Here is a 57671-nt window from a genome sequence, read left to right on the forward strand (position 1 = left end):
CATTGACGCCGGCAATGGGTACTGGCGTTTTGTATCCAAAGCGAGTGCAACCAATCGCTGCATTGACTTAGCCAGTAACAGCAATACACTGGGAACCTCGATCAGGCTTTGGCAGAACTATGGTAATGATGCACAAGCCTGGCAGGTAGTTGCTGTCTCCAATGGTTATTATAAAATCCTGTCCAAGGTGGACCCTACACGTGGCTGGGATATTCCCAACTGTACCATGGATGGCAATTCAAACTTACACCTTTGGGATTATTACGGCACGTCATGTCAATTGTTCAAGTTCAAATATATTGGAATGAACTAATTGTCAGAAGATATAATAAAAAAACCAGGATGCTTTTTAAGCATCCTGGTTTTTTTATTGATGTGAAAAGTCAATTTTGCTTCGCAGTCAATGATGAATTTCTAAAATTAACAGTGAAACGAATTCACTATTGACCATTCACTTTTAAAAAGTCAATTTTGCTTCGCAAGTCAATGGTGAATTTTTAAAATTGTCAAGTGAAACGAATTCACTATTGACCTTTCACTTTTAAAAAGTCAATTTGCTTCGCAGTCAATGATGAATTTAAAATTGACAGTGAAACGAATTCACTATTGACTATTCACTTTTGTCATATATTCAATCTGCACAAAATAATCAGCAAAAGCATTGCATACGATCAAAACTAAAGTTCAGATTCAAATATATTGAGATGAACTAAGCGCAATAGAAGTGCATATAGCTAATTCTGAAACAAAAAAATAGGATGCTCAAAAAGCATCCTATTTTTAATAATGTGTGAAAAGTCATTTTGCTTCGCAGCCAATGGTGAATTTTTAAAATTGACAAGTGAAACAAATTCACTATTTACCATTCACTTTTAAAAAGTCAATTTTGCTTCACAAGTTAATGATGAATTTTTAAAATTGACAGTGAAACGAATTCACTATTGACTATTCACTTATAACATATTTCTACGTTTACCAAAATCTTACATACAAGACGGTCAGTAAAAGCAGCGTCATCACAATCAAAACTAATGTCCTGTTGTCTACTTTAAACATTGCTACATCAATGGCAAAGGCTTTAGGGTTTACTTTTGGACCTGCAAGACTGATCAGGATCATGGCAATTATGGTGATAAAAAACGACCATCCCATATTAATCAGGAAAGGAATTTCGGTAATGGTATGAACCACCCCATTTTCCAGCTTTTCATAAGTGAATGCTGTATACATCCACGTCTCTTTCCCGAAAATTTCAACGGCAAAACTGTTGAAGAAGATCGCCAGGACAAATCCTAAAATCACTCCTACCAAAGCAGCTATGCCAGTCGTTCTTTTCCAGAACATTCCCAGAAGGAACATGGCAAAAACTCCCGGACTGATAAAGCCTGTATATTTCTGGATAAATGTGAAACCTCCTTCACCACCAATTCCTAAAACATCTGTCCAGGTAAAGGCCAGTGCTGCCATCATTGCAATAATAATGACCCAGCGGCCTGTTCTCACCATCTGAATTTCGGTGGCATCTGTTTTAAGGTATTTCTTATAGATATCCAGGGTAAAAATGGTTGAGATACTGTTCACTTTTCCTGCCAGTGAAGCTACAATTGCTGCGGTCAATGCTGCAATAGCCAATCCTTTAAGTCCAACAGGTAAAAATCCTAATATTGCAGAGTATGCCCCGTCTTTCACTCCGTTGAATCCCGGAAGGTGTCCTTTGGAATATAAAACATAAGCAGCGATTCCCGGAAGCATTACGATTACAGGCATGAATAGTTTCAAAAAACCTGCAAATAAAATTCCTGTTCTTGCCGTTTTGAGATCTGCTCCCAAAGCTCTCTGTGTAATATACTGATTGCATCCCCAATAGTTCAGGTTAACAATCCACTGCCCGGCAAAATACATGGCCAGACCCGGTAACACTACATATTTCTGTACCTCAAGGTTCTGAGGCATTGCCAAAGTAGTAGTCGTAGTTGTTGGTTTTTGAAGAATCAGCTTAAAGTGCTGCGGAGCCTCATTGATCAGGGTATTGAATCCTGCCAGCGCATTTCCTACAGCGGCTCCGTTGATTCTCTGATCCACGATCTGCAACGCCATATACACCGTTGCAAAACCTCCGATAATAAGGACAGCCACCTGTATAACGTCTGTATATCCAATTACTTTCATTCCTCCGAGACCGATCAGAAGGGCCATAAGCAAAAGAGCGATCATAATACCGTGAAGATGCTCTCCTCCCAGTAAAGTATCGATGGCAAGAGCACCAAGGTAAAGAATGGAGGTAAGATTCACGATAACATACAGAAACAGCCAGAATACGGCCATGATGAGCGAAACAGATTTGTTATACCTTCTTTCCAGAAACTGGGGCATGGTATAGATCTTATTTTTAAGATAGATCGGAATAAACCAGACCGCAATAATGATTAACGCAAGAGCAGCTATCCATTCATAAGCAGCAACAGCAATTCCTACAAAGAAACCTTCACCACTCATTCCGATAAACTGCTCAGCAGAAATATTGGAGGCAATTAAGCTGGCTCCGATCGCCCACCATGTCAAAGATCCTTCCGCAAGGAAATAATCCTTACTTCCTGTAGATTCGGATTTTTTCTTTTTATAGATCCATAATCCGTAAGAAGCTACCACTACAAAATAGATCAGGAATATGATGATATCAATAGTTGCTAATTTTCCCATAGTTTACTTTTTTACGGAGAATTTATAGATGGTTTTCGAGTGGTATTTCTGTCCGGGCTTCAATTCTGTAGAAGGAAAAGAAGGCTGGTTCGGTGAATCCGGGAAGTGCTGTGTTTCTAAGCAGAACCCTGTTCTGAATTCATTTTTACCACCGGTTTTGGTATCAAACTTTCCGTCAAGAAAATTTCCGGAATAAAACTGCACACCGGGTTCATCTGTGAAGACTTCCATTAATCTTCCTGTTCCCTGGTGATACACTTTTGCGATACTTCTCAAACCTTTTCCATTCAAAATCCAGTTATGGTCATATCCTTTTCCTTTTTTCAGCTGATCATCATCTGCACTGATATCTTTTCCGATAGACTTTGAAACCGTAAAATCAAAAGGAGTTCCTTTTACGGCTTTCTGTTCACCGGTAGGAATCAAGGTTTCATTCACCGGAAGAAAATGATCTGCATTAATCTGCAGTTCATGATCGGTAATCGTTTTAGTAAAATTTCCTGACAGGTTAAAATAGGAATGCTGGGTAAGATTCACTACAGTAGGCTTATCTGTTTCAGCTTCATACGAAATTTCCAATGCATTGTCGTCTGTAAGCGTGTAAAAAACGGTTGTTGTTAATTTCCCCGGATATCCTTCTTCACCATCTGCACTGGTATAAGATAATTTCAATGTCGGAAATTTTGCATCTTTTACGACTTCAATATTCCAGAATCTGGTGTGAAACCCTTCTTTTCCTCCGTGAAGGCTGTTAGGGCCATCATTTTTGTTGATTTCATAGGTTTTGCCATCGAGTGTAAATTGGGCATTGGCAATTCTGTTGCCGTATCTTCCGATCAAAGCACCGAAATAATAAGGGTTTCCATCGAAATATCCTTCAGGTTTTGTAAAACCCAGAACCACGTCTTCATATTTCCCGTTCTTATCAGGAGCTGTTAAAGAAGTGATAATCCCGCCGAAGTTGATGACTTCAACTTTCATCCCGTTTTTATTGCTTAATGTGTATTTTTTAATAGAATCGCCTTTGGGCGTCACTCCATAGTCTGAAGTTTGAACATTCTCCATTTTTCCTGAAATATCCTGTTTGTTATTTTCTTTTCTGCAGCCGAAAATAATTAAAAATAATAAAATAAAAATGCCGTTATATGTTGTTTTTTTCATAATTATTTACATATTTTTTACAATTAATTAACGATAATACATTTCATTCCAACGAAGTGTATTTTTAAAATCACGCATTCTGGTATCTTCATCAATGACTAATGATTCAATTCCTGCTATTTCAGCAAAATCTTCCAGCTGTTCTGCCGAAATATTTTCACTGTAACATGTATGGTGTGCCCCCCCTGCCAGTATCCAGGCTTCTGCAGCTGTATATAAATCAGGAAGAGGTTTCCATAAGACTCTTGCTACCGGAAGTTTTGGCAGCTCTTCTGTAATTTCCAATGCTCTGGTTTTGTTGATCAGCAGTCTGAAATGGTTTCCAAAGTCCATCAATGCAGCGTTCAGAGAGTCAATATTTCCTCTGGAGTTAAAAACAAGACGAACGGGATCTGCTTTTCCTCCGATTCCCAACGGATGGATCTCACATGAAGGTTTCCCGGCTGCCAGCACAGGATCTACTTCCAGCATATGGGAGCCCAGAATAGAAGGATTGGAAGGATCTAAATGATAGGTATAATCTTCCATAAAAGCATTTCCTCCTTCAAGGCCCTGCCCCATTGTTTTCATGGCACGTACGAGCGCCGCTGTTTTCCAGTCTCCTTCGCCTGCAAATCCGTATCCTTTCTGCATCAGTCTCTGTACGGCAATTCCCGGCAGCTGTTCCAGCCCGTGAAGGTCTTCAAAGGTATCTGAAAATCCTTTAAATCCACCTTCTTTTAAAAATTTTTCAAGTCCTAATTCAATTTTTGCAGCGGTGTGCAGCGAACTTCTGTTGGCTCCTCCTTCCAAAAGGGAAGCTGCCATGTGATAAGAAGATTCATATTCTTCCATCAGGCTTTTTATTTCTCCTTCGCTTATTGAATTGATAACTCCGACAAGATCACCGATTCCCCAGGTATTGACTGAAAAGCCGAACCGGGTTTCAGCTTCTACTTTATCTCCATCTGTAACGGCTACAAACCGCATATTATCTCCGAAACGCGCAAATTTAGCTCCCTGCCAGTCGTCCCAGCCTGCAGCAACACGGCTCCAGTCGCCGATCTGCTTCTGAACTCTTTCTTCCGACCAGTGCCCTACCACTACTTTTCTGTTCTTTCGGAGCCTGCTTACCATAAAACCAAATTCACGGTCTCCGTGAGCTGCCTGGTTGAGATTCATAAAATCCATATCCATGGTAGACCACGGAATATCTCTGTTGAACTGGGTATGCAGATGCAGAAGAGGTTTCTGTAAAATTTTTAATCCTCTGATCCACATTTTGGCGGGTGAAAAGGTATGCATCCACGTGATTACTCCTATACAGTTTTCTGCATGATTAGCGGATGCAATGGTTTCAAATATCTCTTCGGTAGTTTTTACCGTTGGCTTTACAATGACTTTTACCGGAATGAAAGAAGATTTTTCAAGTTCTTCCCCAATTTTTTTTGAGTGGTCTGCTACCTGCGCCAGTGTTTCTGGTCCGTATAAATGCTGACTTCCTGTGATGAACCAGACTTCTTTGGTATTGAGAGGTGTTAACATAGTTTTGTTGATCGTTAATAGTTGTTTATCTTAAAGTGTTTAGTGTTTAAATTCCTGTCCGTAGTAGGCATTCTTGCCGTGTTTACGTTCATAATGTTTTTTGATGAGTGAGTCTTTCAGACGTTCTGCATCAGGATTGATCTGTCTGGTGAGATAAGCCATTTCGGCAATGGTTTCCAGCACTTTGCTGTTGTAGACCGCTTTCTCAGCATTTTTACCCCAGGTAAACGGGCCGTGATTGCCGATCAGAACCATTTCCACTTCTTCCGGAGAGAACTGTTTTTCTTTAAAGCATTCCAGAATCTGTATTCCTGTATTGTATTCGTAGTTTCCTTCGATCAGCTCATCCCGCATCGGTGGGGCGCAGGGAATATCCGTCGTAAGATGATCTGCATGGGTTGTCCCGAAAACAGGGATATCCAATTGTGCCTGTGCCCACGCCACGGAATAGATGGCATGCGTGTGGGAAATTCCACCGATATTTTCCCAGTTTTTATACAGGTAAGCATGGGTTTTCGTATCGGAAGAAGGTCTGAGCCTGCCTTCAATGACATTGGCATCAAAGTCCAGAATCACCATATCTTCCGGCTTTAAAATATCATAGGGAACACCGCTTGGTTTAATGGCAAAAATCCCCTTATCGCGGTCTACAGCGCTTACATTTCCGAAGGTATAGACCACCAGCTTCAGGGCGTCCAGCTGCATATTCGCTTCATAGCATTCTCTTTGGAGTTCTTTATAGGTATTCATTTTGAGTATCATTCAAAAGGTTAATATTCAGGAGTTCTGAAGTTCTTTCCTGTTGTTTTGCAGTCTGGTATTATATTCTACAAAATCAGCGAGTTTCTGGTATTGCTGCATTAGTTCTCTGTAATGCTGTACTTCTTCCGCTTTCGGCTGGTATTCCGCTTCAAATCTGGAGCCCATTTTCATGCTTGCTTCCTGTACGGTCGGATAAATTCCTGCTGATACAGCTGCATAAACAGCAGCTCCCAAAGCAGGAGTCTGGTCTGAAGCAGCTACTGCAATCGGCATATTCAAAACATTAGCGAGAGTCTGCATGATAAATGGCGATTTCCTTGCTACTCCACCGATTCCGATCACTTTATTGATTTTCACCCCTTCCTCCTCAAAACGGTCAACGATCTTTTTAGCTCCGAAACAAATGGCATTCACCAAAGCTTTGAAAATATGAGGAGCTTTTGTTCCCAGAGAAAGCTGACTAATTGCTGCCTTAAGTTGCTGGTCTGCATCCGGTGTTCTTCTTCCGTTTACCCAGTCCAATGCAATCGGAACACTATCTGAGAGAGGAATTTTTTCTGCTTCAAGGGTTAATTTTTTGATAAGTCCGGTCTCCATTTCTTCAGCAAGCTTTGTCTTCTGCTCCTCTGAAATACTTTCGGAATGCATCATCACCTGATGAACCGACCACATCAGAATATCTTTATACCATGCCAGAACATCTCCAAAGGCGGACTGCCCTGCTTCAAGCCCTATCAGTCCGGGAATCACAGAGCCATCAACCTGACCGCAGATTCCTTTTACGGTTGTATCCCCAATGGCTTCCTGTGAGGCTACCATAATGTCACAGGTGGAAGTTCCCATGATCCTGATCAGGGTATTTTCTTCCACCCTGGCTCCTACAGCTCCTGAATGGGCATCAAAAGTTCCTACCGTAATAATGGTTTTGGTGGTAAGACCGGTTTTTGCGGCCCATTCTTCATTCAGATAGCCGGCAGCTTCGTCTGAAGTATAGGTTTCCCTGTATAATCTTGCTCTGAGTGCTCCCAGAGAAGGATCAAGCCTGTTGAGGAATTCTTCGGAAGGCAGACCATCCCATGACTCATGCCACATGGCTTTGTGGCCAGCTGCACAACGGCTTCTTTTAAAGGTAGCCAGGTCTTTATGATCTGATAAAAGGAAAGTCAGATAATCACAGTGCTCCATCCAGCTATAAGCAGCATTTTTTACCCCTGCATCCACTCTGCTGATGTGCAGTATTTTGGCCCAGAACCATTCTGAGGAGTAAATACCGCCTTCATATTTTGTATAATCTTCTCCACCCCAGGTTCTTGCAAGGGTATTGATTTCTTCAGCTTCGCGGATAGCGGTATGGTCTTTCCATAAAACCATCATGGCATTCGGATTCTCTTCAAATCCCGGAACCAGTGCTAAGGCTACTCCATCACTTGTTACTGGTAACGGTGAAGAGCCTGTAGTATCAATGCAGATACTAACAATCTGCTCTGCCGGTATCCCGCTTTCTCTTACAACTTCTGAAATAGTTTTCTCCAGACCTTCAATATGATCTGAAGGATGCTGTCTGAAACTATTAGCTGAGGGATTACAGAATTTACCTTCTTTCCATCTTTGATAATAGCTGACTGAAGAAGTTATTTCAGAACCGTTTTCAGTGTCAATAAGAACGGCCCGTACGGAATCTGTACCGTAGTCCAGCCCGATAACATATTTTTTCATGGTGGTGAAACGTTTTTGATTATTGAGATTTTAAATTCTCCTGATGAGATAAAAACAAATATAAGATTCTATTTTAAATAAATGTAAAAAACACACTTATTTTTAACAAAATACTGTATATCAAATAATTAATTTATTTTTACCTTTAAAACAACTAAAGAATTGGCCGGAATTTCCGTTGAAATTTCCCCATTTTTGGCTTCAGAAATCTCTTCTTTAGGTTTTATGGGTTCAGCATCGAAACTATTTTCAGTAGAAAGCTGTGGTGCGGATAGAAGGATTTTGATTATTTTCTTACCTGTTTTCAAAGTTCCCGGTTTGATATTTACTGTTTTAGCCTGAGTATCAGTATTGACCATTTTAATAATAATCTCGTGAGTTTTCGCGTCTTTTACTGCTGTAGCGTATAATTTTTCCTGGCCAGATACTGCTTTTCCATTACTTTCTATTTTCAGTACATCCGTTCCTTTATTGTTGGAGAATAATTTCTGAACATAATAATTCGGTGTCGTGTAAGATTTCAGATTATTGAACCAGATGAGATCGGGTGTCCACTGCCAGCCGTCAGCATGGGCAAAAAGCGGTGCGTAAGAAGTCATATACACCACATCTGCATTTCTTTCAAGACCGGTCATAAAAGCGGCTTCTGAAAGAGCTGTTAACCAGTTATTTTTATTATCAGGCTTTACCACTCCTACAGACTGGGCTGCATATTCTCCGGCGAAGACTTTTGGCCCGGAACGGTCATAATGGTCATATCTTCCGGCATTTTTCATAAACCAGTCGGGTGAGTTGTAATAATGTTCATCTACAATCTGTGCGTTAAGCTGCTTCAGTTCTTTCCAGCCATATTCAAAGAACTCGCCGTCGGGTGATGGTCCGCTTCCGGAAATAATCTTAATGTCAGGATATTTTGTGTGAATGGCTTTTTCAAATACTTTATAGCGTTCGATATAATCCGCTCCCCACTGTTCATTTCCCACTCCGATAAATTTTAAATTAAAAGGCTTTGGATGCCCCATTTCAGTACGGATTTTACCCCATTTTGTTCCGGAACCTCCGTTGGCAAATTCAATCAGGTCAAGGGCATCCTGAATATAAGGATCCAGATCTTCCATTTTCACCAGCTCTGCGGTATTGAACTGACAGGCCATGCCACAGCTGAGAATAGGAACAGGTTCTGCGCCCAGATCTTCGGAAAGCTGGAAATATTCATAAAATCCTAACCCGAAAGACTGCCCGTAATCCGGTGTAAGCCTATGCGGAAATCCAGTACTCCATTTATTGATGAGATATTCACGGTCTGCCACATTTCCTATTGTTTTTTTCCACTGATACCGTTCTGCCAGAGTTCTTCCTTCTACAATACAGCCTCCCGGAAATCTCAAAAATCCGGGTTGTAAATCATATAGTTTCTGAACGAGATCTTTTCGTAATCCGCCTTTTCTGTCTTTCCAGGTATTTTGAGGGAAAAGTGAGATCATATCCATGTTGACAATGCCATTTCCGGTAAATGTAATCCGCAGTTTTGCTTTTTCTACGGTTTGTGGTGATTTGAAAACGGCTGTATACTTCTGCCATCCGTTTCTCTTTATAAGTGTGGAAACTGAAGAAATTTCCTTCCCATTTTCATCAACAAGACTTGCATTTACCGCAGCAACATTTCCTGAAACATTCTCCAGATCAAAAATGAAATCATATTGTTCTCCTTGATGAAGGCCTATTCCCCTGAATCCTTCATTCTCCAGAATATAATTTTTATCATTCAGAACGGTAATTCTCGCGTAATTCTTATTGGTTTTGGCAGGATCGGAATAAATGGTCAGAAATCCGGAATCCAGATTAGGAGAAAGGGTTTTTGTGTTGGGTTGTTTCCATCCTGTGAAAGGTTCGTCAAATTCAAAACTGCGGTTTTTAATCAGCTCCGCATACAATCCGCCATCAGCTGCAAAATTGATGTCTTCAAAGAAAATCCCGTACATGGTAGGTTGTATTTTAACAGGTGCCGGAGTTTCTTTCAGATCCAGATTAAAAGTACGGACTGTATTATTCTGAGCCGAAAAAAAAGCAGCACTAAGGGAAATCGCGATGGAAAGTATTTTATTTTTTGTTGTCATAGGTCATATATTTTTGAAAGCTATTGTAGGCTTGCAATGGTTTCAATTGTTCCGAATCAATTTTTATTTTACTGTTAACGGAATACTTTTCAACCCTGCATCATCAGAAGTTCCGCCGTAAAAAATGGTATACTCGCCGGGTTTTGAAACCAGATCATCTGCTTTTTCATCATAGAAGGCAAATGAGTCTTTGGAGAGGGTCAGCTCAATATTTTTTGTTTCTTTAGATTTGATTAAAGCTCTTTCAAAAGCCCTTAACGTTTTTACAGGTGCCTGGGCATCATTATTTCTTTTGATATAAATCTGAACGACTTCTTCACCATCCCTTTCTGAAATATTAGTTACCGGAATTGTGATCGTCACATTTTCGTTGGTATTGATCATATTTTTGCTGAGTTTTGAGTTTCCGTAAACAAATTTTGAATAGCTCAGGCCATGTCCAAACGGATAAAGAGGTTTTTCCGTCATATAACGGTAGGTTCTTCCCTGCATATCATAATTTTCAAATCCCTGATGCTTGCTTGTCTTTGAAAGGGAATTGTCCAGCTGTTCAATATTGTTATAAAAGGTAATGGGTAATTTTCCGGAAGGATTATAATCCCCTGCCAAAACATCTGCTACAGCCGTTCCTCCGGATTGCCCGCCATACCAGGCATTCAACAATGCATCATAATTTTTCTCATCCTGCTCCAATCCCAGCGCGCTTCCGGTGCAAAGAACAAAGACAACAGGTTTTCCGGTTTTTCTAAGCTCCGCCAACAGGTCCCGCTGAACTTTAGGAAGGGCAATGGAAGTTTTATCACCTCCTCTGAAGCCTTCTGCATTCACCATCATCTCTTCACCTTCCAGGCTTGGAGAAAGTCCGCCCGCAAAGACAATGACGTCTGCATTTTTCACCTTTTCTCTTACCGAAGCAAAATTAACAGGGTCTTTTCTGTAGACTTCAAAGCTGATGCTTACATATTTCCCTTTTTGTGTATGGCGAAGTTCTATCTGATATTCTTTTCCTTTCTCCATTTTTACAGGAAACTCTGAAGGATGTCTTGCGTCAGGTCCCTTTCTTGTTGCGATTTCTTTTCCGTCCACGAAAAGGGTATAGATATCGGAAGTGGAAGCAGAAAACACGACCTCTCCTGTATAGGTACTTTTGAAAATCCCTGAAATGATCGCTGAGGTATTTTCTCTTCCTACATTGGGTGCAAGATGGGTTCCTCCAAAGCTGTTGTAGCTGATGGCAGTAGAATTTACGGAAGTATTGGCCGGCTGCCCTTTGAATTCATTATTATTGAAAAACTCTACTTTCATTCCTTTTGCGCCGTTTTTCTGACTGATAAAATTCTGGTATAATGACGTTCTGGAAGAAGGATCTGTTACTTCGCTTCCTTTTTCGTAGATCATTTCAGCATTCGGGAATTTGGTTTTGATTCCTTCTAAAATCGTTACAATGGAAGAAGGGGTTCCATTATAGTTTCCTAACTGCATCAATCCGTCATCAGCGTTTGGTCCTACAACGGCAATTTTTTTAATATTTCTGCTGAGAGGCAGAATATTCTTTTCGTTTTTCATCAGCACAATTGACTTTTGTGCCATTTTCAGTGCCTGCTTTTTATGTTCTTCAGAATCGACTACAGAATACGGAATGGTATTCCAGTGAACGGAAGATTTCGGATCAAGCATTCCCAGTTCAAACCAGCCTTTCAGGATTCTGCGCATCGACGCATCAATATCTTTTTCGGTAATCAGTCCGCTTGCCAGAGATTTATTCAGATTGTTATAGGTATCTCCGCATTCCAGATCCGTGGAATGTTTCAGGGCATCTGCTGCGGTTGTTTTTTCGTCAGGATGGGTGCCGTGGTATTTTTTCTGAAAGAAATCGGCCAGTGCCCAGCAGTCTGAGACTACCATTCCGTCATACTTCCATTTTCCACGGAGGATTTCAGTAAGTAAAGTATTGTTTGCACAACATGGCTGCCCGTCAAAAGCATTGTAAGCACACATTACTTCTCTTACATTCCCTTCCTGAACCAATGCTTTAAAAGCTGGCAGATAGGTCTCATACAGATCTCTTTTTGAAATTTCTGCATTGTAGGAATGGCGGTTCCATTCCGGTCCGCTGTGTACTGCAAAATGTTTGGCACAAGCGTGGGTTTTAAAAAATTTCGGATCGTTTCCCTGCAGGCCTTTTACTGCTGCAACGCCCAGAACGGAGGTAAGATAAGGGTCTTCACCATAGGTTTCCTGGCCTCTTCCCCATCTTGGGTCACGGAAAATATTGATATTGGGTGTCCAGAAGGTAAGTCCTTCGTACCGCCCTGTTTTTTGGGCTTCATCAAAAGATCTGTTGTATTTTGCCCGTGCTTCATCAGAGATCATTTCAAAAGTTTTCAAATGCTCCGGAACATCCCATGTGGCCGCCATCCCGATTGCCTGAGGAAAAACTGTGGCTGTTCCTGCTCTGGCCACTCCGTGAAGTGCTTCATTCCACCATCCGTAGGCAGGAATTTCCAAACGGGGAACTGCCTGGGAGTTATCCATCATCATCCCAATCTTTTCTTCTGTTGTGAGTAAAGAAAGGAGATTCTCAATTCTTTCATTAACCGGAAGATCCGGGTTTCTGAATGGATATTTATAATGGCTCTGGGCAAAAAATAAAGGTGCTGCAAGCGTTGCACATAGGATTATTACAATTCTTTTCATAGGTATATGGTTTCAATAAAGTCCTAAGACTTTGTGGGTTCTGTAATTAATGATTTTCTAACCACAGATTTCACGGATTTTCACAGATGACTGCGCATATTTCTTTATAAGAATGGGGTTAGCAAAGTCCGAAAAATGGCTGTTGATTTTGTGATTAATCATTTTCAACCCACTGATTTCACGGATTTTCACTGATGACTGTGCATATTTCTTTATAAGAATGGGGTTAGCAAAGTCCGAAAAATGGTTGTTGATTTTGTGATTAATCATTTCAACCACTTATTTTACAGATTTTTACGGATAATTATGTTTTCATTCTTATTTTATACAAATTGCCAGTATTATTCAGCAACAATGCAATGAAAAACAAATATAACGTTCTATTTTAAATAAATGTAAATAATACACTTAAATTAATAGTAAATCCTACTTACTTTTGGTTTTCATCTACCAAATTGTAGAAATAAAGCCACCATAAGCAGTGCTCATGGTGGCTTTGGACTCAATTTACTCTTTGATAAATTTTTGTTTTACCACAATATTATTTTTTTGAGCAACCTCAATAAAGTAAATACCAGCCGGGAAATTCCCCACATTAATTTGGTTTTTCCCTGAATTTATTTTCAACCCGGTTCTGATAACACTTCCTCTAGCATCAAAAATAGTGGCCGCTGCTTCTGACAAATCAGAATCAATGAAAAGATCTGCTTTTACCGGATTAGGATATATTTTTATTCCCTCTTTTTTAGCTTCAGCAGAAATGTTTCTGGCACTTAACGATCCGAAGTTTAAAGGAAGAACATTGGCTGAATAAGCATTTTCTTCTGTAAGATAAGCTTTGAAAGATCCTATTGCAGGCTCACTTCCGGCAGTTATTTTATAGAAGCCTGTTACTCCGTTTTCTGTTTTCAGCACATAAGCATTGGCCGGAACTTTGATGCTCTGGTAAACTCCGTTCATCTGGTTGACCGTGATAGCTTTCGGGGTAGAAACATTTCCTGAACCATTGAAAGTAATATTTCCTGTCGCATTGATGATTACCGGAGTATTTGCGGGTATAATTCCGTTGGAAATTGGGGTACAGCCGATATTGCTTGCTCCAGGTGACATCGTATAAGCAGTAACTCCGGAAGGTATATTAGCCTGGAATGGTAAGATCAGGACGTCATAACCATTAAATATACGGCTGTAAGAAGCTGTATTGGCTGTGAAGTTAAACGGCACCTGAAAATCCATACCCTGACCGGAAAGGACAAGATTTGAGCATGTAGTACCAGAGATCACATTATTGGCAGATGAACTTACGTTTGAATTCACATAATAAATGCTGTTAGAGTTGGCACTCATAGGCTGCCAGTTATTGGAAGAAGTAACTCCTGCAGCATTTCTGAAGTCTACAGAAGTGTAGTAGCCATTTTCCAGGGCATCCATCAGATAGCTATCGCTTGCGGAATAGGTTCCTCCAAATTTTGAGGCAATTTCATTACCCACATTGAAATAAACATCGCCCAGATTAAGCGTAAGCACAGAACTGTAATTGGAATTTCTCAATCCTAAAATTCCTTTGCATCCGTCTGTAAGCACCTGTCTTGAAATATCTAATGTGATATCGAAGTTTCCTCCCTGCGGAAAATTAATCTTGCCGTAATTATATGATTTCGTTACTCCCTGGCTGTTGATATAGTATAAAGTCGTATTGTCTGAGTAACTTTGTCCCGCCGTTGTATAGCTATTTACATGCAGGATCAGCTTATTGTACCTGTCATTAAGCTGAAGATATCCGTTAGCCGCAGTCATATTATTACTGATAAGAGGGCTTGGATTAGAGAACGTCACCGTTGTATTGCTGATATTGAATCCCGTACCAAAAGCTGTACTGGTAGCAGTCTGGGCTTCAATTTTATTATAATGGATATCACCGCCTGTCATGAGAGAAGCAGGCCTGTCGCCGCTTTTATTAAAAACAAATGTCATGACACTGGAAGGGCTGATATCAGCAGTAGGCCGGAATGTTGCTGTACTCAAAGAAATAGGCGTGGTAACCATATTGGATTGCGTATTGGTCAGGATTTTTGTTCCCGAAGTCGTGTAAAAAGGCAGATCAACCTTCAAACTATAGGAGTTCTGAGAAGGATTAATGACCATAAGAACAACCTGATTGCCGTCCTGCGAAATATATGAAGAGCCTTGTAAAACTCCGGTTTTGTCATCCCATTTGGCTTCTATTCTCGTCTTTCCTGTTGTGTACTTGGCATAATGTGAAAGAATATAGCCTCTTTTGGTCATTAGGCCTGCGGTGGTTCCATAAGTTCCGTCACCCATTAACCCGTAATACCTTTTGGCAGAGTAATGAATCCAGGCATTGATATTTCCCAGTAATGCATTGTTGACGCTGCTGGCAAAAGTAAAAGCATCTGTATTCCAGCTGAAATCTCGTGCCGGCTGGGTGGATGAAGAGTTCCAGTTGATCAGATATTCTGTCTGCCAGATTTCTTTATTATAATTCTGGAATTGTTTGTAGGTAGACTGCATAAGCCCGTATTGATGCCCTCCATACACTTCAAAATTAGCCATTGCCGAAGGATCCAGCAAAGCACTGGCAAAATTATCCGTAAATCCCACACTTTCCGGGGCAATCACTTTACAATTGATGAGCTGCCCATAGTTCTTGATGAAAGTGGTAATTTGTGCAGGAGTCCAGATACATCCCTGATACTGAGCCATTTCATCCGGTTCATTCTGAATGGAGATATAATCAAGCTCTACTCCGTTGTTCTGAAGATAGGTTACAAAGCTGTTGAGATAAAGGGCATAATCCTGATAATTTTCCGGCTTTAAATATCCGATCTGCTGTACCCCATTGGCGTCAGTATACACTGCATTGACATGGTTATTGGTTTTCCAGGCTGCGGGCATTGTCCACGGCGAGGCAAAAATGGTAAGTCCCATAGATTTGGCAAGCTGTGCTGTAGCCAGTACAGAACTCCAGTTGTTACTGTTCTCGGGAATATACAATCTCATAATATTATATCCGCCTTCACTCGAAGCTCCCCAAAGTGTCTGAATCTCTGATGTAGACATATGATTATAGGCAAACTGGGGACTGCAGACAAATCCTCCGAACCCTTTTATTTTCTGATAAGATGTGTTCTTATCAATTTTTACAGTTGTAAGCTGCCCATACGCCAGACAGCTGAAAAACAAACATATAGAATGAATGCTGAGAAGATTTAAATTTTTTTTCATAATGGTTTAGTTTTAGATAGTCGTGATTTTGATTTTAACAATTAAAGTAAGGGCAATAGATTCCCCATCAAGACGGTTGATTTTCAAAAACCGTCAGGAAAGTACCCTGAATGATATCAGGCAGTGATCTGTTAAATAAAGTTGCTTACAAAATCATTCGCTGTTCTATCTCTTCATTCTCTGTGAGGGAACTGTATTTCAGATTGGAATGTGAATTAAGATTAGTGTTTCATAATTAAAATGTTGTTTGTGATCAGTATTTGGTCATTTAGTGAAGCATTTCGCTTTCAGGAGCTCCTAGGTAAGAGGGTATTAATCCTCCGGTGTTGATCAGGAGTTTTTCAAGGACAATGCCGGGTTCGAGCACTCTGAAGCGTAACGTGTGTTTTCCAGCCTGCTGAACCGAATGCTTTGTAATAGATTTAATAATATGTTCGGACTGCCATCTTCCCAATTCTCCTTTGTAATGGCCGTTGAAGTTGACAATTTGCGGAGTTTCGTTGTCAAAAGAAATCTCATAACGCAATCCTTTATTATGATTAAAATTTAAAGTCGGAGCTAATAATAACTGGACTTCAAACTCCCCTTTTGATTCAAAATTGATATCATATTCCAGCCAGATATTTTCATCGCTTTTAGGATATGCATTCTGTGGAAATGTTGTCACTCCTGATTTTGTTTTTCCAAAATCAGGAATCACTTCCCAATGGATTCGATCAGAATTGCTAGTTCTTGCAAAATTTTCTGCTTCAATGGAAACATAGCCGTTTTTCTCCTGAAATATTTTTTCTTTGGGAACCTCGGCTTCAGAAATATAGGTAACTTCAGGCATTATATTTTCTTTTCCGTCTGCCCAGCTTTTATATCCTATCCTCATTTGATCCATCATATGCTTCCATTTCCCGCCGGCAATCACATTATTGTATTGATTATCCAGATAAGCATTTCTTTCAAAACATGTCTTCACTTTATCTGCGTAGAAATTGGCTTCAGGATCTTTTTTTGCTGCCAGTTCCCTGTTTTTTGCTACCGCATAGTACATTTCGTATAAATTACTGCATGCATCAATCGGGTACAGAACCAACTGATAATATGCACCTTGGTATTCTGCAGGAATCTGTTCTTTTAACCGTAAAGCTTCTACAGCCAATGCTCTGTAATCATTTAAGACCGTTTCAAATTCATGGTAATTCTCTAGGCTGTACGTTTTGCTGTCAAGCGTTTCAGGAGTTACTCTTCTGTTGTATTTGGCATACAGATTAATCATCCTCGCAATTTCCGTAGCGTGTTTTGCATCAAACTGCTGAGAAGCCCATTTCACAGTATATTCCAAAAGGTTTTTAGCATTAAACTGCTTCGGATTCCAGGCCATTTCCAGAAAAAAGCTGATCGGAAATTCCATCGGTTTTAAATCTCCTACATTCACGACCCAAAGCTTATCTACTTTATGTTCATACGAAAGGTTCATCTGTTCCCAGACTCTCTGGATGGGGCTTATATTGATCCATTTTGAATTTCTTGGTCCGCCTACATAATCAAAGTGGTAATAGATTCCATAACCTCCTCTATGCAAAGGTTTTGAAAGATCAGGGAGCTTTCTTACATTTCCCCAGTTATCATCACAGAAAAGCAGGATTACATCATCCGGAACCCTCATTCCTTTATCATAATAGTCCTGAACTTCTTTATACAATGCCCAGACCTGAGGTGTTTTCTCCGCTTTTTTACCTGTAACATCTGCAATAATTTTACGCTGATCTTTTACAATTTTCTCGAGCAGGGAAATATTGGTTCCCTCTCCCATCGCTTCGTCGCCGTCACCCCGCATTCCCACTGTAACAAGCTTTTCCCAGTTCTTACTTCTTTCGAGTCCGGATTTCCAGAACTTTTGTAAAACGTCCGCATTTTTAGCATAATCCCAGACATTCGGGAGGTTATTTTTTTTGATATACCTGTGCCAGTCGGTTTGTGCCAAAGCCATAGGTTCATGGTGGGAAGTTCCCATGACTATACCCATTTCATTGGCTAATGGTCCGCTTAGAGGATCGTCATCATAGAATGCTTTCCCCCACATTGCCGGCCAGATATAGTTTCCCTTAAGACGCAGGATCAGCTCAAAAACTTTTTCGTAAAATTTAGAATTAACTCCGCCAAAAGTTGCTCTTGCCCAGCCTCCCAATGAAGGTTCTTCATCGTTAAGGAAAATACCGCGATACTCTACAGCAGGCTCACCATCGGTATAGATTCCTTTTTTAAAGTATACATTATCTTTTTTCTCAACCGGAACGTCAGCCCAATAATACCATGGTGAAACACCTATCTGCTTAGACATTTCATAAATTCCATAAATTGTTCCCCTTTTATCACTACCTGCAATCACAATGGCTTCGGAAACGCCCGGAAAAGGATTGCTGATATTCTGAATGATATATTTTTCCCTTTTCCCTGTTAATGCTTTTCCATCCAGCTTTTTTTGCCTGATCAAAGCATCAATGGTTTTGCTTTTACCTGCTTCACCAATAATGATGACTATTCCGTTCATAACGGAATTTTGTGAAATAAGCTCAGGCTGAACACCGGTTACTTTTTGAAAATCGGATTGAAGATTCGCAACGGCACGCAGAATTCCTTTGTCCGAATCGCTGTCTGAAAACAGTGTCAAACCTGAATTGCGCTCTTTCAATACCATCGAATTTTCTGTCTTAGCAAAAGAAATAAATGGTTCGGTTGCTTTTACAAAAAATATAAACAACAACGTAAGAAACAGCGAAATGTTTTTTGTAAAATTCATACTATATCTTTTTGATTTTAATTTTTAAATAAGTTCATATCCACAAATTCTCCCATTCTTCTGTAGCCGGATTCATTGGGATGAAGAAAATCTTGGTCGTGCATATCGTTTAAGATGACTTCCGGATTTTCACTTTGCATTTGTTTTGCAAAATCTATGACGGCATCAAACTTCCCGCTGTTCCTGATCCATTCGTTTACTTTTTTCCAGGCCTCGATACGGAAAGGTTTGTCGTAGAATGACTTTCCGAAAGGAAGAATTGTTGCTCCGTACACTTTGATTCCGTTAGCATGTGCCTTATCGATCATCATCTGGTAAGCGGCAATCAGTTCTTCTGCTCTTTTGGAAGCGTCATCAGGATCTCTTGTTCCTCCCAGATCATTCACTCCTTCCAGAATGATCAACCATTTTACGCCCTGCTGATTGAGGATATTATAATCGAAACGGTCTAATGCCGTAGGGCCTAAGCCACCGCGCACCACACAATTCCCTCCAATCCCGAAATTAAGAACACTTACATTCCCGGTAGAAGGATTCGCCAGTAACCGCTGCGAAAAAATATCCGGCCAGCGATTCTGTCTGTTGGTTCCCGATCCTCTTCCGTCGGTAATAGAATTTCCCATAATAGCCACCGCATACGAAGGTTCACCGGTCTTTACATCGATGTTAAAAAGCGAATACCAATGATCTGTTTTTACAGGATTTTTAAATACCGCAGCATTGGCCTGCTCACCTTTAACTATAAAAGAGGTTGTTCTTGAACCCGGATGTCCGGTGACAGATTGGGTTACTTTTGCATAGGAAATGGTAATGGCCAGCAATGAATTAGACTTCAGGTTAAAGTTCACTTCATCAGAATAAATATCAGATCCGGGAGCAATTTTAAAATTGTTTTTATTCTCAAACGTTAATGATCTGATGGTAGCTGCATCCACATTGCTGCTATCGGACGGCACAGCAATAGAAACGGCTTTTACCGCCAGACTATCCATAGAATATTTGTTGGAAAAACGTAACCGCAATTTTTTCCCACCTACAGATACACGCACAATCTGACGCAGGGTATTCCCCGAAAGCCCCGGTTCCGGCGGAAGGTTTTTAGGTTCTACCAATTGGGGAGCCGTTGCCCAGGTAGTGAGCCACTGATCTTTGGATGACTGCTTTTCCAGTCTCCGGGAGGAAGTGCAGGAAACCAAAAATCCCGAAATGATAAAGATGTATAAGTTTTTGAAGCACATTTTTTCTGTTTTTTCTTTATCAATTTTTAATTTCTTACTATAAATCCTCCGTTCGGCTGAATTTCAATCGTAAAGTCCCCTTTTTCATTTACTTTCACTTCTTTTTCTGATGAATTTCCCTGTGCATCATCATTAATGAATCTAACTGTTTTCCCGGCGAACATCGGCAATTTTATTTTCAGTTTCCGGGATTGTTTTTCAGCATTTACACCAGCAACATACCATTGATCCGCATGTCTTCTCGCAACTACAGCATATTTCCCGGGATAGCCGTCTATGAAAACTGTTTCATCCCAAAGTGTCGGAACTTCTTTCATAAAGCTGAGCTGAAATTCCGGAGCATCGGTAAGATTGTTCGGCATGATGCCAAACATCTGAACGGGATTCTGAAACAGGACTGCTGTAGCCAGCTGAAAGCCATCTGTGGTATGCCTTTTATTTTTGTCTCTGTTGGATTCCGTTAAATATGTATTGAGGAAAGTACCTCCGAATTCCATACTTCCCACTGTATTTCTGATGAAAGGATGAAGTGTGGCAAAAAAAGCTTCCTGTTTCCGTACATCTTCTGAGAAATAGAGCATTTCTGAGGCAAGAACAGCCTCGCTTCCTGCATAATTCGGATACATTACTTCCCAGCCTCTCGGTAAAGTAGCTCCATGGAAAATAATGGTTAGTCCAAAATCGTTGGCATCTGACAGAATATCTTCGTAAAGACGCATGGTTTCCTGTTTGTCTCCTCCGAAGAAATCCACTTTCAGTCCTTTTACGCCTGCTTCTTTCAGCCATTTCATTTCCTTTTTCCGTTCAACGGATGAACTCATTTTGTTTCTCGGTCCCATCGGTGCATCATTGGCTGCTCCATTGGAATTATACCAAAGCAATACCCCGACATTTTTCGATTTTGCATATTGAATAAGCTCTCTCATACGGTCTTTCCCTATATTTTTATCCCAAAGCGCATCAATAAGAATAAACTGATATTTCAGCGCCGCAGCAAGGTCTATGAATTTCATCTGATCATCATAGTTCATACTGTTATCCTGCCAAAGAATCCAGCTCCAGGTAGATTTTCCGAACTGATACTCCTGTGAAGGCTCATACATCGGATCTACCACATCAAAAGGAATGGTAGTTTCTACGATGGGTTTCAGGGAGCTGCCTACTGTAATTGTTCTCCACGGTGTCTTTCCGGGAAGAGAAACAGCTGCTCCGGTACTTCCGAAGCCGTTATTTTCAGCAATGTTCGGATAAGCGACTTTGTAAAGGCTTTTTTCTGCTGTGGTTTCAAGGTGTGAGGCACAATATGTACTGTTCACTCCTGTCTCAGAAAGTAATACCCAGCCTTCATTTCCGATATGGAACAGACCCGGGAAAACATAGCCGTAATCAGACGATATTCCCAGCTCAGCATCAGCTTTATATCCACTTTCATAACTTGGTGCCGTGCGTGCAAAGCCTGTCATCGGCTTCATCATAGGTGAAAGAAAAGTAGTGGTTTGTGACGGGAATCTGTATCCTGTAGTTTCTGACTGTACCACAACACTCAGCCGTTCTTTCATTGGTGGAATATTATAGCGGAAAGCAATATTGTTGTTGCTGACCTGAAATTCAATGCCTATCCCATGCTGATCTGTATTGATGAAATTAACCGATAAAGTATTGGCTTTGTAATCAATCTCAGATTTTTTGATTTTTTCGTTTGTATATTTCTTAGAAATGCTATCTTTTTTGCTGTCCACAAATTTCAGATTCTTTGAAAAATCGGACTCATTGGTTACCAAACCCAGCGGGGATTTTTCAAGCATTGTTTTTCCCTGAAGGATAACATTATACAAGGCTTTTCCCTCTTCTGAAAAAACCTGAAGCTTCAGGTGTCCATCCGGGCTTGAAATTTCGGCTACCTGCGCAAAGCTTTTGCTGATCAGGAACAGGCTGAATATGATATATAAAACTTTTTTTCTCATAATTAATTATTTTCAAGAAACGTCCAGTAATCGAAATACATAATATCTGTTGAGGCTTTTCCATTGAATACAAAGTACAGATCATGAATGCCGGTAATCTTTTCAGTAAGCTGAACTTTTACGGTTTCCCAGCGGTCATCCCCGCCCGTCAGCGGAACCTTTACCGTTGCGGCAACCGGGCCGTTCATTGCATCCAGATGAATGGTCATTGTTACTTCACTGTTATGGGTCGTTCCTACTCTTGCAGAGAAAGCACCAGCTCCTTTTTTCCGGAAGTCCACATTCTTTACACTGGTATACGCTCCATTTTTCTTTGCTTTGATGAAAACACCAGCCTCTTTATTCTGATAGGATTTTACATTTTCCGACCATGCAATCATTTCTGCCTGATTAAACGAATAAGGATTAACTGCTGCGATAGCTTTTGTAATTCCATTAGTCATTTTAAATGGCGAAATAGAACCGTCTTTATTGAATGTAAGCTCTTCCAGACTTACCGATCTTGTAAACCCGCTTCCGCCCGGCAATGCCCCATTGTGATAAAAGAAATACGTTTTCCCGCGGAAATCAATAACACCGGGATGATTGGTGAATGACTTCCCTTCTGTAGGCATCACAATTCCTCCATATTTCCAGGGGCCCTGTGCTGTTTTACCTGTAGAATATCCTATGAATTCAGGAAGCGGACCGCCCGGCCAGAAAAGATAATACAGGTTTTTTCTTTTGTACAGCCATGGGCCTTCTTCGTATTTTGCAGGTCTTTCCGGGTTAGGTTTGCCATCCCTTTTTCCAAATGATTCTTCGGTCATCGGAACTTCTGTAATATTCCCGGAATAGGAGATCATATCTTCATTCAGCTTTACGTATTTAAGCTTAGGATTTCCCCAGTACATATGGGCCTGTCCGTCATCATCCACAAAAACGGTTGGATCAATATCTCCCCATTCGCTCTGAACAAGAGGTTTTCCCAGCGGATCATGAAAAGGCCCCAACGGACTGTCGCCAACAGCAACCCCTATAGCGCCTTTGTTATTGGTTTTGGACCACATCGGAACGTATAAAAAAAACTTTCCGTTTCTTTCTACACATTGTGCGGCCCAGGCATCGCGTTTCGCCCAGTCGAAATCTTTATACGAGAGAATTGTTCCGTGATCTGTCCAGTTCACCATATCATTGGTGGAATACACTTTCCAGTCGTTCATGGTAAACCAGGTGGAATTGTCTTCATCGTGTGTGGTGTACACATACAGCCTGTCATTGTAGACCATCGGTGCAGGGTCTGCAGTATAATTGGTCTGAATAATAGGGTTCTGCGCTGATAAGCCTTCGGAAAAACCTATCAGACAAAGCCCCAGTATATATTGTATTGTATTTTTCATAGTCAGTTTTATTTTTTCTGAAAGCTCCAGTAATCGAAATTAAATAACTTTCTTCCTGCCGTAATATTTTTGCCCTGGAACACAAAGTATACATCGTGAACACCGGAAACAGATTCTGAAATTTTTGAGGTCAGGGTTTTGAACTCTTCCCAGCCACCGGTTCTCGGAATCTCAATCTGGGCTATTTTCGGTCCTTTAACATCATCCAGATGAACTTCCAGAATACCACCATCGATTCCTGCTGCAACGGAAGCTGAAAATGCAGAAGCCCCTTTTTCAAAATCCACCGAACGTACTTTGATATAGCCTCCCGCTCTGGCATCGGAGACATATACTCCGGTTTTCCTGCTTTCGGAAGTGCTGCATTTTTCCGACCATGCCATGGTTTCTGCTTCAGTTCTCTGGTATGGATTTAAGGTTCTTGCCGGAGATACGCCTTCTTTGGTCATGCTGATCTTCGGAATAGTCCCGTCAGCATTATATCTGAATTCTTCTACAGCAGTTGAGCGTCCGTAGCTTCCTCCGACCGGCAATAAGCCGGTATGGTAAAACAGGTAGGACTTTCCTTTGAAATCGATAATTCCGCCATGGTTGGTAAAGCTGTTAGTAGGCTGGTCGGTCATTATTTTCCCCTGATATTTCCACGGCCCGGTTGGCGATGGGCTGGTTGAATAGGATAAACATTCTGTTCTTCCGGTCATTCCGGCGTACATCATATAATATTGATTGTTTCGCTTGTAAAGCCATGGTCCTTCTACATATACATCATCAAATTTTTCCTGCTTTTGCAGAACTTCATCAGCTTTTCCAGGACGTCTCAGTCCACCGAAAGCTTCCACCGATTGTGGAATTTCTGTGATTTTCCCCTGATAGGAAGTCATATCTTTATTGAGTTTCACATAAAATAATTTACTGTTTCCCCAATACAGATAAGCCTGTCCGTCATCATCTATAAAAACCGTCGGGTCAATATTATCCCAGGTTCCGGTTGAAATCAGAGGTTTTCCCAAAGCATCTCTGAAAGGCCCTGTAGGACTGTCAGACACCGCAACCCCAATAGCCATATTGTTGTCAACAGTCTGTACACAGATATACCAGTAGAATTTACCGTTTCTTTCAATACACTGTGCTGCCCAGGCTCTGTCCCGCGCCCAGCTGAAAGACTCTAAAGAAATAGGCGAACCATGGTCTGTATAATTGACCATATCTTCCGTGGAATACACCCGCCATTTGGTCATCGTATAAAAATCAAATCCCGGCTGATCATCCCCTGTATAAACATATATTTTCCCTTTATAGACCATGGGAGCCGGATCTGGTGTAAAATGGGTCTGAATAACCGGATTCTGCGCAGAAATACCAATCCCTGCCAACAGAAAAGAAAGTGTGATATATTTTAAGTTTCGTTGATTCATATCTTAATCTTATTTATTTGAGTGAAATGAATTTATAATAAGCAACACCATGTGCCGGAATATCCAATGGAAGACTTTTTTTGTCTGTGTTGATTTCTGCAATATTCTTCTGTCTCCAAAGGTCCCGCACCGTCTGAACACCGGAAATTCCTAATTTTTTGAAATCTTGATATGACAGCTTTACTTTTTCTCTTCCGAAATTGGCAAAAGCTACCGCTTTGCTTCCGTCTTCCAATTCTTTGACATAAATTCTAAGTTCGCCGATGGTCTGTAAACAAACACCCTGTTTTCCCAAAGCATCCTGATTGACGGCGATAACCTCATCATTCGTCAGAAGGTTTAAGGTAAAATCATCCAGTTTCTCAAGATCACAGCCAATCAGCAACGGGGCTGAAAAAATGCTCCACAGACTCATATGAAGATACTGTTCATCAGACTTCAACCGGCTCTGATGTGGATTTCCCCAGCCGACAACGCCAACAACCAGCATATCCGGATCGTTCCGGTTTCCGGGTTTCGCAAAAGGAGCCGCTTTATCCTGAGCAAGAGCAATATTCTTTACGCTTGACCAGGTATCTGTAATATCGTTGGTGGTACGCCAGGATTGTGCATTGACCTCATCACCCCACTTCCACACATCGCCCATTCCATATTGGCAGAGGTTGTACACGATGTCTCTTGGCTGCTGCTTCAAAAGGCTTCCCATCAGTTTGAACGGTTTTACACCTTTATCCGGATCTCCGCCACCCTGAAAAGCAAGAGAAGGAACTTTATCGGGATCATTATCCGGCAGCCCGTCAATCACTCCACCATAACTGCACCAATCGTATTTAAGGTAATCAACGCCCCATTTGGTATAGCTTTCAGCATCCTGTTTTTCGTAACCGTAGCTTCCGGCACATCCGCCACAGGTCCATGGACCGGGGGAAGAGTAAATTCCCATTTTCAGGCCATTGCCATGAATGTAATCTGCAAGGCCTTTCATATCGGGAAATTTGGAATTGGTCAGGATATAACCGTTTTCATCACGCATTTTTCCCTGGAATGAAGGGTCTTTTCCATCCCTGTTATACTGCCAGGAATCATCGATATTGATATAATTCCATCCGTGATTGATTAATCCTGACTTTATAAGGGCATCTGCAGCACGTTTCACTTTGTCGGCAGAAACTTCATGCCCGAAGCAGTTCCAGCTATTCCAGCCCATTGTAGGCGTGAGGGCGATTCTGTCTCCACATTCTATTTTTAATTTTTTTGAAGCTGAACCTTTTGCATTCTTAGCATTCAAAGTCACTTCATAACTTCCTTTAGAATCTATTTTTCCAGTGATGATTCCGGTCTGTGAATCTATTGTTAAACCTTTCGGAAGGTTTTTCGCCGTAAAAGTCATTGGTCTGTCGCCCGTTGCTGCAATCCTGAACAAAAAAGGTGAGCCAGGACGAATTCCGTAAACGCCTGCTGAATTAATTTTTGGAGTTGCCGCAGGTTTTGGCGTCAAAATATAAGGTACTGACGAAATCGGGTTAAATGTTGTCAGTTTTGCACCGCCTGCTGTTTCAAACTTAGCATCTGCCCAATCAGCGTGGTCATAATAAGGTCCGTTTCCACCGTCTGTTACGACTAATTCTAATTGTTTTACACCTTTCAGCGAAACGGAAACAGGCTTTGCTTTATCGCCTAATTTCATTACCCCGCTAGACCAAAGTTTTTTGTTGTCGCCGTAAATTTCAAATTCGGCAGTGGGATTTTGACCTTTGATTTCATCATCCATTCCCACCATTGCGGTAAAGCTTTTTGCTTTCCCGTTTAATCTAATCAACAAAGAACTTTCAGCGTGAGTTCCAAAGCCTCTTTTGAAAACTTCGCCGGCAATGGTCAGTTTTTTGCCATCCACAGAAGTATTAACTCCCGGCTTTCCGTGCCCTTGAGTAGCCACACTCAAATCTAGCTTATCCAGCCAAACGGTTGACTGTGCATTAAAACAGTACCCGGCAATTAAAAAACTGAAAATAAAGACTTTAAATCTGAACATTTTTAAAATTGTAACTGATATATTAATATAACTCATAACAATGACTTAAGTTTTGGCTAAAGCCAATTGTATTCTTTCTTTATAAAATGGGCTAAAGCCCATTCCTATTGATATTCCTGAATCCAGCTTTAATTTTCATTAAACTTCCACCAATCGAAATAGAAAAGATCTCTATCTCCTCTGAATACGAAGTACAGATCATGAATACCTGTAAAAGTTTTAACAGGTGTTTTAATGGTTTTGAAAATGTCGCCTTCTGCTTTTCCTGTTACTTTTACAATTCCTAAAACCGGCCCGTCGACCGCATCAGCATGAATTTCTATATTTCCTCCATACAATGCTGCTACTGAAACTTCTATCGTTTGAGCTCCTTTAGAAAAATCCACACCCTGAACCTTTAGATAATCTCCATTGTTGATGGATGAAACCACCATTCTATCGGTGATTCTTTTGCCTGTATCATAAGGATTATTTCTTTCCCACTCGGTCATTTTCTCGGTTTTCAAACCTTCACTAAATGCGATAGTTTCTGCTTCTACTTTATTGTAGGGATTGAGGGCAGCAATTCTTTTTACGCCTTCAGAATTCCAAAAAGGTAATTTCCGGATAGTCCCGTCAGCATTGTATTTCATTTCGCTTACACAAACCGAACGGCGTTCGTAATGTTTGCTCATCGTCTGTTTCCCGATATTATAATTGAATCCGAAAACATAAGTTTTCCCTTTATAATCAATAATTCCCGGATGGTTTCCGTTGGAACGTTTGTCACTGTCCATAATCATTCCTTTGAATTCCCAGGGTCCGGTTGGAGATTTTCCCATTGCGTAGCCAATTCCTTCAGGACAGCAGGTTGATGCATAAGCCAGATAATAATTGTTCTTTTTCTTCCAGACCCAAGGTCCTTCCTGGTAATGAAACGGATCCGGAGAACCTTTCACTTTAGCTATTGAAGGATCTTTTACGACGTCTCCATTGACAGAAATCATATCTTCGTTCAGCTTAACGTACCAAAGATTAGGGTTCCCCCAATAAAGATACGCCTGCCCGTCGTCGTCAATCAGAACGGTTGGATCTATATCATCACCTGAATTTTTCACCAAAGGCTTTCCTATGGGATCTTTGAATGGGCCATACGGACTGTCGGCCACTAAAACCCCGATCCCTCTTTGTCCTGGCATCGGGCAATACATATAAAACTTACCGTTTCTTTCGATCACCTGCGGGGCCCAGGCTCCGTTTTCAGGATCGGTCCATTTGAAATCTTTTAAAGAAGCCACTATTCCATGATCAGTCCAATTGACCATATCAACAGAAGTGTAAAGCAGCCAGTTTTTCATTTTAAAACCAAACGCATCATCTTCGTCATGGCTGGTGTAAAGAAAAACCGTGTCTCTGTAAACCATTGGTGCCGGGTCGGCAGTGAATTTGGTCTGGATGATCGGATTTTGGCCAAAACAAACCTGGAAAAACCCTAATGCTATTATTAAACTTAAATTTTTCATATTCAATATTTTAAGTTTATTTAAAATGAATATCTGTTTTTTTCCCTGAATAACTTACCGTTTTCTGTTGGCCATCAGGAAAAATCAGAGTAAAACTCCTTGTCTCAATCATCCCTTTGTATTTACCTTTCCGGTCACCTATCGTGAGTGTTTTGGATTTTTCATTCCAATGAAAAAGTATTTCCGTATAGGCTCCTTTTTCGTAATTATAATTATCGAATTCATCTTCGTATACAATGAAATCGGTATCGCTTCCCGGATAAACTTTTATGGTAAGACGATCCCATTTTTTTTCAGTGGCATATTGTACATCAGGCCCCAACGGAATGATACTTCCTGCTTTTGCATACAAAGGAATACTCTGAAGATTAACAGATTTCTGAATTTCCTTTCCTCCGCTGTGTTTTTCATTAGTCCAGAAGTCGAACCAATCCGTTCCTTCCGGGAGATAAACTTTAACGGTTTTATTTTGGCTAAAATCTATGTTGGTAACTGAATTATCCTTATTGCTGTCGGTTTTATTCCAGCCTTCATTTTCATCGGTTTTAACTGTCTTTTCAGGAGTATATTGGGCATTGAGAACCGGCGCCACCAACAATGATTTTCCAAAAAGATATTCATTATTCATATCCCATGTTTTTTTGTCTGAAGGAAAATCCATGGAAAGAGCTCTCATAAAGCTGGACCCGTTTTTTGAAACATCATGGGAAACAGAATAGATATACGGTAACATACTGTAACGCAGTCTGATGAATTTTTCTATCGCATCATAAACAATGTTTCCTTTATTCCCAAACTGATAAATTTCTCTCGCAACATCAGTTCCGTGTGAACGCATCATCGGCGTAAAGGTTCCATATTGAAGCCATCGGACATACAGTTCCTGGAACATTGGATTTTTTGAACCTCCATTTCTTTTATACACACCAGCAAAGAAACCTGCGATATCGGAATTGAAATTCGGATTTCCTGTAAGACTGAAATTTAATCCTGCAGGCACCTGTTTGCGTAATGTTTCCCAAGAAGAATTGACATCGCCGGACCAGGTATTGGCTGCATATCGCTGCTGGCCTGCAAACGCTGATCTTGTTAAGATAAAAACCCTTTTATCACTAGTAGCTTCACGCTGATGGTCATAAACACCGCCTACTGTCATCAACGGATACGCATTTCTTACTTTTCTGAATGAGCCAAGATAGGTTTTAGTGTCCAGATCTTCCGCTTTCTGGCTGAGATGATCGGGTTCTGTTGAATCCATCCACCAGGAATCCACTCCCAGACTGAAAATACCTTTGTTCAGGTATTTCCAATAAATATTTCTCGCTTCGGGATTATATGCATCATAAACACGGACACCGGAAGGATAATTCATATCCGGAGGCCAGACATCACGGCCTGATTCCGGCCAGGTACTGATGTTGAAAAGCATACCCTTTGGATCCATTTCACGGTACTGCTTGGTCATTGGTCCGAATGATGACCAGATGGAAACCGAAAGATGGGCATTCATATCATGGATATCCTGTACCATTTTTTTAGCATCCGGAAAGTCAGGACTGATGAAGTCCATGGCATTCCACTGATAATTGTTTCCCCAGTATTGCCAGTCCTGTATAATTCCGTCTAAAGGAACTTTCAGATCGCGGTATTTTTTAACCACCTCTGTCAGCTCATCCTGGCTTTTGTAACGTTCTTTGCTTTGCCAGTAGCCATATGTCCATAAAGGAAGCATGGGTACATTTCCTGTGAGGTCACGCATTCCGGCCACTACGCCATCCGCATTTTTACCATAGATAAAATAATAATCAATACCATCTCCCACTTCAGATGAGAAAGTTGTTTTCTGAGGAGTATCGGTAAATTGTGTGGGTGAATAGTTGTCCCAAAAGATGCCATACCCTTTTACAGACTGGAAAAAAGGCACAAAATCCCAGGTATTATTCTGAATCATTTTTACATCGGTATTCCGCTGGGACATTTTTCCGTTTTGCAGAATTCCCAGACCGTAAACAGGTTCATCTTTTTCAAGCTGAAAATCCTGTCTTACAGAATAAGTCTGTGTTCCGGCATCATTAAATGGTTTGAAATCATTTGCGGTTTCTTTCAAAAGCTCTTTTCCGGATGGCAATGTATAGGTGATCACTCCATTTTTAGTATTAATGGAAAGCAGAAGGTCATTTGTTTTTAATAAAATAACATTATTTTTTTCTGAAACTGAGAATTTGATTTTCTGCTCCTGTTTAATGACCGACAAACTATTTTTGACAAATGATTTTCCGGCGGGATATTTAATAATCCTGATCGTATTTTCTCCATAAAATTTCACTTCAACATTCATATGATCAGCAGAAAACTTCAATCCTGAATCTGTTTTCTGATAAGACTGCGCACTGACATTTACCATTCCGGAAAACATGATGACTGTAATGATAGAAGTTTTGGTGTTCATCTTTGTAAAGCTCATTTCATTTCAGATTTGAATTATTATTCTTTATACTATTGGCTTCAAAACATTAAAGTTGTTTTAACTTTTATATTTATTATTTTTAACCACAAAAGGCACAAAAGTTTTAAACTTAAGTTTTTTGATTCCTTCTTATATGAACTTTTCTGCAGTTTCATTTTAAACTTACTTAAGCGCACTCAAGTGGCTTTAAATAAAAGCTTTTGTGACTTTTGTGGTTTTATAAAGTTTAAGTCACTTTACTATTTAAAAAGTATCTGGGCAAACTGATGCAGACTATTTCTCCAAACCGGCCATGTGTGGCCTCCCGGATAATCGGTGTAAGAATATTTAATTCCTGTTTTATCCAGTTCTTTCAGCATTTTCTGACCATTTTCATAAGCAATATCATCTTTTCCGCCCATGGAAATCCAGAAATTTCTGATGTTGGATGAAAAAGCAGATTTATTTTCATTTAAAAATTTGTACTGTTTATCAGCAACATCCTGAAGCAGCGGCAACATATATCCTGAGCTGAAAACTCCCAGACCGGAAAACATATCAGAATTCTGAATTCCGGCATACAGCGTATAAATTCCACCCATGGAAAGTCCTGCCAACGCACGGTTTTCTTTACCTTTTTTTATCCTGTAATTAGATTCGGCAAACGGAATGATGGATTCTTTCAGTTCTTTTTCAAACATCTGAAGATTGCGTTCACCAAAGTTCCGGATTCCGCCTTGTCCGATATTCGCATCCGGCATAATGATGACCATTTTTTTTGCTTTTCCTTCTGCGATCAGATTGTCCAGAATCAGATTGGTCTTGCCCTGGTTGGCCCAGCCGCTTTCATCTTCACCTCCGCCATGTAAAATATACAGTGCGGGATAAAATTCAGCAGGATTCTGGTCGTAAGCCGGTGGCGTATAAATAAAAACTCTTCTCCAGGAATTGGTGACTTTGGAATAGAAATTTTTAATACGGATATCTCCATGAGGCACGTCTTTTAATGCATAGAAATCATCTCCTTCGAAAGGAATATCTATTCCACTGGCATACCTTCCCATTCCGTAGAATGTTACGCTGGATGGGTCTGCAACCGCAACCCCATCAATCAGCAAAGAATAATAATGGAAACTTCCGCTTTGAGGATCGGTTATGCCTGTCCAGAAGCCGTCAGCATCTTTTTTCAGGTCATATTTTTTTCCTAAATCGATCTGAACTTTTTGCGCTTCCGGTGCCTTCACTTTGAACATCACTCTTCCGTCGGGAAGGATTTGAGGATACTGTGCATTTCTGATATTGGTTGCCGCGGGAGTTCCCAAAACGGTAAATCCTTCAAACTTCGTTGTATCAACAGGCTTAAACAACAGCTGTGAAAAAATGTATAAATCATTTTTCCAAACCTTAAAATCATGGCCGCCCGGTTCTATATAAAAGATATGAGGAATTTTATTTTTTCTCAGATAATCGCTGGTTCTTTTGCTGAAAGGCATCAGCCCGTCTGCATCGCCACAGGAAATAAAAATCAGCTTCAGCTTTAACGCATCCTGTGGATTGGGTAAAAGCTTATTGGGTTCTTTTGTATTGGGTGCAGAAGAAAATGCGCCCAGCCAGGCAAACTTACCGATGTTTCCGAAAGCAAAATTCTGTGTCTGTCCGCCTCCCATTGACAATCCTGCCAAAGCACGGTTTTCACGGTCTTTTTTAACCGGATATTTTTTCTCTACAAACGGAATCAGGTCATTCAGCAGATCTTTTTCAAAAGTTGCGAAAGCCTCAACTTTATCCTGAGCCATTATATTTCCTGTCGCTCTGTCATCCTTCATCGCACGGCCGTTGGGAAGTACGACAATCATCGGCTGCAGTTTTCCCTGTGCATACAGATTATCCAGAATAATATTGGGTTTTCCCTGATTGAACCACTCTTTTTCATCCCCGCCGATGCCGTGAAGAAGATAAAGAACGGGATATTTTTCACTTTTTTTGAAACCCGGTGGTGTGTAAATCAAAGCTTTCCTTGTTGTTCCAACGGTTTTTGACGGATATTGAATCGTGTCAATTTTCCCATGGGAAATAGCAGCATTTTCCACATCGAAACCCTGAGGCGCCTGTTGATCAAAAGTTTGTGCAGAAACGAACATTCCCGACAAAAAAAGTCCTAAAGCCAATATAACTGATTTATTCATGATTTTTATTTGTATTTTCTACACTTATTATTTCAGATAAAAAAATAATAGCAAGGCTGTTCAAAGTTTTATATTAATTATTTTTAACCACAAATCGAAGATTCGACGAAGTCAAAAGGCACAAAAGTTTTAAACATTTAAGTTTTCTTCAGAGCCAAACCTTATGCATAATAAATACACCTAAGTTTTGTGAAAATCTCTGATTTTCAGCTTATGTGAACTTTTCTACACAATCATTTTAAACTTACTTAGGTAGACTCAAGTATTTTAAAATGAAAGCTTTTGTGCCTTTTGTGGTTATGTTAAGTTCAAACAACCTAACATTAATTCTATCTATTTACAGCAGACTTTTATCTGCTTTGATTTTATTTTCCAGCTTCACTGACTCTGAAAAAGTCCACATCTACAAATCCTCCGGTATTTTTAGTGGCATAATTAAAAACTGCGAATTTCGAACCCATAAAAAATCTACGGTAATCAAAGATCATTTTGTAGTCTTTTGCCATTTCCGTCCAGTTCTTCTGATCCGTACTGTAATAAAAATCTGCAAGATCTTTTCCGAGGTTAAAATCGGCATCAATACGAAGGAAAACTTTATCAGAATTAAGAGGAATCCGTTTTTTTTCTTCTTTTTTAACTCCGGTAATGGCTTTTGTTTTATTGTCCAGACTTACTTCATTGGTTGAAAAAACAATGAATTTTTCTTTACCCTCCTTTACTATTGATAAAATCCCGGAATCCCCGTTGAAAGCACTGAAACCGGCAACATCACCATCTTTCATTCCTTTAAGGTCCATTGCGACAACCGCTGAAGAACCCGGACCTTCCATTCTCTGGGTCAAGGTATTGGGTGCCGCGTACAGATTGTCTACTACCCTGCTGGTTTTCAGCCTCAGAAAGCCTTTTCTTTCTGATAAAGACCAGGCTTCATTCACCGGATTATGATTCCATTGCCACTGGATTTTCATTGTTTTATCAGAGAACTCATCGCTTTCCACCAGATGATTTTTTGCTTTGAACGGCGGAAGCGGAACTTCTCCTTTCAAAGGAACTTTTCCGTTATCTCCCAGTACCGGCCAGTCATTTTCCCAGTGAACAGGCAGAAGCAACGGAACACGTCCAACCCCATTTCTGTCCTGGAAAATAAGGGAATACCAGTTTCCGTTTTTATCATCAATCAAAGCGCCTTGCCCTGCATAGGAAAATCCTAAAAAATTATCTTCCAGAATTACTTTTTTCTCGTAAGGACCTGTCACTTTATCTGCACTGTAGACTACCTGACGGCGTTTTTCGTTTCTTGGCCAGGATATCATCATCATATAATATTTTCCGTTTCTTTTGATGATCTGATTACCTTCCAGAAGCCCGGTTTCCGAAGCATCTTTCTGAAATACCTCAGTTCCATCCGGATTTCTGATCACTTCTTTAAAATCAGGACTCAGTTCAAAAACTTTGTTGGAAGTAAAAACGTATATCCTGTCATCATCATCGAAAAACAGTGAAGCATCATGAAAATGCCGTGTTCTGGTGATGAGTTTCCATTTTCCTTTTTCGGGATGATCAGTCACATAGAAATAGGATTTGAAAGGTTCATCATTCGGAGAAAACAAAACATAATATTTCCCTTTATGGTAGCGAATTGATGAAGCCCATTGGCCCCTGCCGTAAACGGTTCCGTTCAATAAATCATATTTTGAGTTGTCATTCAAAGTGTCAAAAACATACCCGGACATTTCCCAATGTACCAGATCTCTGGAATGCATTACCGGAGCTCCGGGCATCAGATGCATGGTGGTACTGATCAGGTAAAAATCATTTCCGTTTCTGGTAATGGATAAATCCGGTGCATCTGCCCAGATGATGGGATTGGTAAATGCGGTACTCTGTTTTCCGGAAGGATTTACCTGGGCTGAAAGAAGATTCAGCCCGATAAATCCCAATAAAGAAACTATATAAGATTTTTTGATTTTCACGTTTTTGATGTTTTGGTTCGATTTGATTCTTTTCAGTCTTAAAAGGAAACACTTCGACAAGCTCAGTGTGACATTGCTAATACTAACTTAATTCGGTACAATATCATTGGAAGAGGTGCTGTAAAGCCCGATAAGGCTTCCTGTAAAACCTCCCGCTACATCGGTAGAAAGTATATCTCCTGAAACCGGTCCGCCAAGGTTTTTATAGTTCCTGCCATCCAATGAATAATTAAAGCTATGTTCATCTTTATCAGCAACAACCTGCAGTTTAACCGGTTTGGATAATGAAATTTTCTCGCTGGCGATCAGCTTTGATTGGCCTTTTTCTGTTCTTTCCAATACGATGTAGAAATCTTTATCTTTTTTCGTGATTCCGAAAACATAATTGAATGTTTCGCTTTGGTAGAGGGTAATTCCAGCCAATTCTTTTTGCGATTTTGGTTTATAATCCAGGGTTACGGAAGTTTCAAAGTCTTCGTGCTGTAATCTGTGGAACAAAGATGAAATCGGAGCCAACGCTTTGATGTTCGTTTCCATTGGATTCACTTTTACACCATTTTTTGTTGCAGTAATGAAGTTTTCACGAGGACCACGCATGGCAATCCAACGGAAATCGAGGTTTTTATCGGTTAGTTTATCGTTGTATGTAAAGTTGCCGTTCGGGAAAAATCCGGTTTGTCCGGTTTGATTCTGAACACCTTGTGGCATTTTCAATTTTGGTTTCATCGGAACCAGGCCATTTTGGAAAACAGGATACGTTCCGCTCCAGTCTACAGGAAGAATGAACGTTTCACGGCCTTTGTTAACACGGTTGCTGACATTCGGACGAATTGCTAAAAATACGCCATACCATTGTCCGTTCGGACCTTCCACTAAATCTGCATGACCTGCCCAATCCACTTTTTCCTTTCTGTCTCTCGGAAAATATCTTTGCGTAAGAATTGGATTATTTTTAGCGGGAACAAACGGTCCTTTCGGAGAATCTGCCATAAAAATCACTTCGCTATGGTTGCCTCCGGTTCCGCCTTCTGCACACATCAGGTAGTATTTACCGTTCTTTTTGTAAATATGGGGACCTTCAATCCAGATCGGTTTTTGGGAAAGATCCACGCCTCCGTTTACAATAATCTTATCCGAGCCCGCAACTACCTGGTCTTTTTCGAGATCATAGTCCCAAATCTTAATAACACGGTGGCCGTTGTACTGCTCAGTACCTTTCGGCGGAGCATCATTGTGAACGATATATGCTTTTCCATCATCATCAAAGAAAACAGAGGGATCAATACCGTCAAAGTTTAGCTTTTGGACTTCGCTCCATCCTTTTGACGGATCTTTGGTTTTTACGACCATATTTCCGATACCACCTGCAAACTGGGTAGTAATCATATAAAAAGTATCGTTGTGCTTATTGTATTTGATATCCGGTGCATAAATTCCATGCGAAACGCCCGAATTTTCAACTTTAAGCTGGGAAGGTCTGTCTAAAACGTGCCCTACCTGCTTCCAGTTTACCAGATCTTTAGACGTAAAAATCGGAACGCCCGGAAACATTGAGAAAGAAGAGTTTACCAGATAATAATCGTCGCCTTTTTTTGTAATGCTTGGATCGGGATAACAGCCCTGTAAAATCGGAGAATAAAATTCGTCCGGTTTAAGAGGGTTGTCATTATATATTTTATCGTTTCCACGGTAATTAAAGTCTGAGAATGTCTGGGCAGAAATCGAAGTCACCGATAGCAAAGCAGCTGCTGCAAGGATATTCGTTTTATTTCTGAAGAAAGCTAAATTCATTATATTCTGTTTCATTGTTATTCTTTTTTTATAGTTTTTAAAATGTATATTTTTGAATAGGTGTTGTTCTTTTTAACGCTAAGTCCGCAAATTTTTTAACTACATCCTTAATAAGGTTCACAAGGGCGTTACACTCAGCAATGCGTATCATATTTTATTATTATAATCGATTACAGATCATTATTTAATAGTTTTTATAAGGTTTTCTTGCGGTTGATTATTTTAATCAATCCCCAGGCTGTAACATAGGATATTCCGGCTATGAAAAATATAATGTTGTAGCCCCCGTTGATGTTTCCTGATTTTTTAAAAGCGTCGAGAACAATTCCGATAAAAAGGGGAAAAATGATTCCTGCCGCTGAGCCCAGCATTCCGCCAAAACCAATGACAGAACTGACATAATTGTTGGGTAACTGATCTCCGACCGTAGTCATAAGATTGGCTCCCCATCCTTGATGTGCAGCTGTTGCAAAGGCAATGATGATTGTGATCATCCACATATTATCTACATATTTTGAGAACATGACCGGAACTACCATCAAAGCAAACAATAACATGGTAATGCTTCTGGCTCTTCCGATAGCCCAGCCTTTTTTGATCAGAAATGATGAGAGATATCCTCCACCAATACTTCCGATCGTGGTTCCGCTGTAAATAATAATTAACGGAAGAGATGGTTTGGTTAAATCCATTTTGAATACATCCGAGAAATAGGCCGGCAGCCAGAACATGAAGAAATACCAGATAGGATCGGTTAATATCTTACCGATGGCAAATGACCATGTTACTTTATATTTCAGTAATTCCGATAAAGGAATTTTGGTTTTCTCTTCTGTTTTTTCAGTCTGATCGCTTTTTATATACTGCAGTTCTTCCTTGCTGATATTTTTAGCTTTTTCCGGTACGGTATAAAATTTCCACCAAAGAATAATCCAGACCATGCCCAAAGCACCAATCCATACAAAGGTCTGTCTCCAGCCGTAATGCCCAAGAATGACCGGAACCAATAGCGGGGCTAAAATAGCTCCCACCGTCGCTCCTGAGTTAAAAATTCCCGTTGCCAGTGCTCTTTCTTTTTTGGGAAACCATTCAGCCACTGATTTGATGGCGGCAGGAAAGTTTCCTGCTTCACTGATGCCTAAGGTACTTCTCGCAATGATAAATCCGATGGTACTTTTTACAAGACCATGTCCTATAGAGGCCAAACTCCATACAATAAGAGAAACCGCATACCCGATTTTGGTTCCTACCTTGTCTATAAACCTTCCCATGGCCATATAACCGATGGCATAAGTCGTGGTAAAAGCCATGACGATATAGCTATAATCTTTTTCATCCCAGCTGAATTCTTTTTCCAGCACAGGTTTCAGCAAACCCATTACCTGACGGTCAAGGTAATTGATCGTAGTGGCGAGAAAGACAAGGGACAGCATCCACCATCTTATATTGCGGTTGTGAGGAGCCTGCATTGAGTTATTGATTAAGTTGTTGTAATAAATTTTTTGTTTTACGAGTCAGTGCTTCTTCATTAATATCTTTTCCGATGAGAGAGCTTCCCAGCCCTGCTGCTATGGCACCTCCATTGAGCCATTCCCTGATATCTTCAGTTTCAGCATGAATTCCTCCGGTGGGCATAAAATTCATTCCCGGAAAAACAGATTGCACCGATTTGATGTAGTTCTTTCCTAAAGCATCAGCCGGAAATATTTTAACCAGTGTTAACCCATTCTGATGCGCGATATTGATATCGGAAGGGGTAAAGCAGCCCGGAATCAGAAGGATCTTTTTTTCGAGAGTATGTTTCACCAATGCCTCATTGATAACAGGCGTAATGATAAAATCTGATTTTACGTTAGCATAATCATCCATTTCCTGTATATTTTTTACCGTCCCGATTCCTAACAGAAGACCAGGAAATTCTGTATGGGAAATTTCTTTCAGCTTAGTGAAATTTTCCAATGCCTGATGGCCGCGGTTGGTATATTCTATCACACGGATTCCTGCTTCGTATAAAGCTTTTATGATATTTTTTGAGACCTCAAACGATTCGTTATAGAATAACGGAACTATTTTCTGGTCTTTTATTTTTTGTAGTATTTCACTCATAATTTCTCGATATTTATGCTTTCATCAATGGTATCTCCCTTTACAAAAAGTTTTTTAAAAGCAACTTTTGTCGCATCCTCAAGGATCTGCTCATCAGAATTTCCTTTTAAAATTCCATGAATCAAGGCGGCCATGAAAGAATCACCGCTTCCTACCCTTTCATCGATTTTATCTGAATTATATTTTTCTGAAATCAAAAGTTTCTCATCAGCAAATAAGGTGGCAAAGTAATTCACCTGTTCTCCGTTTGTAAAGCGGAAAGTATTTGCAATTTTTTCCACAGCCGGGAACTGTTTCCGGATTTCCAACGCTGTTTTTTCAGCCTGTTTCAGAAGATTTTCATCATCAAATTTTCCGTTAAGTTCATATTCAACCTGAATATCCAGGAACTGCCCGACAGCCCAGATATTTCCCATGAGAACATTCACAAAAGGCATCAGCTCTTTAATTTTGTGAGGGTTCTGATTTTGCCAAAGCAACGCCCTGTAATTCAGGTCGAGGGAAACCGTAATATTTCTTGCTCTGGCTTCTTTCATGATTTGCAGACATTTGCGGAATGCGTTGTCACTCAATGCCGGTGTGATGGTACTGATATGCAGCCATTTTACCTCTGAAAATAGTTCATCATCACTGAAAGTTTCAAAATCCGATTGGGTAAAAACAGACGGAAAGCGGTCGTACACTACTGAAGCGTTCTGCATATCTCCATCAGAAGAAAGGTAAAATGTTCCTATTCTCCCTTGAGTTTTTTCTGCAAGGACTTCTATTCCTTTATTGTTAAGCTGGGATTCCAGCTGGTTTCCTACGAAATTTTCCGGTAAAGCTGATAATAATTTCACAGGATTCTTCCACTGGGAAAGTGCTGCTGCCACATTATATTCAGCGCCGCCAACATACATCTTCAGAGACTGCTCATTCAACCAGTTTCCTTCGGAATCCGGGGCAAAGTGGAGAAGCAGTTCCCCGAAACATAGTATTTTAGCTGAATTCTGCATGGTATTAGATTTCAAAATAGTTTTTTGTATTATGATAACAGATATCCTGAATGATCTTTCCTACCCATTTTTCATCATCGGGAAGAAGACCTCTTTCCATTTCACTTCCGAACAGATTGCACAAAAGCCTTCTGAAATAATCATGTCTTGAGAATGACAGCAGGCTTCGGGAATCGGTCAGCATGCCGACAAAAGTGCTGATCAGACCGATATTGGAAAGTGTATTCATCTGTTTCGTCATCCCGTCAAGCTGATCAAGAAACCACCAGGCTGCTCCAAACTGTACTTTGGATTTGATGCCTCCTTCATTGAAGTTTCCGGCAAGGGATGCCAAAACTTCATTAAATGCCGGATTCAGATTGTATATAATGGTTTTGGCCAGTTTTTCTTCTGAATTCAATGCATCCAGCAAAACACTCAATCGCTGTGCATAATAGGGTTCTCCAATGGCATCATATCCTGCATTGGCGCCCATTTTTCTGAACATTTCTGAATTGTTGTTTCGGGTTGCCCCTACATGAAACTGCTGTACCCAGCCTTTTTCTGCATACATTTTGCAAAGCTCTTTCAGCATATAGCCACATAAGGCATCCGGATCGGAAAATGTTGAAATATTCCCTTTCAGGAATTCTGAAAACTCTTTTTCAAGGTTTTGATTCCACTTTGTGGTATCCGGAAAATATTCAAAGCCGTGATCGGCTACTTTTGCCCCTGCTTCCACAAAATAATTGATTCTGGACTGAAGTGCATTCAACAGATCAGAAGCTGACACGATGGAAAATTCACAAACTTTTTCAAGTTTTTTAATTCCTGAAAGATACCGTTCAGGATTAATTATATTAATATAAGCATCAGGGCGGAAAGCAGGAAGAACAGCTGTTTTAAACCCACTGTGTTTTAAAGCTTTATGATGAACCAGATCATCAGCAGGATCATCTGTAGTACATAAGGCTTCTACTTTAAAATTTTCAATAATGGATTGTGGTAAAAAACCAGGTGTCTGCAGACTTTCATTCATCTGATGATACACCGTATCTGCATTATTGGGTGATAAATATTCGTTGATACCAAAAGGATTTTTGAGTTCCAGATGCGTCCAGTGAAACAGCGGATTGCGAAGGGTATAAGGCACCACTTCGGCCCATTTCATGAATTTTTCCTGATCTGAAGCATTTCCGGAAATAAACTGTTCATCAATACCAAAATTTCTCATGGCTCTCCATTTGTAATGGTCACCATCCAGCCAGATAGCTGCTGGAGAACGGAAGTTTTGATTGGCAGAAATAACATCCGGCTCCAGATGATTGTGATAATCAATCACCGGCATGTCTTTGGCATATCCGAAATACAAATTTTCTGCCTTTGCTGATTCAAGCAAAAACAGTTCTCCGAAAACATCTTTATTTTTAATGGAATTACTCATTATTTATTTTTACAATCCTGGATTTTAATTAACTCGTTTAAACTCTGCAAAACCACAAAAGTCACAAAAGCTTTATTTTAAAACACTTTAGCTCACTTAAGAAAGTTTAAAATAATTCTGCAGAAAAGTTCACATAAAATGAAAATCAAAGATTTTCACAACACTTAGGTGTCTACATTTAAAAACAGAACCCTTAATGAAACCATTAAGGTCCTGTTTGATGATATGAAGAAATTAGCTTTTTATAATCCGCTGAATGCGCTGAAACCTCCGTCAACAGGAATCAGTGCTCCTGTGATGAAACTTGCAGCATCTGAACACAGAAACTGTACAACCCCATTCAGTTCTTCTACTTCTCCAAATCTCTGCATGGGTGTTTTGGCCATTACTTTTTTACTTCTTTCGGTTAAGCTTCCGTCCGGATTCAACAGAATAGCACGGTTCTGATCACCAATGAAAAATCCTGGTGCTACAGCATTAACGCGTATTTTATCTCCGAACTTCAATGCCATATCAGAGGCCAGCCATTGGGTAAAATTGGTGATTGCGGATTTGGCGGCAGAATATCCGGCTACTCTTGTAATTGCTGAATACACGGCCATGGAAGAAATATTAATAATGTTTCCGCTTCCCTGCTCCGCCATTACTTTTCCGAAAACATAGCTGGGGTAAACTGTCCCGTTGATATTGAGATCGGTAACCTCAGCCCATCCTTTCATATCCATATCAAAAAATGACTGTTCGGGTGATAAGGTTGCTGTCGGAATATTTCCACCCGCTATATTGAGCAGAATATCAATGCTGCCATACTTTTCTTTTATTTTCAAGGAAGCGGCTTCAAGGCTTTCAATATCCATCACATTGGCTTCTACAGCAAGTGCATCCCCGCCCAAATCTGTCAGTTCTTTTACCCGGGCATCCAGTGTTTCCTGGTTTCTTCCCAGTGCAACAACTTTTGCTCCGGCCTCTATAAAACTTTTGGCAAGGCTGCCTCCCAAAACGCCCGAAGCCCCTGTGATGACTGCTACTTTGTTTTCAATACTAAACAGGTCTTTCATTTTACTTTTTATTATTTATTACAAACGCAGTTTAATTTTTTTGTAATTCTGACTGTACTGCGGCCATTACTCCTTCAATCTGGCCCAATGCCAGCATTCTTCCTAAAAATGAGTAACCGGGATTATATCCTTTGTCAATATCTTCCGTTAAAAGTCTACCATGGTCAATCCTCATAGGAAGATCAGGATTTTCTTTTTCGAATACACGGATTACTTCAATGAGCTTTCCTCTTCCTCCCAGGTGATGAGCCTCAATAAAATCACCGTTTTCAAAGACATTTGTACTTCTCAGGTGTACGAATTTGGTACGATGAGCAAATTTTTGCGCAAGCTTTGGAACATCATTTTGAAGGTCGGCACTTAAAGAACCGGCACAGAATGTTAATCCGTTATGAGGATTATCAACAGCTTTCAGAAACCATTCGATATCTTCTTCATTGGTTACTATTCTGGGTAAGCCCAATAATGAAAAAGGCGGATCATCTGGATGTACACACATCTGGATATTCCATTTTTCGCAGACAGGCATTATTTTTTCAAGGAAATATTTCATGTTTTGGCGAAGCTGATGCTTATCTATACCATCGTACAAAACCAGCAGACTTTTGAACTTTTCTACAGGATTCAATTCTCCTTCTTTGATATTTCCATTCACGAAACCCTGTGTTTTTACAATGACTGAGTCTATCAGGTCATGATTATCTTTTTCCGTTAAGGTATTTTTTAATTCTTCTACCTTTTGAAGGATTTCCGGATCATAATCGTTGTCTGCTCCTTCTCTTTTAAGGATATGAATTTCGAAGTACGCAAACTTGGCTTTTTCAAAATAAAGAGAGGATGAACCGTCTTCCCATTCGTGAAAGAGGTCGGTTCTTGCCCAGTCGAGAACGGGCATGAAGTTGTAGCAAACTGTTGTAACACCTGCTTTACCCAGATTTTCAAGGCTTATGATATAATTTTCTAATAAAGAGTCACGGTCTTCACCTCCGTATTTGATGGCTTCGCTCACGGGAAGACTTTCCACAACAGACCAGCGAAGTCCGTGGCTTTCTATATAGTTTTTATAATCATTGATGGCCTCTGAATTCCAGATTTCTCCGTTTGGGATATCGTGCAGGGCAGAAACAATTCCTTCTACTCCTATTTGACGAAGTGTGCTGAGTGCTATTTTGTCTTTTTTGCCAAACCAACGCCAGGTTTTTTCCATAGTTTTAAAATTTAATTCAGATAAACAAAGCAGGTGCTTTTCACACCTACTCTGTTACTGATATGAATGTAGAATGAAATTAATTGTATCCCGGATTCTGATATTTTGCTTTAATATCTGCCGATACTTCCATCGCATCAATCTGATTCTGAGGAATCGGTCTCAGATAATGAAAAGGTTTTATTGTTCTTGTCACCGTCTGCGGATCATGATCTCCATAAGAAGCTCCTCCAATCTGATAACTTGCCGCATAATCTCCCCACTTCTGTGTACGTACCAGATCATACCATCTGTAGAACTCTCCGTAATATTCACGGGATCTTTCTGCAAGGATATAATCAATGGTAATTACAGATGGCGTAGCAGCCGTCATCGCAGCACTGTTATCTGCTACATAAGCGGTATTCTGTGCATTATTGAACTTCCATTTTCCGGCACGGGCACGGATGACGTTGATAAGATCTCTGGCTGTCATAGCTCCTGAAGCTCCTTTTACAGCTGCTTCTGCGGCAATAAAATAGAATTCTGAAAATTTGGCAACACTGAAAGGACGGGTTAATCCTGCATTCGGATATCCTAATCCATTTGGATCATCGGTACGGTAAGTTCCTATTTTCCAAAGACCCGGATATACAATTCTGCTGATTCCGTTCGGTGCGATCACCCAGTCTGCTCTTCCCGGAAGGGTTCCTGCTCCTACACCACTTTGTCCGGATCCTGTAGGGTAAGAAGGAGTCTGACTGTCATCATTCAGGAAGCTTAAGATAGCTCCTCCCGGCTGTACAGGTAAATTATTGGCATTATAAAGTACAGGAACCGTTGTAAGGCCTGTTCCATTCTTGTTCCAGTTTCCTCTGTAGGTGGTTACAAAAGTTCCATCATAACGGGAATCGTTGGTTTTATCTGCAAAAGTATTTTTGATAACACCTAAGGTAGGACACATACGCACCCATGGACGTCCCAATGGCTGTGCTGCTTCTCTCTGTACGGCGCTTACAACGTCCGCTCCTTCCCACGCTGTGGTTTTACTGCTTTTGATGGCAGTATAGTTCCAGGTCTGCATCCATGCTGCAAAATTGTCCGGTGCCCAGCCTGATCCAAATCCTACAGGATCACTTTCGTTGTAGTATGTACTTGACTGTGTATGGTCTGCATACAGCATAGATTCGGTATTCCTGTCATTGGAACCTACATTCACATCATAGAAAGTAGGCTGAAGCGTATAAGGTCCGGGATTGTTGATTCCTTCCATGGCGATATCATAAGCCTGCTGGAAATACCACTGGGCATTGTGTCCGTCAGGATCAGTTCTTGCCACTTCAGGATAAGTTGGAATGCTGTTTGGATTCTGCAGCCACCATCCATAAGTAAGGTAAGCTTTGGCAAGCATCAATCTTGCAACATTTTTAGTTACACCACCTGTTACCCTTGGTGATGCAGGTAAATTTTCTATTGCTTTTTTAAGGTCAGCAAAAACAGTTTTTGTATATACTTCCGGTACGGTATTTCTTACAGAAGAGGTGGAAGGCAGAGTGTTATATTTCAATTCCCCTGCTCCTAAATCCAGAGGAACTCCTCCATAGGTCTGTACGAGCATGAAGTAGTAAAATCCGCGGAAGAAACGGGCTTCAGAAATCATAGATTCTGCAATTCCGAATCCAGGTCCTTTTTCAATGATTCCGTTGGCAGTATTAATATATGGAAATACGGAGTTCCAGACCATACTGGTAGGAAAAGTATTGGAATTGATAATACCGTTTCCGGACATATCCAATTCTTTGAAGTTTCCATCCGCACTTTGTGCCCAGGTAGATTCGTCAGTTCCGTTCTGACAATTGCTCATAAAGTAGCCATTGCCATACAGTAATCTCATCTGTCTGTATAAAGCCGTAAATCCCTGATTAACTCCATCCGGTGTATTAAAATAGTCAGCTGTATAGATTGCTCTTGGCTGCTCATCAAGAATTTCACTACAACCTGTAAATGTTAAGGATAAAAAGATTGCTCCTAATAGCAGTTTTTTGTTAAAATTTATCATGACAGTACAGTTTTAAAAGGTTAAGTTAAGTCCCATTAAGTAATTTCTTGTGGAAGGGTTGTTCGTTCCTATGACAAGCTGGCGGTTTGGATATCCGCTTACTGCCTGGTTTTCATTTCCGAAAGAGTTTGGTTCCGGATCCATTCCTGAGAACTTATGATAAGGTGAGAATAGCACAACAGGATTGGTTACCGTAAAGTAAATTCTTAAGCTGGTAATTTTCAGATCCTTTAAAAAATCTTTATTGACATTATAGCCTAATGTAATGGTACGAAGCTTAAGGTAAGAAGCATCAAACATTGCTAAAGTAGAAGAATACTTTGGATTATCGCCACTCAAATGACGTCCCGGGCGCGGAAAATAAGCACCGGTATTATCTTCTGTCCAGTAATCCACATCCACGTTATTCCCTCTACCCGTTAATCTGTTAAGATAACTTGCAGATCCGTAAATCGTACTCACCAGGATTCCTCCGTGCTGGAAAGCTCCTACTGTGCTCAGTTCAAAATTCTTGTAGGCAAAGCGCATATTAAATCCTCCCTGGAATTTCGGAGCGGTATCAAAAATCTGTCTGTCATCCGGTCCTATTGCTCTTACCGGAGTTCCGTCAGCATTATAGCCTCCGGTGTAAAGAACCTTGATAGATCCTATAACATCCGCAGCAGTTCCCGGCTCCAGAATGCTCTGATACGGGTCGCCAGCCTGCCAAAGACCGATGTACTGATAATCATACAATGAATTGATATTATGCCCTACAAACCATGAGTTATTGATGTCCCGTTGTGTTCCGGATGCAAGAGATAAAATTTTGTTTTTATTGGTGTAAAAATTAACTCCGGCTTCCCATGTAAACCCATCCGGGTTATCAAAAATAACTCCGTTCAAGGAAATTTCCACCCCTTTATTTTCCGTTTCGGCTACATTGGAAACGATGGATGACCAACCGCTTGTTGCCGGAAGACTTTTTTGTGTCAACAGGTCAAATGTATGGGTTTTGTAATATTCCACACTTCCCGTAAGGCGGTTGTTCAGGATCCCGAAGTCTACCCCGTAGTTTTGTGTTTTTGAATATTCCCATCCAAGGTTTGGATTAGGCGGCTGATTTCCATAGATTCCTGCACTTCCTGCGCTTCCGTAGTTATAAGGAGCCACGTTAAATCTTCCCATCGTAGTGTATGGATCTACTGCCTGATTGGAAGTCTGCCCCCATCCTACTCTGAATTTCAGGAGATTAATCGCTTTGATATTCTCCATGAAGGATTCGTTGGTAACATTCCATCCTAATGATAATGCGGGATAGGTATGCCATTTGTTACCCGGTGCCAGTCTGGAAGATCCGTCGGCACGGAGTGTGGCTGTAAGCATGTACCTGTTATCATACGTATACATGATTCTTCCCATCGCTGAAAGCAGGCCTGTTTTCCAGTACGCCTGGTCTTCAGGTCTTACTGTAATATCTGCCTGAGGTGACTGTCCCAGGTTATAATACTGGAAAAAGTCTGCAGGGACATTTTTTGCACTCATGTATGAGCTTGTATACTTGTTCTGTTCTGCAGAGTATAATGCTACTGCGTTGATCTTATGTTTTCCGAATGTACGGTCGTACGTCAGGAGGTTTTCCAATACCCAGTGATAAGTCTGGTTATTCCCTTTTCCTGCCGCTGACGGTCCCAGAGGATTTGTATTGAAAACTCCTACACCACTATAGTTTCCACTGTTTGAAGTACGGAAATCCAACCCTACATTTAACCTGTATTTCAATCCTTTGACTGGAAGGCTGACTTCTCCGTAAAGGTTGTTATAGGATGCAAAAGATTTGGTTTCATCAATATATTTCTCTGCCAGGCTCTCCAGGCTTCTTCTGGTATAAATCCATGTCTGATCGATACCGCCTGCGGTGCTCATTACTCTTTTCGGGCTTCCGTCCGCATTGTAAGGATTGGCAATCGGAGAATATCCCAGAACCGCTCCCGGATTTACTCCGTTTCCTTCAGAGACAGAATAGTTTGTATTGGTTGTAAAACCAAACTTAAAGACAGATCCTACCTGCTGGTCAATCGCCATTCTCAGGGCAAATCTTTCGTAACTCTGAATAGGAATTAATGCATTTTGTTTAAAATAGGATAATCCTACATTATAATTTCCACCTTCTGTTCCTCCTGAAACCCCTACATCGTGACTGGTCATCATCGCCGGCTTATAAAACAGGCTTTGCCAGTCAGTATTGACGCTGTTATTTTCATCAGCCCCGTTGGAATACAATGGCGTTTTATTTCCCGCAGGAATGGCATAAGCACGCAGTTTTGCAAACTTAGGACCATCCATCATCGGATATTTTGAAAACAAGGTCTGAACTCCTGTAAAGGTGTTATAGGTAAATTTAGGCCTCTGCCCTTTTGCTCCTCTGTTGGTTGTAACGAGAATAACACCGTTTGCTCCTCTTGACCCGTAGATGGCTGTAGCAGAAGCATCTTTCAGGATGTCAATACTTTTGATATCACTTGAGCTGATGTCTCCCAGTGATCCTACGAAAGGAATACCATCCAATACAATCAATGGGTTATTATCTCCTGTCAGAGATCGTGTTCCCCTGATACGGATCTGCATGGCAGCACCCGGTTTAGTGGAGGTTTGCGAGATATCTACCCCTGCCGTTCTTCCCTGTAATGCCTGGGTAATGTTGGCAGAAGGTACTTCACGCAGGGCATCTCCTTTTACAGTGGCTACAGAACCTGTTACAGCCTCTTTTCTCTGGGTTCCATATCCTATCACAACAACTTCATCTATTTTATTTTCTTTAGCTACTGTATCTTTCTTAACCTGTGAATATGCTATGCCGCAAGGCAATAGAGTCATTGCAAAAAACAGTGCTGCTCTATTGCTTTTATTGAAATAAAATCGGTTCATAATTATTATTTTAGTATTAGTTGTTGAATAAAAGGCTCTTTAATAATTATTGTGTATAAAAATCCTTAGTGTTGATAAGCCTTTTATTTTTAATTATATATACATATTCACGATGGCTTCAAACAATTCCTGTTTTCCGCTTTTTGGCTGTGGTTCGCCGATTTCGTGAGCTATTCTCTGCAGATCTTCCAGTGTAAGTGAACCTTCTTCAAATGCTTTTCCGTTTCCGTTATCAAAAGAAGCATAACGGTCTGTCCTCAGCTTTTTGTAATCTGAATTTTCAAGGATATCAGCCGCTGCAAGAAGACCTTTTGCGAATACATCCATTCCTGAGATGTGGGAAATGAACAGATCTTCAGCATCAATAGAATTTCTTCTGATTTTGGCATCAAAATTCACCCCTCCGGTTCCCAGACCTCCTGCCGGAAGCAGCACCAGCCACGCCTGAACCATGTCATAATAATCAATTGGGAACTGGTCTGTATCCCATCCGTTCTGATAATCTCCCCTGTTGGCATCAATGCTTCCTAAAAGTCCTGCATCTACTGCAACCTGAAGCTCATGTTCGAATGTGTGACCTGCCAATGTAGCGTGATTCACTTCGATATTCAGTTTAAAATCCTTATCTAATCCGTAATGTCTAAGGAATCCGATTACTGTTTCAGAATCATAATCGTACTGATGCTTGGTAGGCTCCATTGGTTTAGGTTCAATCAGGAAAGTTCCTTTAAAACCTTGCTGGCGTGCATAGTCTCTTGACATGGAAAGGAAACGGGCAAGGTGATCTTTTTCACGCTTCATGTCTGTGTTCAAAAGGCTCATATATCCTTCTCTTCCACCCCAGAAAACATAATTTTCACCACCAAGCGCTATCGTGGCATCTATTGAATTTTTCACCTGAGTTCCTGCACAGGCTACTACATCAAAATTTGGATTGGTAGAAGCACCGTTCATGTATCTTTCATGAGTGAAAACATTGGCTGTTCCCCATAAAAGCTTAATTCCTGTTTCCTGCTGTTTTTGTTTTGCATATTCCACAATAGTCTGCATATTTTTCTCGTAGTCCTTCCAGTTGTTGGCAGGGTCTACCAGATCGATATCATGGAAGCAGTAGTAATTGAATCCCATTTTAGACATGAATTCGAAACCTGCATCCATTTTGTGCATTGCTCTTGTTACCGGATCGTTTCCGATATCCCAAGGATGGTGAATGGTAGGTCCTCCGAACGGATCGCTTCCGTTGGCACATAAGGTATGCCACCATGCCATCGCAAATCTTGTCCAGTCTTTCATAGGTTTTCCCATCACGATCTTTTCCGCATCATAGTAACGGAACGCCAACGGGTTCTTACTTTCCTTCCCTTCAAACTTAATTTTTTCAATACCTGTAAAAAACTCTTTTGTACCTGTTAAAGTGTTCATATTTATTTGATTATTTTTATTTTTGTTTTTATTTTTTTGCGTAGAAATTCCCTTCTCACTGATTCTGAAAAGTCAGTAAGAGGATGAAAAATGCTGTTGTAATGGTCCTAGATTATTTCGTTAAGATGATGTTTCCATCTGGCATAGGCTTCTAAATATTGTTCCTGTTTTTCGTGTTCGGGCTCTATCACCGCTATTTTTTCGAGTGAAGAGAATGCTTCTCTGGAATCTGAATAAAATCCTATTCCCATTCCTGCAGCTCTTGCTGCTCCTACCGCTCCATCGGTATCATAAAGTTCAATAACCGCATTGCTGACACTGGATAGCGACTGGCGAAAGATTGAACTTAAAAACATATTGGCATTTCCTGCACGGATCACCTGTATATCCATGCCTATATTTCTCATGATATCCATTCCATATTCATAAGAGAATACAATACCTTCCTGTGCTGCACGAAGAATATCGCCTTTTGAATGGATATTGAAGTTTATTCCGTGAATTGAACAGCTTGTATCCTTATTTTCCAGCACTCTTTCAGCTCCGTTTCCAAAAGGAATAATACTTAACCCTTTCGATCCGATGGGTGAAAGTGAAGCCATATCATTCATATCACCATAGGAAGAAAGCGAAGTTGCAAAATTGTGTTTCAGCCAGGAATTTAAAATTCCGGTTCCGTTGATACACAGTAAAACCCCAAGCCTGATCTGTTCCGGTGTGTAATTGACATGGGCAAATGTATTGACCCTTGATAATTTATCATATTCCAGCTGGTCCAGCACTCCATAAACCACTCCTGAAGTTCCTGCTGTAGAGGCAATTTCTCCAGGGTTAAACACATTCAGGGAAAGCGCATTGTTGGGCTGGTCTCCTGCTCTGTAAGAAATAGGTGTACCCTCCTTCAAGCCTAATTCTTCCGCTGCTGCCCTTGAAACTGTTGCCTGAATACCAAATGTAGGTACAATTTCCGGGAAGAAACTTTCAGGAATTCCATAGTGGTTAATGATATCTTCCGAAATGCAGTTGTTCTTAAAATCCCAGAATATTCCTTCTGATAATCCTTCAATGGTCATTCCTATCTGCCCTGAAAGTCTCATGGCAATATAGTCTCCGGGAAGCATTATTTTATCTATCTTTTCAAAGATCTCAGGTTCGTTTTCTTTTACCCAGGCAAGCTTTGATGCTGTAAAGTTTCCCGGTGAATTCAACAGATGTGAAAGACATTTTTCTTCTCCTATGGTTTTGAAAGCCTTTTCACCATAAGGTACAGCACGGCTGTCGCACCAGATAATGGATGGTCTTAAAAGGTTCTGATCTTTGTCTACAAGAATCAACCCATGCATCTGCCAGGTAATTCCGATTCCTTTAATATCTTCTGCATGTACTCCGGATTCATGCATGACAGCTTCGTGTGCCAACTTAAGATTGATCCACCAGTCTACCGGATTTTGCTCTGCCCATCCGGGATTTATAGCAGTGATTTTCATCTCTTTTTTGGGAGAAAATTCAGAAGCAATCACTTTTCCGCTGGACGCCTCAATGAGACACACTTTCACAGAAGAACTGCCAATGTCATAGCCTAGTAAGTACATAATTTTTTTAAAAGGGTTATTTTATAAGTTTTGTATTGTTTTTCTTGTAGATTTTAGCATCAAATCGGTAATATCTTGCTGCGCGGTGTGATACATCTTTTTGAATTTCATCCAAAGGAACGATATAGGGGAATGAGGATATTTTTTTATGAAAATTCTTAATATCAATATTCTTTTCATTTAAAGCACTGTACAGCTGATAAAGCTGTCTTATGGTGAATCTTTTAGGCAGCAGCTCAAAAATAATGGAGAAATCAGATTCAATCCATTTTCTGATCTCCATTAAAGATTCAGTGATAATTTTGTTATGATCAAAAGGCAGTACCGGAACCTCATCAATAGGATACCAGTCTACGGTATCATATTTTGTACTGTTGATCTTATGATCTATTTTACAAAGAGAAAGATAGGCCACTGTAATGATCCTGTCTATATGATGTTTGTATTCCTGATCCATCCATTTGATATCATGGGCATTGCTCGCTCTCATGGGATCGGCAAAGCATTTGAACTGTTTGAGAACCATTTTTTTAATCCCTGTAAGTTCATGAAGTACCCTTTGTGCTGCATCATCTACATCCTCATCGCTGAAAATAAGACTTCCAGGAAGTTTGATCTGCTTTTCCAACGGAACGTCATCAACATGGCGTTGTACTAGTAATATATTCAACCTGTTTTCATGGTCAAATCCAAAGACAACACAATCTACAGAGACATAGGTATGAATAAAGTTCTGATTCATTAGTTTGTTAACATTTTGGTAACATTACAAATATAAAAATTCATCTGAATAAAAAAAATAAATCCGCTATTATCTACTGCTTATCAATGATTTACATATCGAATTTTTATGATATCAATTGTATAAAAAATATGATAAGGTTATCATTAATTTTACACTTACTTATTTCATAAGACATGAATTCACAATCAATTGCAATTTCACAATACCCTTAAAAAGATTATTTTTTTTTGAATAAATATTATGATAAGAACAATTATTTTTTTTTTCATTTTGCACGAAAAAAAAATGTAAAAAGCACACTTTTCATTATTAAAAAAGAGGCAAATCATCATTTTCGATTACCATTTTTTACGCTCTAACTACAAATAATTACGAAACAGTCAGCCTAAACAATAATATGATATAAGAATGTAAACATGAAAACACTCCACAAAACAGCACCTGGAAACACCTGAAAATTTCGGAAATCAGAGAACAAAAAAACCTGCAAAAATGGGATTCTGCAGGATTAGATGAAAGTTACGTTTTCCCAATCTTGAACTTAAAAATATCTGAACGATTTACATTAACGAATCACCTGCTTTCTAATAATGTATATTTTCTTTTCTTGATCCTAAAAAATGCTTAAGATTTTCCGGCCTATGGAATTAATTAAAGATACCGATCTGAATATGACTGAAATTACCTATGAAATTGGGTACTCCCATATTGCCGCTTTCAGCAATAATTTTTATCAACTTACCAATATGAGACCTACCGAATTCAGGACAATGTCCAGAATATGAAAAATCATTTATCAGATGTGATTCTAAGGAATTGCTCTTTAGAATGATGAGCAATAAAAAAATCCTTGAATCATTTGATTCAAGGATTTTTGCGGAGAGTGAGGGATTCGAACCCCCGGACCTGTTACAGTCAACAGTTTTCAAGACTGCCGCAATCGACCACTCTGCCAACTCTCCTTAAACTCTGGTAGCACCGTTGTTTTCAGTGGTGCAAATATAGAAAGTTTTTTATTACTGACAAAATATTTTTTCAATAAAATTCGTATTTCTGCAACTTTGCAGAAAACTTTATTTTCTCAAGTTTGTCAAACATAAACATTAAGAACTCACCATCAGCTATTTATCCTTACACAGAAAGTATTAAGCTTTAAATACTATCCGTAGTAATATTCAGTGGTGATATCTCCACTAAAAGCAGGATGCATGTCCTGTTTCTGCATATTCAGTTCAAATAATCTTTCACCATTTTTATTTCCGCCCCTTATTTTTAAGGAGTACCACCCGTTTTCAAGAGAAAGGGTAACACTGTTTTCTTCACTGATGGCAGCGATATCCTTCAGATATCCAATGCCGACAATTTTTACTTCATTATTCGCCGTCTGAAATATCCAGCCTTTTGATTCCACCTCTACTTCTTCATCACTCAGAATCTTTTCATCATTCACAGAAACACGGAATGCATAATAATCTTCTTCTACCCCTATTATCGGAATAGCAATTCCCGACTTTGTTATTTCATCGCCATGTTCATTTTCTACGAAATATTTTAAAATATTAGTACCTGAAAGCTGATGATCCTGCAGATACTGCGCTAAAAGCTGTGGACTGAATATCACGAAACCTTTAAGTTCAGAGAATATTTTTTTCATAATATATTTGAATTGGATTTGGATTACATATTATTTTTTATTCTAATGATTTAATAAACTTTACAATACTTGCCTCAAAAACTAAGAACTGTCCGAGCAGATTTCTGAAAATCCGTATCATTAAGTAACTTCTTTAGTATTTCATTTCTTTCATCTATGTCAGAAGTTTTTTTGATAACGTCAAAAGCATTATAACGTATATCAATATCTTCATCTATGTTTAAAACCAGATTTTTTGCGACAGTTCTTATTTGAGAATATTCTACAAAATTTACCATCGCACTTGTTGCATAGTTTTTAACATCGTAATCTTCTGTATTTTCGATAACTCCAATGAGGGTTTTCGTAATCTTGTCTTTTATATGAATCGGAATTTCAGCAATTTCTAAAATTTTCGATGCTTCAGTACGGGCTAAATCATACTCTTCTTCATCTTGAATAATATGATCCAATAATTCCCATTTGGATGGCTCATCTTCAAATTCAATTTTCTTTAAAAATTCTACCCGATCCCAGTCATGTAAATTGAAGTACTCTGATTTGATTGACATTATTATAGTTTTTATTCAGTTTAATGCTCGATCTCGTTCAGCCTGCTTCACTTTAATCAATAACTTCCTCAAGCCAATCAAGATACCAACGTTCAAAAGATATTGCCAAGCCATCATCATCCAGTAAAGGATTTATGCCTCCATAATCAGCTCTGTCATCAGTCCAAATTTTTCCACGTTCACTTCCGTTTACAACCAAAAGATATGTACATCCATGACCAATATGACAAATCTGTAAACATCCATTTATATGGCTAGTATCCATATATGGATTTAATTGGTCTTCATTTGGCCGCTCTCCACCATCCCAATCAATATCAAAAATCCAATCTTCATTCCAGCTTTCAGAATAAGGAAAAGGTATTGATAAATCAATCGCAGGTTTTGTTCTGAGCTTAAAGTCAATCATTGATTCCTGTAATGATAAAAGGCCATAATCAGGCCCAATGCAACCATTCCCTATTTTCGTAATAAAATCTCTGTAATCTTCAGGAAACTTAATTTTATTGTTATTTTCAATAGAAAAAACTTCTGATTCGGGGATAACAGGATTAAGAAAAAACTCTTTTGGTACTATTGTATTCAATTTCCCTGGATTGGCTTTAAGAAAATTTAATTTTTCTTTTATGTAATTTATGTTCATTATATACTATATAGTATTTATTTATATCCTTTAAATGTAACTTCACCACCTTCCCATTTATAAGATATATCCATTTCATGTTTATTTGCGAAAGCTTCAAGTCCCTTCAAACATCTATCGCAGGGAGGCAAAGTAGATAGCTGTCCTTTTCCTCCTTTTGTCATTTGTCCCATTGATATAATTTCCAAATTAGTTCCTTTTAAATTCCCTCCTTTAGTGCTTTCCAAATGTTCTAATAATTTTGCCTCACTATGTCCTCTAGCTCCAAAGCCATTAAAAGGAGCTTTTGATGACCCCGGAGTACTATACCATGAATAACCACCTTTAGGAGTTGTTACAGGAACTCCATCAAGGGAACCTATTACTTCATGTAAACCAAAAACATCAATCCAAGCATTTGTATCTTTCACATATCCATATAGTGTAGGATTATTTCCTAAAAGACCTATTGGATCTTTACTTATATAATTTCCGCTTTGAATATCATAGTATCTAAAACGATTATAATAAAGCCCATCTATTTCTACATCTTCATACTGCCCAAGCTGTCTAAAAGGAATAAAATATCTATTTCCTTTTAAGTTTTTAAGGTTTCCATAGGCATCATATTCTGTACTCCATACGGTTTGCTCTCCTTCATCAAAAGCCTGAACAGGTCTGCCTATATAGTCAGAAACAATGCAGTAACTTTCTCCATTGATAATTTTGGCACATGGTATATAGGAATATCGCTCATACACCCAGGTCACCACATTCTCCACAGGTTCTTTTCCAACGCTGACATTTCCGTCATCATCTACAACCGTTACAGGAACTTCTTCTGCATCATAGCTCCATTCATGCAGGAGAACGTTACCATCCCAAATATAACGAGTTATTTTCTTCAGACCAATTTTTGAGGTTCTTCTTCCGAGGGCATCATACTCAAAGCTTACTTCTTTCCCGTCGGGGCGCTTTACTTTGGCCAGCATTCCGTTGGCATTCCAGGAATATGCCCAGTCTCCGGCAGACCATTCCGGGCTTTGAATTTCTGTTGGAGAGTCTTCGGTTACATTGGGTAAATCGGCTCCATCCGGCAGTTTCGGGCTGTTCAGCCAATCTGAAGCAATGGTTTTATAATAAGGATGTGTATTCTCTTGTTCTTCTTTATGCTCCGGCTTGGCATCGTTGATTGGCCGTTTACTTTTTAACAATAAATTTCCTTCTTCATCGTAATGGTAGAACCAGTTTTTATCACGCATCAGCTTTCCTCCTTTGTCGTAGACGCGGTCAGTCTGCCGGGCGCTTTCATATAAACATCCCGTAGCATCCGGATTTTTGTACTGCACCTCTCCGTTCGAATATTCTGCAGCAACAAGGCTTCCGAAAGCATCGTAATCAAATCTTGTTCTTCCGCCCGTCACCCTGTCCAGGGTATGCAGCAACCGGTTTCCGGCTCCCCAGCTGTAGTCTTTATGGAAGGTAGTATTGGTTTTATTCACTGTTACTTTCTGACTTACCGGCATTCCGATATGGTCAAATTCAAAAATGCTTTCCACCCCGCCGGTCATTTCACGGGAATGCATCTGCCCATTCCGGCTGATCTCAAGATTCATCTGCCAGGGTGCATGCACTTCTGGAGTTGCGGCAGTTACCGTTTTAAGCTGTCCCAGATCATTATAAGAATAGTCTACTTCGGCTCCCAGACTGCTTTTCAAACCGATCAGATTTGCCTGACTGTCATATTCATATTGAATCGTATGCTCACCCTGTTTTTCACTGGTGACCTGTCCTAATTTATTTCTCTGAAAAGCGACACTGCTGTTTTCATTATCTGCTTTAACCAATAATCCTGAAGTGTCATACTGATAGGCTTCCCAGGTTCCGTCGGGATAATGGGTCTGTGTCAATCTTCCGCCCAGATCATATTCATGAAAAATATCTTTTCCCTGAGGAGTCCTGGTTTGGGTAACCATTCCGTCTTTATCTCTTACAAAGAACTTTTTCTGGCCGTCAAACCCTATTTCACCAATGATATCATTATTATTATTTCTTTCAAAAGAATAGACTTCTCCTTTCTCATTGGTAATGCTCATTAAATTTTCATAAGCATCATACCCGAAAAACAATGTTTCTTCTTTTTTATGGGAAAGAGCATTCCTGCGGACCTGACGTTTAAGGCTTCCCATCGGCGTATAGCTCATGAGCCATTCTGCACGCCCGTCGGTAGCATACACCGGAAGATCATAGGCATCATAACGGAATTTTAACGGGAATTGCCCCTGCTCGCTCACTTCAACCACTCTTCCCATTTTATCCCTGTTCCAGAGGGTTCTGTTCAAAGGGCCCGGACTGAACACCGTCAGCCTTCCATACTCATCATATTTCCAGTACTGCTCGGCTCCCGCGGTGTTGGTGAGCTGAGTAAGCTGGCCTCTCTGGTTATATTTATAATAAGTAGCAATCTCTTCTCTGCTGCTTCTTTCAGGAATTCTTTCACCGTCTGCATATTCATAGTATACACTTTCTTCAGCAGGGTCGGTATAGCTGATTAGTTTTCCTTCTTCATCATAGCTCCATGTTTCCGAAGCTCCCGAAGGAGAGAAACGGGCAATTACCTGTCCGAATTCATTGTATTGATAATGGTATTCTTCTCCATCCGGGGTATGGAAGATTTTAATATTTCCCATTTCATCATAGGTATATCCCTG

General features: G+C 40.1%; 37 protein-coding genes and 1 tRNA gene (2 of these 38 running past the window's edge). 2 read left to right on the plus strand and 36 right to left on the minus strand.

The features are described 5' to 3' along the window. On the plus strand, positions 1 to 313 hold the 3' portion of the coding sequence (locus AB1278_RS14380; RefSeq protein ID WP_411413875.1) for an RICIN domain-containing protein. The gene continues 1409 nt to the left of window position 1, outside the view; the window shows 313 of its 1722 coding nt (coding positions 1410-1722); the start codon falls outside the window, past its left edge; its stop codon occupies positions 311 to 313. Positions 314 to 972: 659 nt separating this feature from the next. Here the strand turns inward: AB1278_RS14380 and AB1278_RS14385 are convergent. The 31 genes from AB1278_RS14385 to AB1278_RS14535 form a co-directional block, all read right to left on the minus strand. Continuing rightward, positions 973 to 2700 (minus strand): sodium:solute symporter family transporter, encoded by a 1728-nt coding sequence (locus AB1278_RS14385; RefSeq protein WP_411413874.1) that lies wholly within the window; start codon positions 2698 to 2700, stop codon positions 973 to 975. A 3-nt stretch (positions 2701 to 2703) separates the two neighbouring features. Next, positions 2704 to 3861: an aldose epimerase family protein gene (locus AB1278_RS14390; RefSeq protein WP_202842888.1), complete on the minus strand. Its 1158-nt coding sequence runs from the start codon at positions 3859 to 3861 to the stop codon at positions 2704 to 2706. Between the two features lie 27 nt (positions 3862 to 3888). Then, positions 3889 to 5385 (minus strand): L-arabinose isomerase, encoded by a 1497-nt coding sequence (gene araA / locus AB1278_RS14395; protein ID WP_343608899.1) that lies wholly within the window; start codon positions 5383 to 5385, stop codon positions 3889 to 3891. Positions 5386 to 5424: 39 nt separating this feature from the next. Continuing rightward, entirely contained in the window at positions 5425 to 6135 is a 711-nt protein-coding gene (locus tag AB1278_RS14400) for an L-ribulose-5-phosphate 4-epimerase (protein WP_062669853.1), read from the minus strand. A 27-nt stretch (positions 6136 to 6162) separates the two neighbouring features. Continuing rightward, a complete protein-coding gene (locus AB1278_RS14405) occupies positions 6163 to 7863 on the minus strand; it encodes a ribulokinase (protein ID WP_429815208.1) in 1701 nt (566 codons plus the stop codon). Between the two features lie 128 nt (positions 7864 to 7991). Continuing rightward, entirely contained in the window at positions 7992 to 9980 is a 1989-nt protein-coding gene (locus AB1278_RS14410) for an alpha-L-arabinofuranosidase C-terminal domain-containing protein (protein ID WP_429815211.1), read from the minus strand. Positions 9981 to 10043: 63 nt separating this feature from the next. Next, a complete protein-coding gene (locus AB1278_RS14415) occupies positions 10044 to 12677 on the minus strand; it encodes a beta-glucosidase H (protein WP_429815214.1) in 2634 nt (877 codons plus the stop codon). Positions 12678 to 12734: 57 nt separating this feature from the next. Next, complete coding sequence (locus tag AB1278_RS14420) at positions 12735 to 12947, minus strand: hypothetical protein (RefSeq protein WP_411413869.1); 213 nt, start codon at positions 12945 to 12947, stop codon at positions 12735 to 12737. Between the two features lie 237 nt (positions 12948 to 13184). After that, positions 13185 to 15923: a T9SS type A sorting domain-containing protein gene (locus AB1278_RS14425; protein ID WP_429815217.1), complete on the minus strand. Its 2739-nt coding sequence runs from the start codon at positions 15921 to 15923 to the stop codon at positions 13185 to 13187. Positions 15924 to 16191: 268 nt separating this feature from the next. After that, complete coding sequence (locus tag AB1278_RS14430) at positions 16192 to 18714, minus strand: glycosyl hydrolase 115 family protein (RefSeq protein ID WP_395973232.1); 2523 nt, start codon at positions 18712 to 18714, stop codon at positions 16192 to 16194. Positions 18715 to 18731: 17 nt separating this feature from the next. Continuing rightward, on the minus strand, positions 18732 to 19952 hold the full coding sequence (locus AB1278_RS14435) for an SGNH/GDSL hydrolase family protein (RefSeq protein ID WP_429815220.1): 1221 nt from the start codon (positions 19950 to 19952) through the stop codon (positions 18732 to 18734). Between the two features lie 26 nt (positions 19953 to 19978). Further along, positions 19979 to 21916: a glycoside hydrolase family 97 catalytic domain-containing protein gene (locus AB1278_RS14440; protein ID WP_429815223.1), complete on the minus strand. Its 1938-nt coding sequence runs from the start codon at positions 21914 to 21916 to the stop codon at positions 19979 to 19981. Between the two features lie 2 nt (positions 21917 to 21918). Then, entirely contained in the window at positions 21919 to 23295 is a 1377-nt protein-coding gene (locus tag AB1278_RS14445) for a glycoside hydrolase family 43 protein (RefSeq protein WP_429815226.1), read from the minus strand. An 8-nt stretch (positions 23296 to 23303) separates the two neighbouring features. Further along, on the minus strand, positions 23304 to 24710 hold the full coding sequence (locus AB1278_RS14450; RefSeq protein ID WP_429815229.1) for a glycoside hydrolase family 43 protein: 1407 nt from the start codon (positions 24708 to 24710) through the stop codon (positions 23304 to 23306). Positions 24711 to 24723: 13 nt separating this feature from the next. Continuing rightward, positions 24724 to 26742: an NPCBM/NEW2 domain-containing protein gene (locus tag AB1278_RS14455; protein ID WP_429815232.1), complete on the minus strand. Its 2019-nt coding sequence runs from the start codon at positions 26740 to 26742 to the stop codon at positions 24724 to 24726. Between the two features lie 128 nt (positions 26743 to 26870). Continuing rightward, the gene (locus tag AB1278_RS14460) at positions 26871 to 28244 is read right to left on the minus strand and encodes a glycoside hydrolase family 43 protein (protein ID WP_429815235.1); all 1374 of its coding nucleotides are present in this window, start codon (positions 28242 to 28244) and stop codon (positions 26871 to 26873) included. A gap of 16 nt (positions 28245 to 28260) precedes the next feature. Next, positions 28261 to 30708, minus strand: a complete 2448-nt coding sequence (locus tag AB1278_RS14465) for a TIM-barrel domain-containing protein (RefSeq protein ID WP_429815238.1) — start codon at positions 30706 to 30708, stop codon at positions 28261 to 28263. Between the two features lie 242 nt (positions 30709 to 30950). Next, positions 30951 to 32876 (minus strand): alpha/beta hydrolase-fold protein, encoded by a 1926-nt coding sequence (locus tag AB1278_RS14470; RefSeq protein ID WP_429815240.1) that lies wholly within the window; start codon positions 32874 to 32876, stop codon positions 30951 to 30953. 365 nt (positions 32877 to 33241) lie between these two features. Next, a complete protein-coding gene (locus tag AB1278_RS14475) occupies positions 33242 to 34849 on the minus strand; it encodes a glycoside hydrolase family 43 protein (protein ID WP_429815243.1) in 1608 nt (535 codons plus the stop codon). A gap of 87 nt (positions 34850 to 34936) precedes the next feature. Then, a complete protein-coding gene (locus AB1278_RS14480) occupies positions 34937 to 36655 on the minus strand; it encodes a glycoside hydrolase family 43 protein (RefSeq protein ID WP_429815246.1) in 1719 nt (572 codons plus the stop codon). A gap of 179 nt (positions 36656 to 36834) precedes the next feature. Next, entirely contained in the window at positions 36835 to 38109 is a 1275-nt protein-coding gene (locus tag AB1278_RS14485; RefSeq protein ID WP_429815249.1) for an MFS transporter, read from the minus strand. A 4-nt stretch (positions 38110 to 38113) separates the two neighbouring features. Next, complete coding sequence (locus AB1278_RS14490) at positions 38114 to 38746, minus strand: bifunctional 4-hydroxy-2-oxoglutarate aldolase/2-dehydro-3-deoxy-phosphogluconate aldolase (RefSeq protein WP_429815252.1); 633 nt, start codon at positions 38744 to 38746, stop codon at positions 38114 to 38116. Continuing rightward, positions 38743 to 39741, minus strand: coding sequence for a sugar kinase (locus tag AB1278_RS14495; RefSeq protein WP_429815255.1), 999 nt, complete (start codon positions 39739 to 39741; stop codon positions 38743 to 38745). The genes AB1278_RS14490 and AB1278_RS14495 overlap by 4 nt, the downstream gene beginning before the upstream one ends. A gap of 4 nt (positions 39742 to 39745) precedes the next feature. Further along, on the minus strand, positions 39746 to 41164 hold the full coding sequence (gene uxaC, locus AB1278_RS14500; protein WP_429815258.1) for a glucuronate isomerase: 1419 nt from the start codon (positions 41162 to 41164) through the stop codon (positions 39746 to 39748). A 242-nt stretch (positions 41165 to 41406) separates the two neighbouring features. After that, a complete protein-coding gene (locus AB1278_RS14505) occupies positions 41407 to 42222 on the minus strand; it encodes an SDR family oxidoreductase (protein WP_429815261.1) in 816 nt (271 codons plus the stop codon). A 31-nt stretch (positions 42223 to 42253) separates the two neighbouring features. After that, entirely contained in the window at positions 42254 to 43429 is a 1176-nt protein-coding gene (gene uxuA, locus AB1278_RS14510) for a mannonate dehydratase (protein WP_429815264.1), read from the minus strand. A gap of 79 nt (positions 43430 to 43508) precedes the next feature. After that, positions 43509 to 45467 (minus strand): RagB/SusD family nutrient uptake outer membrane protein, encoded by a 1959-nt coding sequence (locus AB1278_RS14515; RefSeq protein ID WP_343643303.1) that lies wholly within the window; start codon positions 45465 to 45467, stop codon positions 43509 to 43511. A 12-nt stretch (positions 45468 to 45479) separates the two neighbouring features. Next, positions 45480 to 48374 carry a SusC/RagA family TonB-linked outer membrane protein gene (locus AB1278_RS14520; RefSeq protein WP_343643302.1) on the minus strand — a complete coding sequence of 965 codons (2895 nt, stop codon included), beginning with the start codon at positions 48372 to 48374 and terminating at the stop codon, positions 45480 to 45482. Between the two features lie 93 nt (positions 48375 to 48467). After that, positions 48468 to 49796 carry a xylose isomerase gene (gene xylA, locus AB1278_RS14525; RefSeq protein WP_110009770.1) on the minus strand — a complete coding sequence of 443 codons (1329 nt, stop codon included), beginning with the start codon at positions 49794 to 49796 and terminating at the stop codon, positions 48468 to 48470. A 107-nt stretch (positions 49797 to 49903) separates the two neighbouring features. Continuing rightward, positions 49904 to 51388 (minus strand): xylulokinase, encoded by a 1485-nt coding sequence (locus tag AB1278_RS14530; RefSeq protein WP_227941534.1) that lies wholly within the window; start codon positions 51386 to 51388, stop codon positions 49904 to 49906. 16 nt (positions 51389 to 51404) lie between these two features. Beyond that, positions 51405 to 52130: an NUDIX hydrolase gene (locus AB1278_RS14535; protein WP_047430953.1), complete on the minus strand. Its 726-nt coding sequence runs from the start codon at positions 52128 to 52130 to the stop codon at positions 51405 to 51407. Positions 52131 to 52774: 644 nt separating this feature from the next. Here AB1278_RS14535 and AB1278_RS14540 point away from each other — a divergent pair. Beyond that, positions 52775 to 52918 carry a helix-turn-helix domain-containing protein gene (locus AB1278_RS14540; protein WP_238349688.1) on the plus strand — a complete coding sequence of 48 codons (144 nt, stop codon included), beginning with the start codon at positions 52775 to 52777 and terminating at the stop codon, positions 52916 to 52918. A gap of 92 nt (positions 52919 to 53010) precedes the next feature. Here the strand turns inward: AB1278_RS14540 and AB1278_RS14545 are convergent. The 5 genes from AB1278_RS14545 to AB1278_RS14565 form a co-directional block, all read right to left on the minus strand. Next, positions 53011 to 53095 (minus strand) — tRNA-Ser (locus tag AB1278_RS14545). Positions 53096 to 53292: 197 nt separating this feature from the next. After that, on the minus strand, positions 53293 to 53787 hold the full coding sequence (locus AB1278_RS14550) for a hypothetical protein (RefSeq protein WP_110009767.1): 495 nt from the start codon (positions 53785 to 53787) through the stop codon (positions 53293 to 53295). Positions 53788 to 53861: 74 nt separating this feature from the next. Further along, complete coding sequence (locus AB1278_RS14555) at positions 53862 to 54338, minus strand: hypothetical protein (RefSeq protein WP_429815272.1); 477 nt, start codon at positions 54336 to 54338, stop codon at positions 53862 to 53864. 52 nt (positions 54339 to 54390) lie between these two features. Beyond that, positions 54391 to 54981, minus strand: coding sequence for an SMI1/KNR4 family protein (locus AB1278_RS14560; RefSeq protein WP_429815274.1), 591 nt, complete (start codon positions 54979 to 54981; stop codon positions 54391 to 54393). A 17-nt stretch (positions 54982 to 54998) separates the two neighbouring features. Next, a protein-coding gene (locus AB1278_RS14565) for an RHS repeat-associated core domain-containing protein (RefSeq protein WP_429815277.1) crosses the window boundary here: on the minus strand, positions 54999 to 57671 show its 3' portion. It continues 2061 nt past the right edge of the window; only the last 2673 of its 4734 coding nucleotides appear in the window; its start codon lies beyond the right edge, outside the window; the stop codon is at positions 54999 to 55001.

Origin of the sequence: Chryseobacterium sp. NRRL B-14798 (genome assembly GCF_050470705.1) — a bacterium.
Taxonomy (GTDB): Bacteria; Bacteroidota; Bacteroidia; order Flavobacteriales; family Weeksellaceae; genus Chryseobacterium; species Chryseobacterium cupriresistens.

Excerpts from the sequence above, each read along its gene's own strand:
- AB1278_RS14385 (WP_411413874.1), bottom strand. The coding sequence starts at position 2,700 with ATGGGAAAATTAGCAACTATTGATATCATCATATTCCTGATCTATTTT.
- AB1278_RS14390 (WP_202842888.1), bottom strand. The coding sequence starts at position 3,861 with ATGAAAAAAACAACATATAACGGCATTTTTATTTTATTATTTTTAATT.
- araA (WP_343608899.1), bottom strand. The coding sequence starts at position 5,385 with ATGTTAACACCTCTCAATACCAAAGAAGTCTGGTTCATCACAGGAAGT.
- AB1278_RS14400 (WP_062669853.1), bottom strand. The coding sequence starts at position 6,135 with ATGAATACCTATAAAGAACTCCAAAGAGAATGCTATGAAGCGAATATG.
- AB1278_RS14405 (WP_429815208.1), bottom strand. The coding sequence starts at position 7,863 with ATGAAAAAATATGTTATCGGGCTGGACTACGGTACAGATTCCGTACGG.
- AB1278_RS14410 (WP_429815211.1), bottom strand. The coding sequence starts at position 9,980 with ATGACAACAAAAAATAAAATACTTTCCATCGCGATTTCCCTTAGTGCT.
- AB1278_RS14415 (WP_429815214.1), bottom strand. The coding sequence starts at position 12,677 with ATGAAAAGAATTGTAATAATCCTATGTGCAACGCTTGCAGCACCTTTA.
- AB1278_RS14420 (WP_411413869.1), bottom strand. The coding sequence starts at position 12,947 with ATGATTAATCACAAAATCAACAACCATTTTTCGGACTTTGCTAACCCC.
- AB1278_RS14425 (WP_429815217.1), bottom strand. The coding sequence starts at position 15,923 with ATGAAAAAAAATTTAAATCTTCTCAGCATTCATTCTATATGTTTGTTT.
- AB1278_RS14430 (WP_395973232.1), bottom strand. The coding sequence starts at position 18,714 with ATGAATTTTACAAAAAACATTTCGCTGTTTCTTACGTTGTTGTTTATA.
- AB1278_RS14435 (WP_429815220.1), bottom strand. The coding sequence starts at position 19,952 with ATGTGCTTCAAAAACTTATACATCTTTATCATTTCGGGATTTTTGGTT.
- AB1278_RS14440 (WP_429815223.1), bottom strand. The coding sequence starts at position 21,916 with ATGAGAAAAAAAGTTTTATATATCATATTCAGCCTGTTCCTGATCAGC.
- AB1278_RS14445 (WP_429815226.1), bottom strand. The coding sequence starts at position 23,295 with ATGAAAAATACAATACAATATATACTGGGGCTTTGTCTGATAGGTTTT.
- AB1278_RS14450 (WP_429815229.1), bottom strand. The coding sequence starts at position 24,710 with ATGAATCAACGAAACTTAAAATATATCACACTTTCTTTTCTGTTGGCA.
- AB1278_RS14455 (WP_429815232.1), bottom strand. The coding sequence starts at position 26,742 with ATGTTCAGATTTAAAGTCTTTATTTTCAGTTTTTTAATTGCCGGGTAC.
- AB1278_RS14460 (WP_429815235.1), bottom strand. The coding sequence starts at position 28,244 with ATGAAAAATTTAAGTTTAATAATAGCATTAGGGTTTTTCCAGGTTTGT.
- AB1278_RS14465 (WP_429815238.1), bottom strand. The coding sequence starts at position 30,708 with ATGAGCTTTACAAAGATGAACACCAAAACTTCTATCATTACAGTCATC.
- AB1278_RS14470 (WP_429815240.1), bottom strand. The coding sequence starts at position 32,876 with ATGAATAAATCAGTTATATTGGCTTTAGGACTTTTTTTGTCGGGAATG.
- AB1278_RS14480 (WP_429815246.1), bottom strand. The coding sequence starts at position 36,655 with ATGAAACAGAATATAATGAATTTAGCTTTCTTCAGAAATAAAACGAAT.
- AB1278_RS14485 (WP_429815249.1), bottom strand. The coding sequence starts at position 38,109 with ATGCAGGCTCCTCACAACCGCAATATAAGATGGTGGATGCTGTCCCTT.
- AB1278_RS14490 (WP_429815252.1), bottom strand. The coding sequence starts at position 38,746 with ATGAGTGAAATACTACAAAAAATAAAAGACCAGAAAATAGTTCCGTTA.
- AB1278_RS14495 (WP_429815255.1), bottom strand. The coding sequence starts at position 39,741 with ATGCAGAATTCAGCTAAAATACTATGTTTCGGGGAACTGCTTCTCCAC.
- uxaC (WP_429815258.1), bottom strand. The coding sequence starts at position 41,164 with ATGAGTAATTCCATTAAAAATAAAGATGTTTTCGGAGAACTGTTTTTG.
- AB1278_RS14505 (WP_429815261.1), bottom strand. The coding sequence starts at position 42,222 with ATGAAAGACCTGTTTAGTATTGAAAACAAAGTAGCAGTCATCACAGGG.
- uxuA (WP_429815264.1), bottom strand. The coding sequence starts at position 43,429 with ATGGAAAAAACCTGGCGTTGGTTTGGCAAAAAAGACAAAATAGCACTC.
- AB1278_RS14515 (WP_343643303.1), bottom strand. The coding sequence starts at position 45,467 with ATGATAAATTTTAACAAAAAACTGCTATTAGGAGCAATCTTTTTATCC.
- AB1278_RS14520 (WP_343643302.1), bottom strand. The coding sequence starts at position 48,374 with ATGAACCGATTTTATTTCAATAAAAGCAATAGAGCAGCACTGTTTTTT.
- xylA (WP_110009770.1), bottom strand. The coding sequence starts at position 49,796 with ATGAACACTTTAACAGGTACAAAAGAGTTTTTTACAGGTATTGAAAAA.
- AB1278_RS14530 (WP_227941534.1), bottom strand. The coding sequence starts at position 51,388 with ATGTACTTACTAGGCTATGACATTGGCAGTTCTTCTGTGAAAGTGTGT.
- AB1278_RS14535 (WP_047430953.1), bottom strand. The coding sequence starts at position 52,130 with ATGAATCAGAACTTTATTCATACCTATGTCTCTGTAGATTGTGTTGTC.
- AB1278_RS14540 (WP_238349688.1), top strand. The coding sequence starts at position 52,775 with ATGGAATTAATTAAAGATACCGATCTGAATATGACTGAAATTACCTAT.
- AB1278_RS14550 (WP_110009767.1), bottom strand. The coding sequence starts at position 53,787 with ATGAAAAAAATATTCTCTGAACTTAAAGGTTTCGTGATATTCAGTCCA.
- AB1278_RS14555 (WP_429815272.1), bottom strand. The coding sequence starts at position 54,338 with ATGTCAATCAAATCAGAGTACTTCAATTTACATGACTGGGATCGGGTA.
- AB1278_RS14560 (WP_429815274.1), bottom strand. The coding sequence starts at position 54,981 with ATGAACATAAATTACATAAAAGAAAAATTAAATTTTCTTAAAGCCAAT.